The organism is Solimonas fluminis (assembly GCF_002930645.1).
In the GTDB taxonomy this organism is placed as follows: domain Bacteria; phylum Pseudomonadota; class Gammaproteobacteria; order Nevskiales; family Nevskiaceae; genus Solimonas_A; species Solimonas_A fluminis.
The window spans coordinates 110,005-165,444 of the sequence record NZ_PSNW01000005.1 but is presented as its reverse complement, the minus strand read 5'-3'; the positions used below and the strand labels follow the sequence as shown (position 1 = coordinate 165,444).

Genomic DNA, 55,440 nt, shown 5'->3' with positions numbered 1-55,440 from the left:
TCCAGGCGCTGCACCACGGCCAGGCGCTCGGCCTCGGCGCGCAGGCGGCGGTCGCGGGTGGCCTTGCCGGCGTCGAGCAGCGACTGCGCGACGCGCACGTTTTCCGAGAGTGTGCGCTCGCTGGATTCCAGGATGACGATGCCGGCGCGTGCCTGCGCCAGCGTGTAGGCGGCCTGCTTGACGTCGCGCACCAGGGTGCGGGCCAGCGCCTCGCGGGCGGCGGTCTCGGACTGGTACAGCGACTGGCGCGCGTCGATGGCGTTGTCCAGGGCCGGCGCGAACAGCGGCGCGGTCAGCGACAGGCGCGTGTCCTGCTCCTTCTCGCGCAGCAGGGCGATGCTCTGGTTCTGGATCTGCGGGAAGTTCTGCGTGCCGGTGAGCTGGTTGAGCGTGGCGTAGACCGGATTGAGCAAGTCGCCCACCGGGATGTCGATGGTGCGGCCACCGTCGGCGATGCTGTAGCGTGCCTTGAAGTCGAGCTGCGGCAGGCGCTGGGCGCGGGCTTCGCGCAGGGCCTCGAAGCGCGCCGTCACCGACTGCCGCTGGGCGCCGAGCGCGGCGTTGCTGGCCAGGGCTTCGGCGATGAAGCCGACCAGCGGGTCGTCCTGCACCGCGGCGGCGGTGACCGTGGCGGTGCTGCCCAGGCTCAGCGACATCGACAGTTGCGCCGCCGTGGCGGCCTGCGCGGTGCCCAGCGTCAGCAGCGCCCCCGCGGCAGCGATGGACAGGCGTGGTTTTGCGTTACGCATGTCGGTTCCCCCTCAAAAACGTTTCCGGTTCAGGCGCGCAGCGAGCGCAGCCCGAACTCCATGCTGTAATCCAGGAACTGCTGGAGGCCGAAGCCCTCATCGGTGATCAGCGAGGCCTTGGTCTGCGCCAGCTGGATCACGCCGTGGGTCAGGCCCCAGAGCGTGATCGCGGTGAGCATCGGGTCTCCGATGTCCTTGCGGACCGAGCCGTCGGCCATGCCGGCGAGCAGCGCCTTCACCGTCACTTCGTGGACGCGGCGGCCGACGCAGAGGACGTCATGCTCGGTGGAGCCCGGGGCGGTGTCCGCCAGCGGATGCCCCTCGAAGCGCGCCAGCGCGGCGAAGCGGAACGGCGATTCCTGCGCGAAGGAGATGTAGGAGCGGCCGATGGCCATCACCTGGTCGATGCCGCGCGCTTCCGCCGCCGCCGCGGCCTCGAAGCGTTCGCGCAGCAGGCGCAGCGCGCGCTCGCAGATAGCGAGGTAGAGATCGGTCTTGTCCTTGAAGTAGGTGTAGACCAGGGCGCGGGAGACGCGCGCGTCGCGGGCGATCTCCTCCATCTTGGCGGCCTCGAAACCCTTGGCCTCAATCACCCGCTCCGCCGCATCCACGATTTCCTCGCGGCGGCGTTCCTTCTCTTCCTGTCGGCGTTGCTGGCTCAGGGTCATGGCGCGCAGCCTAACTACAAACCGTCCGGTATTCAACACGTGTCCAGTGTCTGGACTTATGTAGTAAATCCAACCCAGTTCGTCCGCAACTACCTCTCAAGTAATTGAGGGGGAAAGGTTTGTGGGCCGGGTTGCACCCTCGCCGGGGCGGGATGCTTCCGCCCGGCGGAGTCAGGCGGAGGGAGGCAGGTTATGGGTCCAGGCGTATTCCTGGGTCCGCTGGCGGATGCGCCAGCCCCCGGGCGAGCGGACCAGGTGGTCGCGGTACCAGAGGCCGGCGAACAGCACGTGGTCCTGGCCCTGTGGGCCGGCGCTGACCATCATCACCTGCGCGGCGGTGCGCACGCGGGCCTCGTCGCCATCCAGATCCACCCGGGAGGTGGAGATGGTGTGCTGGCAGCCGCGCATGGAGGCGAGCACGCCGGCGAGGTAGTCCGCGAGTTCGGCCGCGCTGCCGGCGGGGCCGCCGAAGGCGCGGAAATCGAGCCTGGCGTCGGCCGTGAACAGCGCGTGGAAGCCGGGCCAGTCGCGCTCGTCCAGCGCATGACAGTAGCGCACCAGCAGGTCCTGGATGTGCTGGCGGTCGGCGAGGGCTTGCGGCGTCATGGCGGGCTCCGGCTTGGAAATTTTGCCGAGCGTGACGGGACTTTCTATGGGTGACCTCACCTGAGTGCGGGAGGAACGGGCGGGTCCTGAACGGCCTTTCGTGGCTCGTGCAAGGGAGAAGATCGAGATTCAAATCGTGCTACCTGATTCAACCGTCAGGTTTCGCGTTCTCTGCGGCATCGAGGCTTCGCCTTGTGTGGCCGGATCGGGAGCCGGCATAGTGGAAACATGCGATCCGTTGGGACGGGCAGGTTTGCCATGCACCGTCGTTTGTAGTGGTTATGGCTTGTGTTGTAGAGCTACCGTGCCTTCCGCCATGCCGTCCCGCATAGAATTTCCGGATTCAAATGAATCAATATATTGCCATCGGCAGTGCCGAGTTACGCGGACGTTGCTGCAGATTGTATGGACGGATTCGTTTAGCTAATTGGCGTTAGGCAGTATGAAGATTTCGACCGAAATTCCGAGTGCGCTTGATATCTCTTCGGCAGAGAAGAGGCTTTCGTTTTCTTTCCCGGAAGGGTATGTATCTTTTCTCCGTTCCGGTGGCCTGGGTGAGTTGCGCATAAAACATCGAGTGTTGTCACCATCAGAGGCGATTAAGTCTCAGCGCCTTATTTCTCATCGTGGCCTAGTGCCATTCGCAGACAACGGCTGCGGAGATTTCTATTGCTGGGTCGCGGCACAAGGTTCAGCATCGGTGGTGGTTTTCGTAGACCACGAATCAGGCACTTACCATGAGATTTCGGAGTCCTTCGATGCATGGCTTCGAGAGAGTCGGTTCTAGAGAGGCCCAACCATTACTTCAAGCCGACGCGGCCGCGTCGCGCGGCTCAATCTAGACGTTAGGCCTATGAAAATCTTTGAAGCTATTCCACACACAAGCCTGGGCCCGGTTGGGATCGGGGTTGAGCGCTCTGAGGTGCATAGGGTAATGGGCGTTCCAGAAAGCTCTTTCAAGAAAGCCACCACATCGGTTCACCCTACAGACGCATGGTTCCGCGGCGCCTTTCAGGTCTTCTACACGGCTGCAGGGAAAGTAGAGTTCATTGAGGTAACAGGTGGTGCCGGTGTCGAGGTTATCTGCTTTGGCGTTCCGGTCTTTTCCACCACAGTGGGATCGCTAACTGAAAAACTAGGAAAGGAACTCGCCTTTTCAAGTGAAGATTCAGGATGTAGCTTTATCAGTCGCGGGACTGACATAGCGCTGTGGCGGCCGAACCCTGAAGCGCCAGAAGAATCCTACTTCTCCACATTCGGGTTGGGAGATGCTGGCTACTATGCATAGCACGTAGGGCGAGTCGAGACCCGACCTACACGGACTAAAGTTCATGCATAAAGGATCAACACATAGGCCCAATCAAGCACTCCAGCCATGGTCCCGCTTCTCGGGGCCGTGGCTGAGAAGAGGCATTCGGTGTCAGGGAGAGAGCACGTCGAATGGATAGCGGGGTTGCTCAGCTCGAATCAATGCTTGGCACACCATACAAGCCGGTCGAGTCCATCGCGGTCAGCTCATGTCGTTGGGTGGATTCGGAAGCCCGTCTCGGGTTGGAGTTTCCGTCCGACTACAAAGCACTCATCGAGACATTCGGATCTCATGCCTGGGGCGGGTTCATAAACACACTGACTCCTGCTCACGCCAATCGGCATCTGGAGCTTGAGGCTCGGGGTCTACGCATCCTCGGCAGTATTCACGAGGTACGGCACGAGTGCCCGGGAATCATTCCATATCCTGTATATCCTGAGTCCTGCGGGCTTTTCCCTTGGGCGGTAACAGACAACGGCGACTATCTCTGCTGGCTAACCCTCGGCTATGCCAACTGGTGGCCTACGGTGGTTATCGAGGCGCGAGGAGGTGCGGTGGAGAAGCATGCAATGACCGCAACGGCTCTCATTGCGTCCTTCCTCGAGGGCAGCCTTAAATCGCCAGTATTGGTAGGCCCGTTCGGTGGTCGGTTGCCTCGTGAAGCTGATCCAGGCTGGGAGGATGGATGCTACTGACGCCGGACCCCATGCTCACCCACGGCTCTGCCTCCGCCCTACGGATGGGGCCTGGAGCACGGGCCGGTTACCTGCATCAGTTCACCCTTCGACAGGCTCAGGGCGAACGGCCTGGTTGCCATATCGGCCATCTGTAACCTCAGTGCATGTAGGGCGGGTCTTGACCCGCCTTCCGCGGCAGGCGGGCCGAGACCCTCCCTTTACGAGATATACAAGCTCATGAAAGCGACTACCAACTGGCTGGTATTACGCGGGCAGCATGGCTGGTCTCTTCAAGAGTGCTCTCAGAAGGCAGAAGATCTCGGGCGTCGAGAGCACGTCGTGAAGGTGCTGCTGGAAGCGTTTCGAGGCGCGACCGTCGACGGCGAGGACATCCTATGGGTGCAGCCTACCTTCGAGCTGCGCTTCAAGCCAGAAGCTTCTGCTCGGCCTCGTCAGATTGATGTGGCCGTGACATTGGATGGGATCGAACATGGCGATGTGATCTCAGCGATATCCACGAAAGCTCGTGGACAGCTGCAGGAGCGCCGATTCTGGCAGTTCTTCGATGCAGAGACGGGGCAGGCCATTCACTGGAATCGGCCTAAGCGACGGCCGCTGAGCAAGAAGGGTTTAGTCACGGTCGAGATCAGCTCCGAGACGTTTCTTAGGCGCGTGCGATCTGGACCGGGAGCCCACCTTTTACTATCCCTGAGTGCGGCGTCGGAAGTTGATGCGTTCATGCATCGGGCTCCGCTTGAGCCCAAGGATGCGGTCACTTTCGGATGGGAGAACCTCGAACTCATCACACCCCTCGGAACACGTTTGTTCGACTTCCACTTTGGTGGACAGGGCTACGAATCAGCGAAATATCGAGTGCAAGAGTTTGCTGTGGAGCTGGGTTGCTCAATCGCCACGCTCGAAAGCGACGTTATCGTAGTCTCTGGACGGGCCCCTGAAATCGTCCGGCCAACCATGTGCAAGGCACTTCTACACGACGTCCTGGAAGATTCGTTGAATAGGGGAGGCCTTCTATGGCGCCAATCCTTTGTATCGTTCAACCCGGACCGACCAGAAGCGACACGTCATGTGGCGACTGTCACGTTCCAGCAAAGCATTGAACCCGCAGGCGTCGTCTCCGGCGGACACGCGGGTTAACTGATCGCGTTCACCCTTCGATCCTTCGACAGGCTCAGGACTTCAGGGCGAACGGTTGGGCCAATAGGCCCATCGGGGATGAACCTCAGGGCCGTCGCTTCTCGCTCTTCTGGCCGGAGGACTTCCTGTTCTCTTCGGCCGCCGCCTTCTTCTGCGGCCTGGCCGCCTTGAACTGGTTGCTCACGAACCAGGGCTCGCCGTTCTTGTCGAGGTAGAGGCGCTTCATCTCCTCGACGTTGAAGGGGCGCGAGCCGATGCGGCCGAAGACGGCGATCTGGCCACCGGTCTCGTCCACGGCGCGGTCGCGTTCCAGGCCCTTGCTCAGGGCCAGCGCGGGCCGGGTGGTCTGGCGATGGGCGATCCAGACCGGCCGCGGCTCCGGCGAGAAGCCGTAGAACTTGGGCTGGGTGTCGGGCGCGGTGAGCTGGATCACGTGCAGGCCGGTCCTGGCGTCGGCGACGTAGGCGAACAGCGAGGCATTGGTGCTGCCCACGGTGACGTCGCGTGCGTCCTTGATGCGGCCGTCGGCGTCGTAGCGCTGGAACAGCACCGGGGCCTCGGGCTTCTCGATGTCGACGATGGCCAGGCCGTCCTTGCCGGCGGCGACGTAGGCGTAGGTGCGCGCCAGGTGCACGCGGCGGGCGTCGGCCAGCGGCACCAGGGCGCCTTCGATCACGCGCGGCTGCGCGGGCCTGGTGATGTCGATGGTCTGCAGGCCGGCGCCGGTGACGGCGAACAGGTAGCGGAACTGCACGGCGACGCTGCGCACGTCGCGCAGCGGGATGATGGCCTCCACCTGCGGCTTCATCGGGTCGTCGAGGTTCACCACGACGATGCCGGCGTCGGCCGAGACATAGGCGCGGTAGCCGGCCAGCACCACGTGGCGCGCGCCCTTGAGCGCGCCGCCGCCGTCCCAGGTGAGGGCGCGCTTGAGGTCGTTGTTGCGCGGCTCGCCGTCCTGCAGGGTATCGACGTTGACCAGGATCAGGCCTTCCACCGTGTCGCTGATGACGGCGTAGTGGTAGATCGGGTGGAAGGGCTGTTCCTGGTTGACGATGCGCATCAGGTCGCCCTGGTTGCGCAGCGGGTTGATCGGCTGGTTGGTGGGCAGGGCGACGCAGCTGGCGTTCTTCGAGCCGATGTGGATGTCCTGGCCCAGCAGCGAGAACGGCGCGGTGATGATGCGCTGCGAGAAGCCCTTGTTGGCGATGCTGGCGACATCGAAGGCGCGCATGCCGCCCTTGCCTTCGGCCACGTAGAGGTATTCGCCGCGCAGCTGCAGGCACTGCACCGGGCCGCGGGCGGAATGGTCGTGGGCGGTCGTCAGTTCGCGGCCGCGGCCCTCGTGGGCCTTGTACCAGTCGGGGTAGGCGTAGCGGTGCAGGTAGGACCCGATCACGGCCTGCGGCTCGTCCCACTCGGTGACCTGCACGGCCTCCACGCCGCCTTCGAGGCCCAGCCAGGCGTTGAAGCCGACGAAGCTGACGAAGTTGGTGCCCAGGCCCAGCAGCGAGGTCATCCAGGCGTTGTTGTCGCCGCTCTTCGACAGATGGCAGTCCTCGCAGGTCTTGGTCTCGGTCTTGCGCTCGGTATGCGGGTAATGCGGCGCGAAGGCCTGCGAGGAATGGCCGCTGGCGGCCACCGGCGCCTGCTGGATGTAGATGCGCTCGCGGCTGGCGTTGGTGGACGACAGCACCAGGGCCGAGGTGGAGCGGATCGGCGCGATGCGGTTGCCCTTGGCCTCGCCGTGCTTGCCGATCATGTAGAAGTCGTCGCGCACCACCTGCGGGTTGTAGGTGGCGTAGTTGCGGCTGTCGCCGCCTTCGAAGTGGTTGCGCGGGGTCTTCCAGTTGGCCTGGATCGGCAGGTGGCAGCCGAAGCAGGAGGTGGTCCAGGACGTGTGGCAGGTGATGCACATCACCTCGTCGTCCTTGTGGGCGCGGTTCTCGCGCGACACGTCCAGGCCGAAGAGCTGGTCGACCGTATCCTTGGACATCAGCTTGGCGCGCGCGGCCTTTTCGTTGTAGTGCGCGTTGCCGGGGGTCACGGAGTCCTTGACCAGCGACACCTCCCATTCCTTCTTCGGGTCCAGTGCGGAGCGCTGGAACAGCTTGTTGCCGCGCCACTCGAAGCGCTTGCGGCCGTCCTGCACGCGCAGGCGCGCCATGTCGCTGCCGCCGGGCGGGGCGGCGGGACCGGAGGTCTTCAGCGTGGGATAGCGGTCGGCGGTGCCGTGGCAGTCCTGGCAGTCGATCTCCACGGCCTGCGCCACTTCGCCGTAGATGTGGCCGTTGCCGTGGGCATCCTGGGAGAAGTGGCAGTCTACGCAGTGCATGCCGACGTCGACGTGGATCGACGACAGGTGCACGGCCTTGCTGAACTTCCTGGGGTCGTCGTCGGCGACGATGTTGCCGTCCTTGTCGAGCAGGTTGCCCTTGCGGTCGCGCTTGTGGATGGCGCGGAAGTTCCAGCCGTGGCCGTGGTAGTCGGCGAACTGGGTGTCCTTGATGTCCGGGTTCAGCTCGGAGACCTTGTCGAGGAATTCGCGCTTGCCCCAGTTGCCGCGGATCGCCGCTTCCTCGGGATTGCGCATGTTGATCTTGTGGATCTCGGCGCTGTCCGGGTACTTCTGCTTCTTGGGCCACATCTGGTCGGCCCCGGTCTCGTAGTCCCACATGGTGTAGCCGAGCATCGAGTTGAGGAAGATGTTCGGCTGGTGCATGTGGCAGATCATGCACTGGCTGGTGGGGATGGCACGGGTGAAGACGTGCTTGAGCGGGTGGCCTTCCTCGTCCCTGGGGATCGTGGGGTCGCGGGTCTGCGTCTTGCCGGTGTGGCCCGCGGCGGCGTAGCCGCCGGAATGCCGAGGGTCGCGGTCGTTGGCATAGACCACGTGGCAGCCGGAGCAGCCGGAGGACCGGTAGTCGCCCGGCTGGTCGTTGGTGCCCAGGAACCAGGAGAAGGGGTCGTTGAGGCGGGTCTTGTGGATGTTCAGCACGGGCACGGCGATGCGCAGGCCGGTGCCGGGGCCGCGGTTGGACTGCTTGAGGTCGGGGCGGCCCGGCTCCTCCAGGCGCTGGATGTTGCCGCCGGTGCCGGGATTGCCGGTTTCCGGGAACAGGCTGAAGATGTTGCGGCCGCCGCGCTCGAACACGCGGAAGATGTCGGACGGCGGCACGACCTCCCAGGCCGGCATCGGGTAGAGCGCTTCCAGCACGCCCTTCTTCTTCATGTTGTCGTCGGGCTTCACCGGGGCGTCGAGGCGCGCCTGGATGCCTTCGCGGGTGTAGGACTCGCCGGTGACGTAGCGCTTGAACGGCAGGATGCCGTTGTTGTACGCGGCGCCGCCCCAGAGCATGGCGCCGGTGGACATCAGGCTGCGCTCGGCGGCCTCGATGATCGGCAGGTGGCAGGAGCCGCAGGCCTCGCGCGTGACGCGGTAGTCGCCCGGGTTGACGAAGCGGATGAACTCCGGCGCTTCCTGGTTGAGCAGGGCGAAGCTGTGTTCCGGGTTGCGGCTGGACGGCCAGTTCCAGGCCTTGGGGTAGCGCGGCAGCACGTGGGCCTTGGCCAGCGTGTCGAGATAGGCCGGCGCCTGGCGGTCCAGACCCGGGTCCACGAAGACCCGCGCGTTGCCGCCGTGGCAGTCGGTGCAGCCCAGCACCACGGCCGGGTTGGCATGCATGGTGTGCTGGTCGCTGGCGGTATGGCAGGACTGGCAGCCGGCCGACTTGGCGTCGGCCTGGTCCTGGCGCTGGAAGCGCGGCGCGAAGTCGGCGATGACGTAGCTGCGTTCCACGGGCTTTTCGCCGCCGGAGGCGATTGCCGGTCCGGTCAGTGCGATCAGCAGCAGGGCGGCGAGCAGGCGCATGTCAGTAGGAGAAGATCAGGTTGGCGAGCACGGAGTAGCCGTCCTCGTCGGGGTAGAGCGCGCGGAAGCCTTCGCCGGGCAGCAGCACGGCCCCGGAGACGCGCACGATGATGTTCTGGGTGAAGAAGGGCCGCCAGATGGCCGCCACCGACAGGTCCCATCCGATCTCGCGGCCGATGCCGCCCTGGCTGCGCATCAGTTCGAGGATGGCGGTGTCGTCGAAGCGCAGGTAGTTGGCATTGCCGAAGATGCGCAGCTGGGGCAGCACGTCGAAGTCGGCGCCGACGCCGACCAGCACGATGCCCGGGTTCTCGAAGTTGGACTGGCCGAACTCCTTGCTCGGACGCAGGTTGGCGAGCACGCCGTTGACCTGCGACAGCGCCACGCCGCCGCCGCCGATCAGGGGCACCGGGCGGCGGATCCAGAAGCTGGTGTCGGCGCCGGCGAAGATCGGGTTCTCGAAGATGGCGTCGTAGCCGCTGGCGGTGTCGTCGTAGGGGTCGCGGTCGCCGCTGCCGTAGAGCGCACTCAGGCGGAAGCGCATCCAGTCCATGTCGTAGGAGGCTTCCGCCGCGGCGAAGAAGCCGCGGATGTCGCGCGTGTCGTCGAAGAACACGCCGCGGTCCTGGCGGCCCAGCGCGGCGTAGGCCGAGGTGGTCAGGTTGAGGCGGCCGAAGTGCCCGTCGCCGTTGTAGCCGAGGTAGACCACGTCGTACTCGCGGATGGTTTCGGTGCCGATGGCCGCGGGCCGCTGCAGGAAGCCGTTCTTGTCGTAGAAGCGGCCGCTGTCGCGGTTGCGGTTGTAGGCGACGATGCCCTGCGAGGTGAAGCCGTAGACCGGCAGGTCCTGGCGGTAGAGGCTGAACACGAAGAGGTCGTCGTCGCGCAGCGCGGCGCCGATGTCGTTGAGGCCGCTGTTGGTGTCCTTCTCCAGGCGGCGGAACCAGCCCAGGTTGTATTGGTAGCGGTTGTTGTCGCGGGTGCCGAACAGGCGCACGCCGAGCTGGCTGTCCTGGAACAGGAAGCCGCGAAAGTCGCTGGAGAAGGGCTGGATGCCGAAGCGGATGCTGTCGAAGTCGTAGCGGTCGGAGACGGCGCGCAGGTCGAAGTCGGCGAACAGTTCCTGGATGCCGACGAAGGAATCGCGGCGGTCGAGGCCCTTGGCCGGGTTGATGTTGATGGCGCCGGCTTCCTGCACCGCGGTGTAGTTGTAGTTCAGCACCGGGGTGAAGCGCAGCTCGATGTCGGGCGGCCGGTAGACCGTGTCGCCCTTGATGTAGGCCGCCGACAGGATCAGGTTGCTGGCCAGCGTGTATTGCTGCGGCCGGCCGAAGATGTTCACCAGGCCGCCTTCGCCGGTGCCGTTGCCGCCGATCGGGGTCGGCTGCTCGCGGTATTCGTAGACGCTGTCGAGCGTGGCGTTGAACGAGACGAAGTGCTCGTTCTTGTAGATCGGCTTGTCGCCCTTCCAGGTGTTCTGGTTGTACGGGTCCCACCAGCGCTGCGGCACGATGCCCAGCGAGTTGAGGATGCGCCAGCGGTCCGGCACCGGCATCTTGTCGTACTGCTTCCAGGGCTCGGGCATCGCCACCGGCGCCAGCCGGCTCAGGCGGTTGGGGTCGGGCAGCGGCTCGGTATCGGGCGGAATCTGGCGCGCATCGGCGTCGGGACGGCGGCGCTCGGGCGGCACGATCGGCGCGGGTGCCGCGGCGAGCCCCGGGGGCTGGGCGGGCACGGCCGGCGGGATCGCGGGCGGCGATACCGGCGAAGGATCGGGCGCCCAGGCCGGAACCACCTTGGCCGTGGCCGCAGCGGGCGGCTCCGCGGCGGGCGCGGCCGCAGGGACCGAGGCGGGCGCCAGCGTCAGCCCCACCGCGGCAGCGGGCGCGGCGGCAGCTTCCGCAGCCGGCGCCGGAGCAGCGGGTGCCGGCAGGGCCGCGGCACCCAGCAGGGCCTGCGCGTTCTGCGGCTCGCGCGCGAGCTGCCGCGCCAGTTCCGGATCGACGCGGCGGACGTCCTCGTCCGCGGGCACCACCAGCATCGCGCCCGGGCGCAGCCGCTCCATGTCGCCCCCGATGAAGGAGCGGGGATTGGCGCGGTACAGCGCGGCGGTCATCTGCCAGGTGCCGATGCGGGTCTTGTCCGGGCGCAGTTCCCAGGCGATGCGCGCGAGCTGCTCGCCGCTGCGGACCGGACCATAGAGATACGGCTCCGCGGCGGCCTGCACCGACAGGCTGCTGCCCAGCAGCGCGGCGACGGCCAGCTTGCGGAAGGGCGGGATTCTCATAGGCCGGCGCAGACGCTCTGCTCGTTGCTGTCGAGGAAGGGCTTGGGCGGGCAGACGAGATAGCGCAGGTTCACGTCGCCCACGCGGATCTGGTCGGCACGGACCGCCTTGGGCGCATTGCCGATGGACCCGCCGGGCAGCTTGCCGACCGCATCGCTGGCGAGGAAGGGCAGGAAGTCGTCCTGCTCCAGGCCGTCGCCGGACAGGCCGATGGCGCCCACCAGGGTGCCGCCGCGGTAGATCGGGAAGCCGCCGGCGAACAGGGTGATGCCGTTGGCGATCTTCGGGATCGGGTTCACCACCGGCTCGAAGCCCGCCGAGACACCCTGGTAGCCGGTGCAGCCGACGCCGACATCGGTGGCGGCCAGGCCGACGACGAAGGCGATGTGGCGGATCACCGCGTTGTAGACCAGGTCCAGCTCCAGGCCGGTGGAGAAGATGCTCCACTCGCCCGGCGGCTTGCTCAGCGGACCCGGCGGCTTGCCGTCGATGCCGTCGGGGAAGAAGGGGCGGGAGATGTTGCCGACCGCGCGCGTGGACCAGGCGAAGGCACCGTCGTCCAGGCCGGCGGGCTGGCCGAGGAAGCTGCGGAAGGCGGTGACGTACTGGCCGATGGATTCGGTGCGCAGGCTGGCGACGGCGGGGCCCGGCGCGAGGTACTCGGCGTCGGGCAGGGCCTGCAGCGCGGTGCCCGAGCCGGCGGCCGAGAACAGGATCGAGGTGCGCGCCTTCTGCACGGTGACGTCGGTGGCGTCGACCAGGGCATCGCGCGTGCGTGCCACGCCGATCACCGCGCCATTGGTATCGACGATCACCACGTGGATGCCGGCGCTGGCGCCCAACGGGCGGCGCACCTGGCTGCGCGTGCGGTTGGCCAGCGCGACGGAGGTGGACAGCAGGTCCTTGACCTCCTGCTGCGTCAGCAGGCCGTCGGTGCCGTTGACGGGCGGGAAGCGGCGGTTGTTGAGCTCGTCCACCAGCACGAAGCCGTCGACGGCGGCGAGCTCCGGCTCGGCGACGAGGCTGGCCGGGCGGATGCCCGAGTCCGCCTGGCCGAAGGCGGTGCCGGCGCGGATCACCGGGTCGGCGTAGCCGCGGATCGCGACCAGGCTGCCGACCGCGGGCGTCAGCGTGGCGAAGGCGGGCGCGGTGGCCGGGTCCCGCGCGAGGTCGTCGAAGTCGACGTTGGCGTAGCGCAGCGTCTTGCCGTCGAGCGTGATGACGTCGGCGCGGCGGTCACGCGGCGCGCCGAAGCCGAAGCTGGCGGCCACGGCGATCAGCTCGTCGAGGTTGCGGTCGGTGCCGAGATCGTCCTTCACCAGGCCATAGACGCCGTCGGCGATCACCGCCACCGCGCCGACCACGGTGCCTTCCTTGTACAGCGGCAGGCCGCCGGGGTCGGCGGCGAAGCCGATCGGCGAGCGGTGCGGGCCGGGGTCCACGCCCACGCCGTTGTAGCGGCGCGAGATGTCGGAGCAGGGCAGCTGGCTGATCTGCACGCCGAACAGCGGGCCGCCCGGCGTGAAGCGTTCCTCCAGGTTGAAGTGCTCCTGGATGATCTGGTTGGCGGTGCGCGTCGAGAAGGCATTGCCCTCCGACGAGAAGTAGGCGCCGGTCAGGGCCTTGGCGATGGCGCCGAGCGTGGACGGCACGATCTCCACGCCGTCGATGCCGCCGCTGGCGCCGGTGCCGGAGGTGATGCGGATGGTGGGCGGCGCCCCGGTCATCTGGTAGGCCGCCAGCACGTTGCCGACGCGGTCGATGACGACGATGGTGGCGGGAGCGCTGCGTGCCTGCGCCTCCTGCACGCCCTGGGCGATGATCTGCTGGATGTCGGCCACGGTGAGCCGCGTCGGCGTGTCCTGGCAGCGGCCGGAGCAGGGCGCCGGCCCGTTGCCGATGCCGGCCCCGCCCGGACCGGGCCCGCCGCCTCCGCCGCAGGCAGCCAGCAAGGCCAGCGCGGCGAGGCTGCCGAGCGTGCGCGAAGCCCGGCGGATCATTTCGGCGATTCCTTCGGTGCGGCCCCAGGCGCCTTGGCCGGTTTCGCGCTGCCCGCGCCATGCACGGCGTCGTCAGGCTTCGGGCCCTTGGCGGGCCCGCCGAAATGATGCGAACCGGCGATGTGGAAGGCGTGGCAGAGCGTGCAGGCAGAGGGCACCTGCCGGTCGCTGCCGGTGTCGCCATGGCAGTCGCGGCAGCTGTTGAGGTCGGGCAGCAGCACGTCGGCGCTGGTCTTGGAGCGGTCCGCGCCGTGGCAGTCGCTGCAGGGCTGCGCCTGGTGCGCGGCGTGATCGAAGCGCGAGCCGTCGAGCGCGTGCTCCTGCAGGTTCACCGGCGCGACGGTCCAGGGCTTGGACGGGTCGTCGCTGCGCTGCACCTGGTGGCAGTAGTGGCAGGTGCGGCGCTCGAACACGTCGACCATGGTCTGGCGCGCGCGGCCGTCGGCCCAGTCCAGCGCGGCGCGGGCGCCGTCGCGCGGCAGCGTCTCGCCGGGCCGGCGGCGCTCGCGCACCACGGCCGGGGCCTTGCCGTCCATGACGCCGCCCTGCAGTGCCTTGGCGTAGTAGTAGTCGCGCACCACGCCCTGGATCTGCTCGGGCCGGCCGTGCGGCAGCTCGCGGTCCGGATCGTCCGGGTCGAAGTCCAGGCGGTGGCAGCTGGAGCAGTGCTTCTCCATGTTCACCGGCTCGAAGCTGACGCCGCGAGAGTCGGGCTGGTGGCAATCGGCGCACTGCATCACCACCTTGCCCTCGGGCGAGTCGATGCCCTTGGGATTGAGGTGGACGTCATGCGGATAGATCAGGTTGGTGGCCTCGCGCAGCGTCGCCGGCGGCTGGCGCTGCTTGGCAAAGCTGAACTTGCCGGTCTTGGCGTCGAACGCGGCGATGCGCGGCGCGAACTCCGGGTGCGCCTTGCTGAAGCTGGAGGCCGGCGCCAGCCGGGCCGCGGCGAACTCCTTGTCGGGGTTGGCATGGCAGTCGGTGCATAGGGTCGGCGACTGCGCGTTCACGCCGTGCGTGCCGTTGTGCTCGCGGTGGCAGTCGGTGCACTGCTGTCCGGAGAAGGCCGGGTGGTCGAGGATCGCCGGATCGTCGCTGTGCTGCGCCATGTCCTTGTGGCAGGCCAGGCAGGCGCTGTCGCGCACCTGGCGGAAGGGCTTCTCGTGGCAGGCGGCGCAGTCCTCCACGAAGTAGCGGTGCACGCTGCTGACCGGGCCCGACAGCCAGACCGAATCGTCGAAGGGAATGCCGGACTGCGCCAGCGAGCGGTCGCGCGGCGTTTCGCCCGCCGGGCTGCTGCCGTAGCGCAGGGCCAGCGGCAGCAGCAGGCCGACGGCCAGCATCAGCAGCATCAGCCCCCAGGCCATGCCGCGCAGCGACAGGCGGGTGTGGCTCAGCCGCGTCTTCAGCGAGGCCTTGCGGGCCTGCAGGTCGGCGGCCTGGCTGAGCTTTTCCTCGTAGCCCAGCACCAGCTCGGGCACGCCGCCCACGGCCAGGACCTCGAGGCGGAAACGGCCGACCTCGATGATGTCGCCGGCCTCCAGCTTGGCGCTCTCGACAGGTGCGCCGTTGATCCAGACGCCGTTGGCGGACTTGGCGATCAGCAGCGGGCCGCGGCGGTCGTGCACGATCTCGGCATGGGCCAGCGCGGCGCGCAGGTCGGGCGTGTAGACGTCCTGGTTGGTGCCGCGGCCGATGGTCAGGCGCTCGCCGATCAGGCCGCGCTCGGTGGCGATGCGTTGATCGCCCTGCTGCTGGAAGCTGCGGATCAGGACACGCATGGGCGCGCTACCAGTAGAGGAACACGGAGATGACGTGGGCGGCCAGCGCCGCCAGCAGCGCCACGGTCAGCGGAACGTGGAAGTACAGCCAGATCTGCATCTGCGCGTGCAGCTGGATGTCGCGGTTGACGCGCACGATCAGCGCGTTGCGGCGGCCGATCAGCTCCATCAGCTGGCGCGATTTCTCGGCGATCTCGCCGCGCTTCTTGGCCTGCGCCAGTTCGCCGGCCATGAACATCACGGTGGAGCTCTGCGGATCGAAGGTCTTGGCATTGGCCGCGCGTTCCTCGTCGACGACGATCTTGCGCAGCTCGTCGATCGCGCGGCGTCCCGGCGGCAGCGGGCCGAACAGCTGCGCCCACAGCCCGCCGCCCAGGCGCATGCGCTCGGTGGAGCGGGCGATGATGCGGTGGACCTCGGGGCCGAGCGGGTCGGCCAGCTTCAGGGCCTGCTGGTTGAGGTCCAGGATCTCGTCGATCAGCGTCTCGCGGTCGGAAGCGCCCATGTTCTCGGTGATCAGCGTGGGCATGCGCACGTAGACGCCGATGCCGAAGATGCCGCTGAGGATCACCATCAGCATCAGCACGTAGGCCGCGGTATGGATGTTCCAGCCGAACTGGAATCCGGTATGCAGCGTGGCGACGGTGATCAGCGCCAGGCCCAGGTAGACGTGGGCGGAAAGCCAGCCCTTGACCGTGCCGGCAGTGGAGCTGTAGCGGCGCTTGCGCACGCCCAGCCAGGCCAGCCAGCCGATCAGGCCGGCACCGACGGTGCCCAGGGTGTAGCCCAGCCAGCTGCCGCCGTTGGGGCCGTCCTGCGGGTCGTGCCACCCGTAGATGAGGATGCAGACGATGCAGAGCAGGCTGGCCAGCTTGAGGTAGCGGTAGCCCCGGTGGCGCAGGAAGCTCCCATGAGGCGTCTGTGCCATCAGCGGCCTCCCCGGTACAGCTTCACGAACTGCTCGGGGCTGGCGCGCATGGCCGCTCCGGTGGGACAGGCGCGCACGCAGGCCGGACCGCCGTCCAGGTCCTTGCACATGTCGCACTTGGTCGCCTTCTTGGCGCTCTTGTCCTTCTTGGCCGGGTGATAGCGGCCGGGCTCCTCGCCGCCGAACAGCATCCAGCGCCACAGGCTCGGCCGGGTCTTGCTCTGGATGCCCATCTGGATCACGCCGTAGGGGCAGTTGCGCTCGCAGTTGCCGCAGCCGATGCAGGCATCGGTGATGTGGACCTCGCCGTTCGGTGCGCGCTTGATCGCGTCGGGCGGGCAGTCCTTCATGCAGTGCGGATGCTCGCAATGGCGGCAGGAGGTCGGCACGTGCAGGTGGTCGAAGGTCGGCCCGGCCTCGCGCTTGAGGCGGCTGACGTTGCCGTGGGTGTCGGAGCAGGCCTTCTCGCACTGGTCGCAGCGCACGCACAGCGACTCGTCGATCAGCAGCACGTCGGTGGCCTCGCCCAGGCCCTGCGACATCATGAATTCCAGCACGTCGCCCATCGGGCGGGCCTGGGCCACCGCGTTCTGCGCGACGCGCGAGCGGTAGACCTCCTGCACGCGGTCGCGCACCTGGGTGCGCCGCATCATCAGGTCCTTGAAGGCCACGCCGTCGAGCCGGATGGTCTCGGTGGCCACCGCGGCGCGCGCGGTGGCGGAGCGCGGCAGGTCGCTGACCAGGGCCATCTCGCCCACGTACTGGCCGGCCGGCACATAGGCCAGCACCACGTCCTTGCCGCCGATCTCGCGGGACACGGTGACCGAGCCCTTGCGGATCAGGTGCAGGGCGTCGCCGGCGTCGCCCTCGTTGAACAGGACCTCGCCGGGGCGGAACTGCCGCACCTCGGCGCTGCTCACCAGGTCGGCGATCTCCTCCGGCGGCAGCGTCGGCGCGATCTTGCCCTGGATGATGCGGCGCAGGAATACCTCGTCGATGACGCGCTTGACCGCCGCCACCGAGTTGATCAGCTTGTTCATCGAGCGGCGCGGCGTCTCGATCAGCACGCACTTCTCGCCGGCGCGCACCGTGGCCGAACGCCGGCGGCCCGAGATCAGGCTCATCTCGCCGAAGAATTCGCCCTTGCCCAGGGTGAACTTCTTGGACGGGTCGGCGGGGTCCACCTGGATCTCCACCGTGCCGGAGACGATGGAGTAGAAGGTATCGGTGTAGTCGTTGAGCTCGAAGATCGTCTCGCCGTCGGCGGGGGCGCGGATGTCGGAGTCGATCATGAACTCGCGCATCTGCAGCGGCGTCAGCGGCTTGAGGATCGGCACGCGGCGCTGCATGGTGGCCAGCGCTTCCTCGATGTCGGTGATCTCGGGCAGCACGGCGAACTTGTCGCGCAGCAGCGGCGTGTCGGCGGGCTCGACCGTGCGGCCTTCGATGAACTCGATGACCTCGTAGCCCTGGTTCATCGCCTGCTTGATCAGCGGGAAGCCCGCCAGTGCGCCGATGATGTACAGGCCCGGCACGTTGGACTCGTACTGCGCCGACACCGCCGGTACGCTGTTGGGGTCCTTGCTGGGGAACTGGATGCCGGTGCTCTCGACGAAGGCGCGCGGCGGCGTGGCGCCGAGGCGCGCGATCACGCGGTCCACCGCCAGCTCGGTCTCGCCGTCGTTGGTGGCGACGCGCAGGCGCTTGCCGGAGGGCGTGTCCTCCGCCGCCACCGGCTTGGTGTTGTACAGGCAGGTGAGCTTGCCGTCCTCGATCGCCTTGAGGATGCCGGAAAGGTTGCCGGGCTTGGCGCGGTCGAACTCGTCGCGGCGGTTGAGGATGTAGACCTTGTTGTTCTCGGCCAGGGCGATGGCGTTCTCGATCGCCGCGTCGCCGGCGCCGACCACCACGATGGTCTCGCCCTTGTACTCGTCGGGGTCGTCGAGCTGGTACTGCACCCAGTCCAGGTCCTCGCCGGGGCAGCCGAGCTTGCGCAGGTTGCCCTGCAGGCCGATGCCCAGCACCACGGCCTCCGCCTGCAGCGTGGCGCCGCCGTCCAGCGTGATGGTGAAGGCGCCCTTCTGCCCGCCGATGGCGCTGACGCGGGCACGATGCGCGACGTTGACGCCGAGCTTCGCGGTGCCGCTGTTCCAGGCCTCGAGAATGGCTTCGCGCTTGCCGGCGGTGAACGCCAGCGGCGAACGCAACGGCAGCACGTCCGGCTCGGCCATGACGTGCTTGCCCTTCTGGTACCGATAGATGGTGTTCGAAAGCCAGCTCTCGGCTTCCAGCAGCACATGCGAGAGCCCGAGCTCTGCGGCACGCGCTGCGGCGGAAAGCCCGGCAGGCCCGGACCCGACTATCGCGATCTTGACGCTCCCTGGGACCATACCTGGCTCTTTCTGGCTCGGTCGGCTGCGTAGAACCTACTTTAGGCGCAATCCGACGGATGGCGCCAGTGTTCCAGTGCGCAGTTCCGGCGATGGCGCTTGTACGAATGTGACGCTCCGCACGTCGGATTCGTCGGATTCGGAGAAACACGGGTGGCGGGGAGTAGTGAGGTGGATCGCCTGCGTTTATATTGCTCCACAGCCAGCTGCCGATCGGAGCTCGATCCATGCGACGCCAATTTCTCGCGGTCTGCCTTGCACTGCTGTGGTCGGCACTGGTGCCCGTTGCGGCTGCGCCGGCCCCGGACCGCAATCTCGGCGTCGCCGACTGTGCCGGCAGCACCTGCCACGGCTCCATCCGTCCCTTTGCCGACCGGCAGATCCGCCAGGACGAATACTTCACCTGGCAGCGCAAGGATGCCCACGGCTCCGCCTGGAAGACGCTGTTCACCGAGCGAGCGCGCCGCATCACGGGCCAGCTTGGCCTGGGCGCGCCGCACGAGGCGCAGGCCTGCCTGGTATGCCACGCGCATGCTCCGCCCGCCGAGGCGCGCGGTCCGCGCTTCCAGCTGGAGGACGGCATCGGCTGCGAAGCCTGCCACGGTCCGGCCGAGCGCTGGATCGCGGCGCACGTCAACGAGCTGAAGACCCCGGAGGAGCGCGTTGCCCACGGCATGACGGCGACCTGGGATGCCAAGGTCCGCGCCGGCATGTGCAGCGGCTGCCACCTGGGCGACGCCGCCCACCCGATGACCCACAGGATCATGGCGGCCGGCCATCCGCCGCTGCTGTTCGAACTGGACACCTTCACGGCGCTGATGCCGCCGCACTGGGACGTGGATGCCGACTATCGCCAGCGCAAGCCGGCGACCGACACCGCGACTAACTGGCTGGAAGGTCAGATAGCGGCGACCGATGCCTGGCTGGCACGGATGGAAACCGGCGCGCTGGGGCATGGCCTGTTCCCGGAGCTGGCGCTGTTCGACTGCGATGCCTGCCACCACTCGATGAACGGCAACCGCTGGCGCGCCGACCGCACGCCGGGCCTGCCGCCGGGCCAGGTGCCGCTGGCGGACCAGCCGCTGGTGCTGGTGCAGGCCTGGGCCGCCGCTGTGAACCCGGCGGTGGCCGACACGATGGCGGTGCAGCGCGAGCGCCTGTACCAGCAGTACGAGACCGATGCCTCGCGCCTGCGCGAACAGGCCGGCGAGCTGCGCGGCTGGCTGCGGCGCGAAGCCTGGGGCCGCCTGCGCCAGGGTTCCGCGGACGCGGGGCAACTGCGCCAGGTGCTCAAGCGCGTGGCGCAGAACGCGGAGAACGCGCAGGGCGGCGACTTCTACTATGCGCAGCAGACGGCGATGGCGGCGCAGGTGCTGGCGGCGGCGATCGGCGAGCGCGGCGGCAGCAACGGCGCGCTGCGCGGGCCGACGGACGCGCTCTATGAGTCGGTGAAGAACCGCGACCGCTTCCAGCCGGAGGAGTATCGCAAGGCTCTGGGGCGGTTGAGTGCGGCGCTGAGGTAGCGGGCGCACATATATATGCGCATTGCCGACTGAAGCATTCACCCTTCGACAGGCTCGGGGCGAACGGTGGGGCCTGTCGCTTCACGGCTTGCAGGAACCCTCTCCCGGCCAACTGCTCCTGCGTTGTCCTGCCTCGGGCATCCATGCCCTCGCCCGCCCTCTCCCCGCAAGCGCGGAGAGGGTGCTCTCCAACCTTTGGGTTCCATTCCGGCAGGGGGGACGTCGAGCAAGGCGGACTTCCGCGCACTCGTTGCGACGTTGGATTCCCATCGCTCTTGCGATGGGGTTCTCCACGCTGCAACGAGCTTCAGCGCGAGAAGCTCACCCCCAAACCCACCCGCGTCACCTCGCGGTTGTAGTCGATCAGGCTTTCGCCGTAGCCCTGCCAGACGTAGAAGTTCCAGAAGGCGTAGTTGGACAGCGGCGCGCTGTAGCTCAGGTTGATCGCGCCGCGGCCGGTGTCGGGGTTGAAGCGGCCGAGCATGCCGATACGGTGGCGGCGGGCGCCGAAGAGGTTGCGCTGCACCTGCAGTTCGCCGTAGCCGTAGTAGTTCTCGATGTTGGGGTTGTCGTCGCGCTTGGGATCGTCGATGGGACGGTCCTCGTCCTCGGGCAGGCGGTACCAGAGCTTGAGGTAGGCCAGCGTGTTGGGGTTTTCCCAGAAGCCCGCGGCGTAGACGCGGTTCCAGCTGCGCGAATCGGGAATCTCCTTGCCGTTGGACTCGTGCTCGGCGCCGATGTCCAGGCCCCAGGTCTTGATGCGGTTGTTCGGCTTCCAGCGGTAGAACACTTCCGGGTTGTAGTTGGTCTCGCGGAAGGGACGCGAGCGGTCGGCGTCGAAGACCTGCCAGAACGACTTCTGCGAGTAGGCGAAGTAGAAGTTGGAACTGAGGATGCGCTGCTTGAAGCTGATCTGGAAATAGGTTTCCGCTTCCTTCTCCCCGCCCGCCAGCCCGTCGACCCAGCTCACCGGCAGGATGAACATCGGCCGGTGGAAGGACAGGCCGGGCTTCTCCGCCACCAGGGAGAACACCACCGGGTCTCGCCGCAGGTTCTCGAACAGCAGGGCGTTCTCCTCCTTGGTCTCCTTGCTCGCCACGGTGATCACCGGCAGGTCCTCGCCGGTGAGGTCGGGTGCAGGCGAGTCGAGATTCGGTTCCTCCTGGGCGCCGTCGCTGGATGGCAGGCGGGTTTCCGTGGGGATCTCCATCGGCTTCTTCTCCTCGGCCGGGGCTGCGGCGGGCAGCAGCAGGGCGAGGGCGAGCAAGGCGGTGCGCATCGGTTCAGGTCTCCATCAACGAAAAAGCCCGCTTCGAGCGGGCCTGCACGGGTCGCGGCGCGTCACCGGGTCAGTGGGCCAGGGCATCCACGTAAGGCTTCATCACGCGCTCGACGCGGCACAGCTTTGCAAAATGCCAGAGCTTCTTCATGTTCAGCGTGCGCTCGTTCATCGCCGAGCGCAGGGCATCGACCGCGATATGCGGCCCGATCTTGTTGCGGAACTTGAAGAGGTCGGCGAGCGTCTTCTCCAGACTGTAGACGCGAACCTTCACGTTTTCCACCACATGCGTTTCCACGCCCTCGGTGAAGGCGGGGCCGCCGAGGCGTGCCACCTTGATCTCCGGGTAGTCCACGCGCGGCCGCGCGGCGCGGCGCTCGATGGCGACATAGACCTCGTCATGGTTCTGCTCGCCGATGCCGTGGAAGGCGAGCGCGGAGCGCAGGCAGATCACGCCGTTGGGCACTGCGCGTCCGACGATGGCGAGCGAGACGCTGGCATCGACGTTGGTGTCGGCGAGCACGTAGCTGCCGCGTCCGACCTTCTTGATCAATCCCTTGTCGCAGAGACGACGCAGGTACTCCGCCTGGATTCCATGCGGAACCAAATCCTTCGGACGCAGCACACCGAGCTTCTGTGCAAGCTGGATGATGCGTTCGGATTTGCTGTGCTCGTCCATCGATCCGGTGGAATCGTGAGTATCGGGCGGAATTTCTCAAATGTGTAAACATTTAAGAACATGTGAGAAAGGATTGCAAGCGAAAAATTGTTTACGCTGAACATCAACAACACTTGTCAAGTGCCTGCCAACAATAAAAAAATCCCACCTGGCCTCTGTGGCTAAAAAATAGCCGGCCAATAGGTTTTTCCGCGCTTTTCAAGGAGTTCCGGCCTGGCGGGTTGCCGCGGGAGGGGCGGGGCCGGGGGATTTGCACCATTTTAGGGCATTTTGCCGCCTGTTTCGGCCCCGATAGCCGGAGCCGGCCGCGTGCGTTGCGGCACGCAGGGGAAGGGCGGGCGCCCCCATAATGGCGCCCGCAGATGGACTTCACCCCCCACATCCTGGTTTCGATCGTCGCCCTCGGCATGGGCCTGGCCTTCGTCTCCGCCGACCGCCGCTCCGCCACCTCGCGCGCGCTCGGCGCCGGCCTGGGCCTGATCGGCATCAGCATCTACCTCAACGTGCGCTATATCGGCGATCCCGCCAGTGCGCCGTCCTGGTCGGGCTGGCTGGCGCTGCCGGAGTCGCTGGCGATCATGGCCATGCTGGAGTGGATCCTGCGCGTGCGCCGCACGATACCCGCCGCGCCGGAAATCAACGTGGCCTTCGGCGATCGCGTGCTGCGCCTGGGCCAGGCTGCCGCAGTGGTCTATGGCCTGCTGTCGATCTGGCTGCCGCAGGTGCGCATCAACAGCTTCCTGCGCGTCTTCAATCACCCCGAATCGCTGCTCTCGGGCGGCTTCTGGCTGTTCTTCGCGCCGGTGGCGGTTTCGGTCCTGGCCGGATTGATCGGCATCATCCTGGTGCTGAACCGCCGGCCGGACCGGGCCGAGCGCGTGCGCGTGCTGGCGCTGGCGGTGGCCGTGCCCTTCCTGCTCGCCGGCTTCCTGCTGCCGCTGCGGCAGGCGGCGATCTCCACCGTGCTGGGCGAGATCATCTTCCTGATCGGCGCGGTGCAGTACCACGTTCACCAGGGCCGCCGCGGCCAGTTCCTGTCGCGCTTCCTGTCGCCGCAGGTGGCGCAGCTGGTGGCCGAGCGCGGCCTGGACCGCGCCATGCGCGAGAGCTACATGGAGATCACGGTGGTGTGCTGCGACCTGCGCGGCTTCACCGCCTTCGCCGCCGAGCAGCCTTCGGCGCGCGTGCTGCAGGTGCTGCGCGAGTACTACGAGGCCGTGGGCAAGGCCGTGGCGGACTTCGGCGCCACGATCAAGGACTACGCCGGCGACGGCATCCTGATCCTGGTCGGCGCGCCGCTGCCGATCACGTTCCATGCCCGCTGCGGCATTGAGCTGGCGCGCCGCATCCGCAGCGTCACCGTGCCGCTGACCGCGACCTGGGGCACCGAGACGGCACCGCTGGGCATCGGCGTGAGCGTGGCCAGCGGCGTGGTCACGCTGGGCATCATCGGCACCGATTCGCGCCTGGAATACACGGCCGTGGGTTCCACCGTGAACCTGGCGGCGCGGCTCTGCGACCAGGCGCTGCACGGCGAGATCCTGGTGGCGGAGCGCACGGTGGAGCTGGCGGGCGAGGTCGGCCTGAAGGAACGCGCGCCGATGACCGTGAAGGGCTACGCCGAGCCGGTGCGCAACTACAGCCTGGCGCTGGATGCGGCGCGCAGCGCGGAGCCTCCCGCGCTGGCGCCGCCCACGGTTCCGGCCAGGGAAGACGCAGCGATCAGTACTTGATGCTGCAGCCGTAGGGCTTGGTCACGGCCTCGGTGACCGGCTTGCCCGCCATGGCCTCGGCCAGCGCCAGCTTCACGTAGGGCTTGGCCGCGGGGATGTCCTCGGCGTCGGCGCTGGCGATGCTGTCGATGCCGCCCATGTAGACCAGCGTGCCCTTGGGATCGACCACGAACAGGTGCGGCGTGGTCTTGGCGTCGTAGGCATGGCCGATCTTGCCGCTGGGGTCGAGCAGGACGGCGGTGGGCGCGGCACCGCGTTCCTTCGTCAGGCGGTTGGCCTGCGCGCCGTCGACATTGCCCTGCTTGCCGGGAGCCGAGGAGATCACCGTCAGCCAGGCCACGCCCTTGGCGGTCTCTTCCTTCTGCAGCGACTGCATGTTGCCGGAATAGTGCTTCTTCACGAACGGGCACTCGGCATTGCTCCACTCCAGCACCACGAACTTGCCGCGATAGTCGGAGAGCTGCACGGTCTTGCCGTTGCTGTCGGTGGCGGAGAAGGCCGGGGCCGGTTCGCCGACCTTGGGCACGGCCTGGGCCGCGGTGGCGCCGAGAGCGGCGGCGAGGATCAGCATCTTCATCATGCGCATCGGGGGGCTCCTGAAGCTCAGGGGGTGAGGGAATCGATCACGATCTGCGGCGTCAGCACCTGCGGCAGCAGCTTGGGTTCGCCGCCGTTGACGTAGACCAGGTACAGCGGCACGCCGGGCCGCCCGTGGCGTTCCAGCACGCGGGTGATGGCGGGATCGTTGCGGGTCCAGTCCGCCACCAGGAAGGCGACGCCGCGTTCGCGGAAGGCCTTCTGCACCGCCTCGGTCTTCAGCGCGGCGCGTTCGTTGACCTTGCAGGTCAGGCACCAGTCGGCGGTGAAGTCCACGAAGACGGTCTGGCCCTGCGCGCGCAACTCGGCCACCTTGTCCTCGGACCAGACCTCGGCGGCGGCGACGCTGGCCTGCGTGGCCGGCCCCGGCACCAGCGCCGGCTGCCACAGCAGCCAGGCGGCCAGCGCCAGGGCGCCGAGCTTGAGCGTGCCCGCGACCCAGCCGCGGCGCGACCACAGCCAGACCGCGAAGGACACCAGCACCAGGCCGAGCATCACCAGGCCCACGGCATTGGCGCCGGCCTGCCGCGCCAGCACCCACAGCAGCCAGACCACGGTCAGGTACAGCGGGAAGGCCATGGCCTGCTTGAAGGTTTCCATCCAGGCGCCGGGGCGCGGCAGCCAGGCGGCCAGCCGCGGGAAGAAGCCCAGCAGCAGGAAGGGCAGCGCCAGGCCCAGGCCCAGCGCGGCGAACACCAGCAGCGTCACGGCGCTGCCCTGGGTCATCGCGTAGCCCACGGCCGAGCCCATGAACGGCACGGTGCAGGGGCTGGCGACGACCACCGCGAGCACGCCGGTGAAGAAGGCGCCGGCGCTGCCGGATTTTTGCGTCAGGCCCTGGCCGACGCCCATCCAGCGCGTGCCGAAATGCACCGCGCCGGACAGCGACAGGCCCAGCGCCAGCAGCAGGTAGGACAGCAGGCCGATGAAGGCCGGCGACTGCAGCTGGAAGCCCCAGCCGATCGCCTTGCCGCCGGCGCGCAGCACCAGCAGCAGCGCCGCCACCAGCAGGAAGGAGACGATCACGCCGGCGGTGTAGGCCAGCGCCTGCCGGCGGGCCTCGTCCCCGCTCTGCCCTCGCGACTGCATCACCGACAGCGCCTTGAGCGACAGCACCGGGAACACGCAGGGCATCAGGTTGAGGATCAGGCCGCCGAGCAGGGCGGAAGCCAGCACCAGCAGCATCGACGGCGGCGAGGAGGCGTCCCCGGACGGCGGCGCGGCCACCGCGGCCGGGGGCTGCGCCGACTGCGGCACCGCCGCGACCGTGCCCGGCGCGGCCTGCACCTGCCAGGCGCTGGCCTTGCCGCCCTGGTGCAATACCAGCACGCCGCGCAGTTCCGCCGGAGCCTCGACGAAGTAGCTGGACAGGCCCTGGCTCAGGCGCAGGTTGCCGTTGCCGTCGGCGTCGATGCGCTGCGGCGCGGCGTGGTTCACCAGGTCGTTGGGCTCGGGGAAGAACTCGACGCGGTCGGCATGCGCCGGCATGCCGCCGATGCCCAGCGTGAAGCTGCCGTCGGCCACCGCGAAGCGTGCCTGCCAGCCAGGGGTGGGCCGAGGCAACTCGGCACGGGCCTTGGCGAAGGCCGCGGTCCAGGCCGGATCGGCCTGGGCCTGCGCGGCCACCGGCAACTCCAGGCTCAGCGCCGCCTTGCCGGGGATGCAGACGTCCTTGCAGACCAGCCATTTCGCCTCGGCCCGCAGCGTCGCCGACTGCCCGGCCTTCCAGGCCGGGCCCAGCGTGACCGGCACCAGGTGCAGGGTCTCCTCGCCGTAGCCGTAGTTGGTGAGGTCGCCCAGCGTATGGGCATGCGGATAGGGCCACTGGATGTGACCGGCCTCGATGCCCGCCGGCAGCGTCCACTGGAGGCTGGTGGGAATGCCGGAGTCGCCGGGGTTCCGCCAGTAGACGTGCCAGCCTTGCTCCGGCTGCAGGCGCAGGGCGACCCAGTTCACCGCGCCGCCCGGCAGCAGGCCGCGGTGCTCGGCGACCAGGTCGGCCTCCACATGGTCGGCCTGCACCGGCGCGGCGGATGCGGCGGCGGGGCCCAGGGCGAGCAGGCAGAGGGCAGCGAGGCGGCGGAGGTTCATGCGGGGTCCGGGAGGATGCGGTCTAATGACCATCACGGAGGAAGGAGGTTCGGGCCTGAAGTCTATAGCCTGCCTGTTGCTGGTGTCCCTGTTCGCCTGGGCCATGCCGGCCGGGGCTGCCGGCAGCCTGCGCTGCGGCTCCCGCCTGGTGTCCGAGGGCGACCGGGCCGCCGACCTGCTGGCCGCCTGCGGCGAGCCGGCGTTCCGCGATGCCTGGGGCCAGCCCCAGCCCGGCGGCAACATCCTGGCCGACACCGAGGAATGGACCTACAACTTCGGCCCGCACCAGCTGCTGCGGGTGCTGCGGCTGCGCAACGGCCGCATCGTCGAGATCGGTTCCGATGGCTACGGCTTCTACGAGTCCGGCGGCCGGCGCTGCGAGGCCGCCGGCCTGGTCGCGGGCCTGAGCAAGTTCCGCCTGCTGCAGGCCTGCGGCGAGCCGCTGACGCGCAAGAGCTTCGGCCTGCTGCGGCCGCTGGGCCCGGCCGGCCGGCTGCTGCCGCCTTCGCACCGCAACGCCTACGAGGCCGTCTACCGCGAGGAATGGGTTTACAATTTTGGCTCGCGTTACCTGATGCGGATCCTCACGATCGAGGACGGGAGAATCGTGAATGTCGAGAACGGCGGTCGCGGCTTCGATTAGCCTTTGTGTCCTGCTGTCCGCCTGCGGCATGGGCAAGCCGCAGCTGGCCAGCGCCGACGGCGAACTGGCCCCCTGCAATGCCTCGCGCTGCGTGTCCTCGCTGTCGCGCGATCCGGACTACCGGATCGAGCCGATCGCCTACGAGGGCTCGCGCGAGTCCGCGCGCCTGGCCCTGCTGCGCATCGTCACGGCCATGCCCGGGGTGAAGGTCGTGCTGCAGACCGAGGACTATATCCACGCCGAGTTCACCAGCCCGGTGATGCGCTACGTCGACGACCTGGAGCTGCAGTTCCCGCGGCGCGGCCAGATCGTCCATGTCCGCTCCTCCAGCCGCATCGGCTACTACGATTTCGACGGAAACCGCGAGCGCGTGGAGCAGATCCGCGCCGAATTCAACGCCGTGCAGCCCTGAGGCGCCGCGGCGGACGACACAGGCCAGGCCAGGATGCCGGCGGAGGAGACCATGGCGAAGAAGCGTCCTTACGACATCGTGCTGTTCGGCGCCACCGGCTTCACGGGCGGCCTCACCGCGGAGTACCTGGCGCGCCACGGCGGAGCCAGGCTGCGCTGGGCCCTGGCCGGGCGCAGTCCGCAGAAGCTGGAGGCCGTGCGGCAGCGGCTGGCGGAGATCAACCCCGGCTGCATGCAGCTGCCGCTGCTGCCGGCCGAGGTGGACGACAGCGACAGCCTGCAGCGCGTCGCCGAGTCGGCCAAGGTGGTGATCACCACGGTGGGCCCCTACATCCGCTACGGCGAGCCGCTGGTGGCGGCCTGCGCCGCCGCCGGCACCGACTACGTGGATCTCACCGGCGAGCCGGAATTCGTGGACCGCATGTGGCTGGCCTACCACGAGCAGGCCCGCAGGAGCGGCGCGCGCATCGTCAACTGCTGCGGCTTCGACAGCATCCCGCACGACCTGGGCGTGTACTACACCGTTCAGCAGCTGCCGGAGGAGTCGCCGATCCGCATCGAGGGTTTCGTGCGCGCCGGCGGGCAGTTCTCCGGCGGCACGCTGCATTCCGCCGTCACCGCGTTCTCGCGCGTGCGCCAGGCCCTGGACGCCAAGGCGCAGCGCCGCCGCCGCGAGCAGTTCCCCTACGACCGGCGCATCGGCTCGCTGCGTCCGCGCGTGCGCTTCCACGAGACGCTGGGAACCTGGGTGGTGCCGATGCCGACGATCGACCCGCAGGTGGTGCGCCGTTCCGCGGCCAGCCTGGAACGCTACGGGCCGGATTTCCGCTACGGCCATTACCTGCAGGTGCGCGAGTTCAGCGGCGTGGCCAAGCTGCTGGGCGGCGTGGCGGCGGTCGTGGCCGGCGCGCAGATTCCCTTCACGCGCCGGAAGCTGCTGGAGATGCGCCATCCGGGAGAAGGCCCCAGCGAGGAGCAGCGCGCCCGCGGCTGGTTCCGCGTGACCTTCCTCGGCCGCAGCGGCCAGCACCGCGTGCGCTGCGAGGTGACCGGCGGCGATCCGGGCTACGGCGAGACCAGCAAGATGCTGGCGGAGTCGGCGCTGTGCCTGGCCTTCGACAAGCTGCCCAAGAGCGCGGGCGTCATCACGCCCGCCGTCGCGATGGGCGATTCCCTGATCCGCCGGCTGCAGAAGGCCGGCATGCAGTTCCGCGTGGTGGAGGCCACGGAATGAGCTCGAAACTCTGGCTGGCGCTGGGCGCCGCATACGGCTTCTTCGCGGTGGCGCTGGGCGCCTTCGGCGCGCATGCCCTGAAGGAGCGGCTCACGCCGGACCTGCTGGCGGTGTGGCGCACGGCGGTGGAGTACCACTTCTACCACGCGCTGGCGCTGCTGGCGGTGGGGCTGCTGGCGCGGCAACTGCAGCCTTCGGGCGCGCTGACGGCGGCGGGCGTGTGCTTTGCGCTGGGGGTGCTGCTGTTCTCGGGCAGTCTGTATGCGCTGGCCTTGAGCGGGGTGCGGGTGCTGGGGGCGGTGACGCCGTTCGGCGGGCTGCTGTTCCTGGCGGGTTGGGCTTGCCTGGTGTGGGTGAGTTATCGCGCTTAGGCGATGACCAGATGTCATCGCCTGCGATAACGAACGGGCGGCCATGGATGGCCGCCCAGGAGCCTGTTTAGACAGCAGAAGTCTCGCCATGGATGGCCTTCCCTCTTCTCATCTGTTCCACGGATGATGGAGGCTGAAGCCTTTGGCGTCGCTGGGGACGCGTGCAGCGTTATTCCAGTCAACAGGCGAGGCCAAAAAAGCTTTGGTCTCCCCAAGAACACTCCGGCGCTATTTTCTGCCCAGCGCCTTGGCGATCGAATCCGCCAGCTGGTCCGCGATACGCGCGGCGGCGGACATCACGGTGCGTTCGCTGGCGTTGTGGGCTTCCTCGGAGGCGGCGGCGCGGGCCTGCTGCAGGACTTCGCCGATGCGGGCGGCCTGGGTCTGCTGCGAGTGGGCCAGGCCCTCGACGCGGGCCAGGAGCTGGTTCTGCTGGGCGATCTGCTGCTGCAGTTGCTCCTGCACGTGGCGCTGGTGCTGCAGCAACTGCTCCTGCATCTGGCGGTGCTGCTGCTGGAGCTGTTCCTGCAGCAGGGTCTCGACGCGGACCTGCAGTTCCTCGAAGCGCGCGTCGATGCGCGTCTCCAGCCATTCCACGCGCTGCTGCAGGTCGCGCATGCCGTCGCGGGCGGCGGTTTCCAGCAGCTGGCGGTCTTCCTCGGGGTCGCGCAGGCGCGACTCCACCACGGCCAGGTTGGCCTTGATCTCGGAGACCTGGTGGAAGATGTCCTGCGTCAGCTTCTTCAGGCGCGATTCCAGCTGCTCGCGCAGCGCGGCGGGCAGGGCCTGCGTATCGGCGACGGCGTGAGCGGCTGCGGCGAAGGACGGCGCAGGCGCGGCCGGCGGCGGAGTGCTCACGGCCGGCGGGACCGGTATGGCGGCGGCCGGCGGGACCGGGGCGGCGACGGGTGCGGCGGAAGGCGCGGCTTCCTCGCTGCGTCCCAGGGTGTTGCGCAGCGCGCTGAACACGGCCTGGCCGAGGGTGACGTCGGGTTCGCGCAGGCTGGTGACCTTGCCGGCGGCGGCGGGCGCGGCGGCGGCGGGGCGGGCGTTCTTCAGGTCGGCGGCGAACTGCTGCAGGTTTTCCAGTACGCGGGTCAGCTGCTCGGGGCTGGGCGGCTTCTGCAGCACGTCGGAGGCGCCCTTGGCGCGCGCCTCGGCGTTGAACTCGGCGCCTTCGTTGGAGGAGCAGATCACCACCGGGATGCCGACCGTGGCCGGGTCTTCCTTGATGTGCTGCAGGGCGGTGAAGCCGTCGGTGCCGGGCATGACGTGATCCAGGAAGATCACTTCCGGCTGGTGTTCCTTCAGGAAGCTGTAGGCTTCCTCCGCGCTTTCCGCGGTGTCCACCTTGTAGGCATGATGTTCGAGATGACGCCGCAGCGCGAAGCGCGCCGAGCGCGAATCATCCACGATCAATGCCGTCTTGTTCCCCATGTCCCCTCCAGAACGGTCTGCTGGAGGAATGTATCACCGGAAAAGAAAAGCGCGACAGTCCGTGAAGACTGCCGCGCAGGTATCTCAATGCAGTGGGTTTGACGCTTACTTCTTCTTAGCAGCTTTCTTCGGTGCAGCCTTCTTAGCAGCTTTCTTAGCAGCCATGACAAGCCTCCAATTGCCAGAAAAAGTGGCCAGAGACGCAGACCCTCCGTCTGCGATCCACCACCCGTATTGATAGTGTCAGCACCTTTTTACGAACACAATAGCTTGTGTCAAGGCGTGCGGAAGTATCCGACGAACGGTAGTTCGCGCGCATTTCGATATCTTGGTTCCACGGAAGACCGGCTCCCTGTGCCGGCAAGGACTTAAGCCCTGGTCATGAGCCTGCTACCGGATTCTGCCGTTACTTCGGCGCCAGGCCTGCGCCGGGCGCAATTACTGCTGGCGCGCCAGGCCCTGGAGGCGATCCTCGCGGCGCAGCGGCCGGCGGATGCGATCCTGCAGGACCTGTTCCGCGACAACCGCCAGTGCGGCTCGCGCGACCGCGCGCGCATCAGCGAGCTGGTCTACGGCGTGCTGCGCGACCTGCGCCGCCTGCAGGCGATCGCCGGGGTGCAGGCGGATGCCGGCGCGCTCTGCGCGCTGCGCCTGCTGGACCAGGGCCTGGCCGACGCGGCGACGCTGGAGGCCTGGGGCCTGACGGCGTCGACGGCGCTGGCGCGGCGCCTCGCCGGCTTCGATCCGGCGACGCTGACGCCGGCGCAGCGCGACAACCTGCCGCAGGCCTGCCATGAGCGGCTGGTCGCGCAGTACGGCGAGGACGCAACCGCGGCGCTGGCGCAGGCCTTGCGCGGCCAGGCGCAGGTGGACCTGAGGGTCAACCGGCTGAAGGCCACGCGCGAGGCGGCCCGGCAGCGGCTGGCGCAGGAGGGCGTCAAGGCGGAGCCGACGCCGCGCTCGCCGCTGGGCCTGCGCCTGTCCGCGCGCGCGCCGCTGCAGAACCTCGCCAGCTTCCGCGAGGGCTGGGTGGAGCCGCAGGACGAGGGCAGCCAGCTGATCGCCTTGCTGGTGGGCGCGCGGCCGGGCGACACGGTGGTGGACTACTGCGCCGGAGCCGGCGGCAAGACGCTGGCGCTGGCGGCGCAGATGCAGGACCGGGGCGAACTGCTGGCCTGCGACATCAGCGCGGCGCGGCTGAAGAAGCTGCGGCCGCGCCTGCAGCGTGCCGGGGTGAACAGCGTCGTCGGCCTGGCCCTGCCCGACGAGACGGCACTGGCGAAGTTCGCCGGGCGCTGCGACGCGGTGCTGGTGGACGCGCCCTGCTCGGCCACCGGCACCTGGCGGCGCAACCCGGAGCTGCGCCTGCGCGAGCCGGACTTCGCGGCGCTGCAGGCGCTGCAGCTGCGGATCCTGGGCGATGCGGCGCGGCTGCCGCGCGCCGGCGGCCGCCTGGTCTATGCCACCTGCAGCCTGATGGCGGTGGAGAACGACGAGGTGGTGCGAGCCTTCCTGGAGCAGCACCCGGAATATGTCCGCGAGGACGCCGGGGAGATCCTGCGCGCGGCGGGTGCGGACTGGCAGGAGCCGGAACTGCGCCTGCTGCCGCAGCGTCATGGGACCGATGGCTTCTATGCGGTCGCCTTCCGCAGGCAGGGGGAGTAGCGTAGGGCCATGAGCCCGTACCGCCAGCCCCGCCCTTCGCTGCGCCGCCGCGTCCGGCGGCGCTGGCCGGAGTTCGAGCAGCGCGTGCTGGAACGCTACGGCCGGGGTTCGCCGCGGCCGATCCGCTTCACCCGCTGGCTGCCGGTGATGCTGGTGCTCAGCATCAGCCTCTGGAGCCTGGCGCCGCCGGCGTTCATGCGCCAGCTGACGCCCTGGGTCGGCGCCGCGGCGCTGGCCTGCGCCGGGCTCTACCTGGGGCGCGTGGTGCTGCTGATCGGGCATTTCTCGCTGCGCCACGCCGAGCGCTTCGGGCCGGCGCTGCAGTCGCTGCGGGGGGCGCTGTACGGCATGGTCGGCGTGCTGCTGGGCACGCTGGCGGTGAGTGGCGGCTTCTTCTTCATGTCGGCGAGCGTGCTGGCCCAGGGTACCGCCGGCGGCGAGCCGGGGCTGCTCTGGGGCCTGACCGTGGGCGGGCTGGTGCTGTCGCTGTTCTTCGGCGAGCTGGTGACCCGGCTGATCGAAAGCGTGGACGAGGCATTCACGCGCGCGGCCGGCGAAGACGCCTGAGTCCGATGGCCGCGCAAGGTTTCCGGGTCGGAGATCGGGTCAGGCTGCTGGGGCTGCCGCCGTGGCTCACCCATGATCTTCCGGCCGATGAGCAGGTCGAGCTGCAGTCCTTCGTCGGCCGCTGCGCCCCGATCACGGAGATCGACGCATACGGCTACCTGTGGCTGGGTTTCGGCGCCACCACCGGACGGGGCGACGAGGCCCGCTACAGCGGGCATTGCTTCGCGGTGCCGCCGGACTTCGTGGAGCCCGCTGCGGGCTGAAGCCCTAGCCGGCGTCGGCGGCCATCCGCTCCGCGATGACCTTGAGCACCTGCGGGTTCAGCGGCAGGCCGAAGTGCGTGCCGCGCACTTCCACGTTCTCGATCTGGGCCCCTTCGGTCTCCACCGAGCATTGCCAGGAAACGATGCCGTCGCTCTTGGTGTGGATCGCGGTGCAGGGGACCGGCGGTGCGGGGATGCGGCGGCGGAATCCGTCCATGTCGGGGGCGCCGCGCATCTTCGGGTTCATCAGGGCGAACAGCTTGACCAGGTTGTTGGCGTTGGGGTGGCCGTTGAAGGGGCTGCCCAGCGTGAACACGCGGCGCACGCACTGCGGCTGGTGGCGCGCCATCTCGCGGGCGAACACGCCGCCCAGGCTCCAGCCGATCAGCGTCACCTTCTGGCCGCGTTCCTCGCAGAGCGAGCGCAGGCTCTGCGACAGGCGGTCGCGGACCTGCGGGCGCATGCCCATGTTGCGGCCGCAGCCCCAGCCGACGGCCTCGTAGCCCAGCTGGTTCAGCGCACGGCGCAGCGCGGCCGTATTGATGTCGCTGGCGCCGAAGCCGGGGATCACCATCACCGGCTCGCCCCGGCCGCGCGGCAAGCCGCGCACGCCGAGACCGCGCAGGAAGTGCTGGGCCAGCTCGGCGCCGACGCGCAGCTCCGACAGCAGCAGGAACAGGGAGGGAGAGGCGACTTCGGAGGGGTCTGGGCGGGCCATCGGCGGCAGGGGGATCAGGGTTGCGCCGATGCTACACGCTGGCGCCGCCGCGGCAACATGCCCCGGCGCCGGGAGGCTCCGGGGCCATGACGTGGAGCCGGGGCCAGCGGGTACAATGAAGGCTGTGGATAACTCGACGTTCCTGCAGATCGGCGACTACCGGATCGAGCCGCCGGTCGTGCTTGCCCCCATGGCCGGCGTCACCGACCGGCCCTTCCGCCAGCTGTGCAAGCGGCTCGGCGCGGGCCTGGCCGTGTCCGAGATGACGACCTCCGACGCCAGCCTCTGGCATACCGAGAAGTCGCGGCTGCGCCGCGACCATGCCGGCGAGCCCGGCCCCATCGCCGTCCAGATCGCCGGCTACGATCCGGAACAGATGGCCGAGGCGGCGCGCGTCAACGTGGCGCAGGGCGCGCAGATCATCGACATCAACATGGGCTGTCCGGCCAAGAAGGTCTGCAAGGTCGACTCCGGCTCGGCGCTGATGCGCGACGAGGCCCTGGTGGCGCGCATCTGCGCCGCCGTGGTGGCCGCGGTGGAGGTGCCGGTGACGCTGAAGATCCGCACCGGCTGGGCGCGCGCGCACCGCAACGGGCTGGCCATCGCCCGCATCGCCGAGGACAGCGGCATCCGCTCGCTGGTGGTCCACGGCCGCACGCGCGAGGACCAGTACGAGGGCCTGGCCGAGTACGACACCATCGCCGCGATCAAGCAGGCGCTGCGCATCCCCGTCACCGCCAACGGCGACATCGACTCGCCGGAGAAGGCGAAGCAGGTGCTCGACTACACCGGTTGCGACGCGGTGATGGTCGGCCGCGCCGCGCAGGGGCGGCCCTGGATCTTCCGCGAGATCGCCCACTACCTGGCCACCGGCGATAAGCTGCCGGCGCCGACGCGCTTCGAGCAGCGCCGCTGGCTGCTGGAACACCTCGATGCGCTCTACGCCTTCTACGGCGAGGGCCGCGGCGTGCGCGTGGCGCGCAAGCACATCCAGTGGTATTGCCAGGCCGAGCCCGGTGCGGCCGCGTTCTGGCAGGCGGTGAACCGCCTGACCGACGTCGGCGAGCAGCGGCGCTGCGTCGACGAATTCCTGAGCCAGCCGGCATTGCCCGAGGTTGCCTGATGTCCAACGACGCCCCCGCCCCCCACGGCCGCGTCATCCGCAGCGAGTTCCGTCCCCACCCGCTGCTGCGCAATCCGCACCTGCAGACGCTGAGCCCCTTCCTGCTGCGCAGCCCGCCGGCGATCCCGCTGCGGGTGGAACGCATGGAGACGCCGGACGGCGATTTCATCGACGTGGGGTGGAGCGGCGAGCAGAACGCCGGCGCGTCCATCGCCGTGCTGATCCACGGCCTCACCGGCGGCTTCCAGTCCAAATATCTTCGCGGCCTGACGCAGCGCCTGGCCGCGAAGGGCTGGCGCATCGCCATCCTGCTGCTGCGCGGGGCTGGCGAGCCCAACCGCACGCAGCGGCTCTACAACCACGGCGACACCGCCGACCTGCGCTGGCTGTGGCAGCAGCTGCATGCGCGCGAGCCCGGAGTGCGGCTGGTGTCGGTGGGCTGGTCGCTGGGCGGCAACGTGCTGCTCAAGGCGATGAGCGAGGAGGGTGAAGCGGCCCTGCCGGAGCGGGCCGTGGCGGCGAGCGTGCCGTTCCGCCTGCACGAGTGCGTCGATCGCCTGCGCCGCGGCTTCTCGCGCATCTACCAGCAGCGCATGCTGGGCGACCTCAAGAAGGCGGTACGCCTCAAGCACCAGAAGGTGCCGGTGCCGCCGGGCGTGGATCTGGAGGCGACGATGCGGGCGCGTGACTTCGGCGAGTTCGACGACGCCTACACCGCGCCGCTCAACGGCTACCGCGACGCCCAGGACTACTACCAGCGCGCCGCCTGCGGCCAGTACCTGGGCCTGATCCGCCGCCAGACGCTGGTGATCAACTCGCTGGACGATCCCTTCATGACACCGGACATCGTGCCGCGCGAGACGCAGCTGGCCCCCCAGGTGACGCTGGAGCTGGCGCATACCGGCGGCCACGTCGGTTTCGTCGCGGCCGGTGCCGGCGGGCGCATGGAGTACTGGCTGGAATCACGCATCGCGGACTGGATCGGCCCGCCCTGAGGGGAGCATCGCATGCCGCACTTCTGGTTTGTCCTGTACGTCGCCCTCAATGCCCTGGTGGTCACGCTGCTGGCGCTGAACGTCTCGCGCAACCGCATGAAGCACCGCGTCGCCAACGGCGACGGCGGCAAGACCGAGATGAAGGCGGCGATCCGCGCCCACGGCAATGCCGTGGAGCACGTCACCGTATTCGGCCTGGTGGTGCTGGCGCTGGAGTTCGCCGCGGCACCGGCCGCGCTGCTGGGTGCGCTGGTGCCGGGTTTCACCGCGGCGCGGCTGATGCACGCGGCCGGCATGCTGCGGTCGGCCTTCAACCTGCGCCGCGCGGCGGCCGGCTTGACCTACCTGGCGGAGGTGGCGGGCCTGCTGTGGCTGCTGCTGGCCTGCCTGCGCGCCTGAGCCTCAGGCCTTGCGCTGGATGAATTCCACCTTGTAGCCATCCGGGTCCTCGACGAAGGCGATCACGGTACTGCCGTGCTTCATCGGGCCGGCCTCGCGGGTGACGCGGCCGCCGCGGGCCTTGACCCGTTCGCAGGCGGCATAGGCATCGTCCACCTCCAGTGCGATGTGGCCGTAGGCCGTGCCCAACTCGTACTTCTCCACGCCCCAGTTGTGCGTCAGCTCGATCTCGGCGCCGCCGTCGGCATTGCCGCCGCCGAAGCCGAGGAAGGCCAGGGTGAACTTGCCTTCCGGGTAGTCCCTGCGGCTCAGCAGCTTCATGTCGAGCACGGCGGTGTAGAAGGCGATGGAGCGGTCGAGGTCGCCGACGCGCAGCATGGTGTGGAGGATACGCATATGTCGCATTCCATCAATGGTGGGCTGGATCGTTCGTGCTGATCCTGAGCTTGTCGAGGGATCGAGGCGTGAACGTTCAGGTCACCGGGCTTCGGGGAAGTTCGCACTTCGACAGGCTCAGTGCGAACGGAAGTTTTGTGGGGTGGACTAGGCCATCTTGGAGACGACCGACAGCGGCAGCCGCTTCATCAGGAAGCCCAGCGCTGCCCAGGGCCAGCGCGGCACCGAGGCGTCCGCCGGCTCGCGCTCGATGGCGGCCACCAGGGCGCGGCAGCCGGTCTCGGTGTCGACCATGAACGGGGTCTTCTTCACCTTCTCGTTGATCTCGGAGCGGATGTAGCCCGGGAAGATGGTGCTGACCCGGATCGGCGTGCGCAGCAGGTCGGCGCGGATGCCCTCGGCCAAGGCGGCGACGGCGGCCTTGCTGGCGGCGTAGGTGGTGAGGTTGCGCGGCATGCCGCGGACGGCACTCATCGACGAGATCATGACGAGATGGCCGGCGTTCTGCGCGCGGAAGATCTCCACCGCGGCCTCGCACTGCGCCAGCGCGGCGACGAAGTTGGTCTCCGCCGTCTTGCGGTTGGCGTGGAAGTAGCCGGTGCCGATCGGCTGGCCCTTGCCGATGCCGGCGTTGACGATCACGCGGTCCAGCCCGCCGAATTCCTCGCGGAAGGCCTCGAAGACCTCGAACACCTGTTCGTACTGGTTGACGTCGAGCGCGCGGATCGACACGCGGATGTCCGGGTGCGCGGCTTCCAGTTCGGCCTTCAGCTCGGCCAGGCGCTCGGTGCGGCGCGCGCAGAGCGCGAGGTTGCGGCCGGCCTTGGCGAACTCGCGGGCCATGCCGCGGCCCAGGCCCGAGGAGGCGCCGGTGATGAGGATGGTCTTGCGCATCGGAGTGTCCTTGTCGTGCTGCCGGCTCAGCCGGCCTTGCGCGGTGCCATCATGCGCCCGGCTTCACGGCGGACCGCCGCCGAGAAGGCGCGCCAGGGCAGCAGGCGCTTGGCCATCCAGGCGACGTAGCCGCGGCGGTGGGTGACGATGCGGAAGCGGCCCTCGGCCACGCCGGCGAACACCTGGTCGGCGATCTCCTCGGCGCTGACGCGGGCGCGCGTCACCAGCTTGCGGGTCAATGCCGCCACCTGGTCGTCGCTGGCGCGCAGCGAGTCGGCGAGGTTGGTGCGGAAGAAGTCCGGGCAGACCACCGAGACGCCGATGCGGTCGCTGGCCAGTTCCACCGCCAGCACCTCGGACAGCGCCACCACCGCCGCCTTGGTGGCGCAGTAGGCGGCCATCTTCGGCGGGTGGATCAGGCCGGCCATGGAGGCGACGTTGATGAAGTAGCCGTGGCCCTGGGCGCGGAACAGCGGCGTGAACACCTTGCAGCCGCGGGCCACGCCCAGCAGGTTGATGTCGGTGATCCACTCCCAGTCGCGCATCGGCAGCTCGCCGATGCCGCCGGCCACGGCGACGCCGGCATTGTTCACCACCACGTCGACACCGCCCCAGTGGTACTGCAGCCAGTCGGCCGCCGCCTGCAGGTCGGCCTCGCGGCGCACGTCGCAGTTCAGGTAGTGGCCGCCGCCGCCGTACTGGGCCAGCGCGGCCACGGTGGCGGCGCCCTTGGCGGGATCGATGTCGGCGACGCAGACGCGCCAGCCCTCGCGGGCATAGCGTTCCGCCAGGGCCCGGCCGAGGCCGGAGGCGCCGCCGGTGATGAAGATGCGTTGCTGCATGGGATTCTCCGGAGAGGAGGCTTGCGGATGCGCCGATGGTAGTCGGCCGCGGGGCCGCTGTGGATGGCGCCAGAGCCAGCGGACCTACCGCGCCCGCCAGCGCCGGTATTCCACCATCAGGCAGTGGTCCTGAACCACGTCGATGCCCTCGCGTGCCAGCCGCTCGGCCACGGCGTCGTGCCGGATGCCGGTCTGCAGCCAGACGGCGGCGGGGCGCTTGGCGAGGATGTCGTCGAGATGGCCGGGGATGTCGACCGGGCGGCGGAAGACGTCGACCAGGTCGATGTCGCCGGGGATGTCGGCCAGGCGGCGGTAGACCGGTTCGCCGAGGATGGTCTGCAGCGCCGGTTCGTGCAGGTCCACCGGCACGATCTTCAGGCCCATGTCCTTCAGGGCCGCCGGCACGTAGTGCGCAGGGCGGTCGGCCAGGCGCTCGCTGCGCATGCCCAGCACGGCGACGCGGCGCAGGCGCCCCAGCAGGGCCTCGATCTGGGCGGGGGTGGTGAGCAGGTGGTCTTGCCAGTTCATGCAGGGAGTTCCGTGGGGCCGGCGTCGAGCAGCAGCGAGGCCGGCGTACCGCTGTGGGGGTGGAGGGGCTCGGCGATCACGATATCGCCCCAGCCGGCTTCGCGCAGGGCGGCGAGCCAGGCGTCGCGCGAGCGGAAGTACCAGGGCATGGCCGCGGGAAAACCGCCGCCGAAGGCCTCGAAGAGTTCCTCGCGCCAGCCTTCGCCCCCGGCATCACCGGGGTGGAGGGTCTGGATCAGCAGCCGGCCGGACGCCGTGCGCAGGGCGTGCAGGCGTTGCAGCAGCGCCGGCAGGCGGTCGTCGAGCAGGGCGAAGTTGCAGACCAGCAGGTCGTGGCGGCCGAGAGTGGCCGGGTCGAGCTGCTCGTAGCCCATGACTTCGTAGCGCGCGCCGCCGGCCGCGCGCGCGGCTTCGATCAGGGGCGCCGAGGCGTCGATGCCGATGGCTTCGATGCCCTCGGCGGCCACGGCGCGGCACAGCCAGCCTTCGCCGCAGCCGAGGTCCAGCAGGCGGGCGGGGCGGTGGCGCCGGATGGCGGCGAGGATCGCGGCGTCGGTGGCCAGGCGGCGGCTTTCGATGCGGCCCTCGCGCACGGCGGCGGTCCAGCCGGCGGCGTTGTGGATCCAGCTCTGTTGCAGCCTGGTGGCCTTGTCGTCCGCCATGGGGTTCCTTGGCGCCTAAAGAAAAGGCCCGCGCATGGCGCGGGCCCGGATTCGCTCGCGGCCTGGCGTCAGGCGGCTTCCAGCTCGATCGCCTTGCGCAGCTTCTTCATCGCCGCGCTCTCGATCTGGCGCACGCGCTCGGCCGAGATGCCGTACTTGTCGGCCAGTTCCTGCAGGCCGGCCTTCTCGCCTTCGTTGAGCCAGCGGCGGTAGACGATGTCGCGGGCGCGCTCGTCGAGGCCGGTCAGGGCGCTGCGCAGGCGGTCTTCCTGCTGCTCCTGGTACTCCGCCTCTTCCATCTCGGCGAACTCGTCGCGGTGGTCGGCCAGCCAGTCCTCGGGCACGTAGCCTTCCTCGCCGTCGGCCGGGGTGATGCTGAAGGAGACGTCGGCACCGCCCAGGCGGGCCTCCATCTGCTCCACTTCCTCCGGCTTGACCTTGAGGTCGGCGGCGATGGCCTCGACTTCGCTGCGGTTCATCCAGCCCAGGCGCTGCTTGGCCGAGCGCAGGTTGAAGAACAGCTTGCGCTGCGCCTTGGTGGTGGCGATCTTCACGATGCGCCAGTTCTTCAGGATGTATTCGTGGATCTCGGCCTTGATCCAGTGCACCGCGAAGGAGATCAGGCGCACGCCGACGTCGGGGTCGAAGCGCTTGACGGCCTTCATCAGGCCGACATTGCCTTCCTGCACCAGGTCGCCCAGCGGCAGGCCGTAGCCCATGTAGCCGCGGGCGATGTGCACGACGAAGCGCAGGTTGGACAGCACCAGGGTCTTGGCGGCGTCCAGGTCCTCGTCGTCGCGCAGCTTTTCGGCCAGGCGGCGCTCATCCTCGGCGCTCAGCACCGGCAGGTGGTTGACCGAGGAAATATAGGCGTCGAGGCTGCCCGCCAGCGGCGAAAGCATCGTCGGCTGGCGGAGCGCAACGGCGTTGACGGCAGTCGTCCGGGTCATGCGTTCACTCCCTTCGTTGAGGCCATGTTAGCACTCGGCGGATTGGAGTGCTAAGCCCCCCTGGAAGTTCCGGATTTCGCCCCCAGTGGGGCTAAGTACATGATTTACAAGGCTACTGGGGTTGGATGTCGGCCAGATGCCGCCAGACGGTGATCCAGGCGCCGATCCAGCCCAGCACGATGCCGGTCAGCAGCAGCAGCAGGCTGGAGCCGAAGGACAGGCCGCTGAGGGTGAAGCTGCTGTCGTACAGCGAGGCCAGGGTCTCGCTGGGCCCGGACAGGGCCAGGGTGCCGGCCAGGACCAGGACCAGCGCGAACACGCTGCCGGCCAGTCCGTACCAGAAGCCGGTATAGAGGAAGGGCCGGCGGATGAAGCTGTCGGGAGCGCCGATCAGCTTCATCACGCTGATCTCCTCGCGCCGCGCCTCGATGTCCAGGCGGATGGTGTTGCCCACGGTCACCACCACGGCGATGCCGAGCAGCAGGCCGACGATGAACACCGCCCGGTCGATGATGCCGAGGATGGCGTAGAGCCGCTCCAGCCATTTCTGGTCGAGCTTGGCCAGGTCCACTTCCGGCAGCCGGGTCAGTTCGCCCAGCAGCACCTCCACCTGCAGCTTGTTGCGGCCGCGCTCCGGCGTCACCGCGATCACCGCCGGCAGGGGGTTGTCCTGCAGCACGTCCAGGGCATCGCCGAAGCCGGACTGGCTGCGGAACTCGGCCAGCGACTGCTCGCGCGAGATGTAGCGCGTGGCCTGCACGCCGGGACGGCCGCGGATCTCGCGGGCCAGTGCGGCCCCACGCTCGGTGCTGACCGAATCCTTCAGGAACAGCGACAGCTGCAGCGAGTCCTGCCAGCTGTAGGAGATCTTGCTGAGGTTCTGCGTCAGCACGTGCATGCCGGCCGGCAGCGCCAGGGCCACGCCGATCACCAGGGCGGTCAGCAGCGTGCCCACGGGATTGCGTCCGAGCTTGCCCAGCGAGAAGAAGAAGACGCGGGTATGTTCCTGGGTCAGCCGCTGCATCAGGGGCAGCGGCTGGACCTGGAGGCTCTCTTCAGCGGCCACGGCTGTCCTCCCCGGGGAAGGGCGGCAGGTCGCTCAGCACCGGCGTGCGCGGGCGCCGCGCGGTGATCTTGCCGCCGTCGAGGTGGATGATCCGGTGCGGCATGTGCACGATCAGGTGCAGCGCATGGGTGGCGATCAGCACGCTGACCCCCACCTGGTTGAAGCGCTCGAACAGCTTCATCACTTCCTTCGACATTTCCGGGTCGAGGTTGCCGGTCGGCTCGTCGGCCAGGATCAGGGCCGGCTTGGAGACGATGGCGCGGGCGATGCCCACGCGCTGCTGTTCGCCGCCCGACAGGGTCAGCGGCGAGGACTTCTCGCGGTTGAGCAGGCCCACCGCGTCCAGCGCGGCGCGCACGCGGCGCTGCACGTCGCTGTAGGCGAAGCCGCGGATCACCAGCGGCAGCGCCACGTTGTCGAACACCGTGCGGTCGTACAGCAGGTTGAAGTTCTGGAACACCATGCCGATGCGCTGGCGGAACGGCGCGATGTCGCCGTTCTTCAGCGAGGCGAGGTTGACGTCGTCCACCATCACCTGGCCGCGCGTGGGCTTGCACAGCAGGCCGACCAGGCGCAGCAGCGTGGTCTTGCCGGCGCCGCTGGAGCCGGTGACGAAGGCCATTTCGCCGCGGCCCAGGGAGAAGGTCACGTCGGACAGCACGTCCTTGCCGCCCGGATAGCGGTAGCCCACCTGGTTGAAATGGATGATGTCGGTCATGCCGGCATGTCGTTGTGGTGGCCGCGCCCCGCGGCCTATTCGCCGATCAGGGCCTCGGCGTAGGCCTCGGCGTCGAACGGCTCCAGGTCCTCCGCCGCCTCGCCGAGGCCGACGAAGCGGACCGGCAGGGCCATGCGCCGCGCGATCGCCAGCAGGATACCGCCCTTCGCGGTGCCGTCCAACTTGGTGATGGCCAGGCCGGTGAGGCCGATCGCCTCGTGGAACTGGATGGCCTGGGTCAGGGCGTTGCCGCCGGTGGTGGCATCCACCACCAGCAGCACCTCGTGCGGGGCGTAGGGGTCGTGCTTCTGCAGCACGCGCTTGATCTTGCGCAGTTCCTCCATCAGGTGGCTCTGCGTGTGCAGGCGCCCGGCGGTGTCGGCGATGACCACGTCCACGCCCCGGGACTTGGCCGACTGCACGGCGTCGTAGATCACGCTGGCGGAGTCGGCGCCCTCGCCCTGCGCCAGGATCGGCACGTCCACCCGCTGGGCCCAGGTCTCGAGCTGCTGCACCGCGGCGGCGCGGAAGGTGTCGCCGGCCGCCAGCATCACCGACTTGCCCTCGCGCTTGAGGCGCAGCGCCAGCTTGCCGATGGTGGTGGTCTTGCCCACGCCGTTCACGCCGGCCACGAACAGGATGTAGGGCTTGATGAAGGGTGGGATCTGCAGCGGCTTGGCGATCGGCGCCAGCAGTTCGACCAGGGCCTTCTTCAGCGAGGCGCGCAGCTGCTTCTCGTTCTTGATGCGTCCGAGGTTGATGTCGGCCTGCAGGCGCTCGACCAGCCACTGCGTGGCCTCGACGCCGGCGTCGGCCAGCAGCAGCCGCGTCTCCAGTTCCTCCAGCGCGTCGGGGCTGAGGACGTCGGCCTTGAAGAAGCTGCCGATGTCGCGCGTCAGCCAGGAGTCGCCCTTGTTGAGGCGGGCGCGGAAGCGGCCGATGGCGGAGTCGTTAGCCATGAGGGGGCTCGGTCGGTGGTTCGTCGGTTTTCAGGCGCCAGACCGCGCCGGCGCCGAGCACGCGCGTGCCCGGCAGCTGGCCGAGCAGCTGCGGCAGCGGCACGGGGTTGCGCAGGTAGACGGGATAGCGCAGCAGGCGGTAGACGCTGCGGGCCTGCTGCTCGGCGATGTAGCCGATCCAGATCGGCTCGCCGCGGCTGGTCTTGTAGCCGGTGGGCCAGAGCCGCAGCAGGTACTGGCGCGTGTCGTCGCCGGGCAGCGGGTAGCGCAGCACCAGGGCCTGGTGGCGGCCGGCGTTGACCTGCGGCAGCACCGGCAGCTGCTCCACCGGCGTGTCCGGCGCCAGCCAGCGCAGGCCGTTCTGCAGGCCCAGCGGGGCCGTTTCCTGCCAGCCCTGGGCGCGCAGCTGCGCCTCGATGCGGTCGAGGTTGCCGGCCCACTGCAGGTTGAAGGGCTGGCGCTCGCGGCCGAACAGGTTCTGGCGCTGCGAGCGCAGCTTCTGGTAGCCGGAGCGGGCCCAGTCCTCGATCTGCACGATGCTGAGCGTGCGCTGCGGCAGCGGCTCCTGCGCCAGCGCGCGGTCGTCGGACCATTGCAGGCTGGCGGCCAGCACGAAGACCGACAGCACCGGCAGCACGAAGCGGCGGCCGCTGACCTTCTCGGGCTGGTGGCGGCGGTAGCCCAGGCCCAGCAGCGCGGTCCAGATCACGCCGATGGCCAGCGAGAACACGGCGATGCTCCACCACTGCACGCCCAGGTAGAGCTGCGCCAGCAGGATCAGCAGCACCAGCGCGGCGCTGACGCCGTAGATCATCACGCGCGTGCCGGTGCGGCGGCCGGTGGCCAGCAGCACCGGCAGGAAGGAATAGATCACGGTGGTCAGCACCAGGTCCACGGCGTGGTAGCCGGAGGGCTCGAAGCTGCCGAACTGGCGGAACGGCGGCGGGATCTTGGGCACCAGGTACAGGCCCACGGAGATCAGCGCGGCGAAACCCAGCGCGCCCAGCCAGTGCGCGGTGGCGCGGCCCTTGCGCGCGATCAGCAGCGCCAGGAACACGATCACCGCCAGCGGCAGGTATACCGGCCATTCGCCGAGCTGCAGCAGGGCCTGGGCCAGGGCGATGCCCCAGGGTGTGTGCAGTTCGCGCAGCGCCTGGAACACGGCGACGTCCATCGACTTGGGATCGGGGCTGATGCCGGGCGCCGCCCAGAAGTAGAGGAAGGCGCCACCGAGGGCGAGCAGCGCCAGTGCCATCAGCGCCAGGACCGGCGTCTCCGGCTGGTCGGGATCGGCCAGGGCGGCGCCGAAGCGGCCCAGGCGACGATGGCGGCGGCTCCAGTCGAGCAGCGCGCCGATCCAGTCCTCCGCGCGCTTCTGCAGCTGGCCGATGACCAGGCCGGTGAGGGCGATCACCAGCCAGACGAACAGGGCCATCAGCAGGATCAGCAGGGCCAGGCGGCCGGCGACTTCCGCCGCCAGGCCCAGCGAGGCGCCGAACACCACGCCCGGCAGGATGTACGCCAGGGCCCAGGCCAGCGCGGCGATGCCGTCGGTCAGCAGGAACAGCCAGGCCGGCATGCTGGCGGCGCCGGCCAGCGCCGGCGTGACCGAGCGCACCGGCCCGAGGAAGCGCGCCAGCATCACGCCCTTGCCGCCGTGGCGATCGAAGAAGCGGCGCGCATTGTTGAGCGCCTCCGGGTAGCGCTGCATCAGGCGGCCTTCGAACAGGCGGTTGCCGTAGCGGCGGCCCAGCCAGAACGACAGCGCGTCGCCGGCCAGCGCGCCGGCCGCGGCGATCAGCACCGTGGTCCACAGGTCCAGCGAGCCCAGGGCGATCAGCGCGCCCATGGCGAACAGCGCGACGCCGGCCGGCACGAAGGCGCCGAGGATGAAGATGGCGTCGGCCAGCGTCACCAGGAACAGCAGGATCTGTGCCCAGGTCGGGTGGGCGTTGATCCAGTCGTACAGCAGCTGGACGTATTCGCTCATGACCTATCGAGGCCTATCGCGCAAGCGCAAAGGCCTCGCGGGCGGCCAGCAGCGTGGCTTCGATCTCCGCCTCGCCGTGCATCGACGAGACGAAGCCGGCCTCGTAGGCCGAGGGCGCCAGGTACACGCCGCGGTCGAGCATGGCGTGGAAGAAGCGCTTGAAGCGCTCGGCATCGCTGGCCATGACGTCCTTGAAGGTGCGGATGTCCGTGGCGGCGGTGAAGTACAGGCCGAACATGCTGCCGACCTGGGTGGTGAGGAAGGGAATGCCGGCCGCGTCGGCGGCCTGCTTCAGGCCGGCCAGGAGCTTCGCGGTGGCGGCCTCCAGGCGCGCGTAGAGCGCGGCATCGTCGAGCAGGCGCAGCGTCGCCAGGCCCGCGGCCATCGCCAGCGGATTGCCGGACAGCGTGCCGGCCTGGTAGACCGGGCCGACCGGCGCCAGCTTCTGCATCACGTCGCGGCGGCCGCCGAAGGCGCCCACCGGCAGGCCGCCGCCGATGATCTTGCCCAGGGTCAGCAGGTCGGGACGCACGCCGTAGAGCCCGGCGGCGCCGGTGGGGCCGACGCGGAAGCCGGTCATCACCTCGTCGAAGATCAGCAGCGCGCCGTCGCGATCGCAGAGGTCGCGCAGGCCCTGCAGGAAGCCCGGTGCCGGCGGCACGCAGTTCATGTTGCCGGCCACCGGCTCGACGATCACGCCGGCGATCTGGCCGGCATGGGCCTGGAACAGGGCCTCCACCGAGCCGAGATCGTTGTACTGCGCGGTGAGCGTGTACTTGGCCAGGTCCGCCGGCACGCCCGGCGAGGTCGGCACGCCGAAGGTCAGCAGGCCCGAGCCGGCCTTCACCAGCAGGGCGTCGCCATGGCCGTGGTAGCAGCCCTCGAATTTCAGGATGTAGTCGCGGCCGGTGGCGCCGCGCGCCAGGCGCAGCGCCGACATGGTGGCCTCGGTGCCGCTGTTGCACATGCGCACCATCTCCAGCGACGGCAGGCGGCGGCTGAGCAGCTCCGCCATCTCGATCTCGGCCTCGGTGGGCGCGCCGTAGGAGATGCCGGTCTCGAGCTGGCGGCGAATCTCGGCCAGCACCTGCGGGTGCTGGTGGCCGAGGATCATCGGGCCCCAGGAGCCGACGTAGTCGACATAGCGCCGGCCGTCGGCGTCGGTGATCCAGGCGCCGTCGGCGGCGGCGATGAAGCGCGGCGTGCCGCCGACCGCGCGGAAGGCGCGGACCGGCGAGTTCACGCCCCCGGGAATGGTCTGCTGTGCGCGGGCGAAGAGTTCTTCTGAGCGGCTCATGGCGGCGGTCTGCAAGGCCTGCTGCAAAAAGGGTGCAGGCCCTTGGGAATGAGGGAGCGAGAGTCTAGCCGAACAGGCGTGAATACTCCCGCGCGGCGGTCTCGATGTCCGGGGCGCCGAACACGCCTTCCACGGCCGCCGCCATGTCGGCGCCGGCCTGGACCAGCGGGCCGGCATTGGACGGCAGCAGTCCGCCGATCACGCAGATCGGCAGCGGAATCTCGGCCCGCGCGCGGCGCAGCAGGGCCAGGTCGGCCTGCGGCGCGTCGGGCTTGGTGCCGGACTCGAAGAAGCGCCCGAAGGCGACGTAGCTGGCCCCGGCGGCGGCGGCGGCCCGGGCGCGCTCCAGCGAGTTGGAGCAGCTGACGCCGATGATCGCGCGCGGCCCCAGGCGCCGGCGCGCTTCGGCCAGCGGGGCGTCGGCGGCACCGACATGCACCCCGTCGGCATCCACTGCCTCCGCCAGGGCCGGGTCGTCGTTGACGATGAACAGCGCGCCGAACTCGTGGCAGAGACCGCGCAGGGCATGGGCGTTGCGCTCGCGCGTGGCGGCGTCGTGCCACTTGTCGCGGTACTGCAGCAGGCGCGCGCCGCCGGCCAGGGCTTCGGCGGCGGCGGCCACCAGCCGGTCCGGCGAGCGGCAGATCGCTTCGGAGGTGATCGCGTACAGGCCGCGCAGCGGCGCGGACAGGGGCGGCAGGTGCTTCATGCGGCACGCCGCCCGGGGATCAGGCGCCCGCCGCCGACGGGATAGGCGCGCGACAGGGCCCGATGGGTATAGGCCTGCGCCTGTTCCAGGGCCTCGGCCACCGGCTTGCCGGCGGCCAGCAGCGCGGCGATGGCGGCGGCCAGCGTGCAGCCGGCCCCGTGGAAGCGCTGCGCCAGGCGCGGCCATTCGAAGTCGCGCGGCGCCCGGCCGGCCTGGTACCAGGTGTTGACCACGTTGCCGCCGGGCTCGTCGCCGCGCGTCACCAGCAGGTGGGCCAGGCCGGTGGCCAGCAGGGCGGCGCCGTCCTCGCCGCCGCCCAGCAGGCGGGCTTCGGCGGCATTCGGGGTCAGCACCGTGACCTGCGGCAGCAGGCGTTCCTTCAGGGCCAGCAGCAGTTCGCTGCGCACCAGATGGGCGCCGCCGCCGGCCCTCAGCACCGGGTCCAGCACCACGGGAACCCGCAGCCGGCGGATGCAGTCGAGGATGGGGTCGACCTGGGCGGCATCGCCCAGCAGGCCGATCTTGATCGCGTCGATGCGGCAGTCGGCCGCCAGGGCTTCGATCTGCGCGGCGATCAGGATCGGCGGAACGGCCGCCACGCGCCGGACGTCGGAGGTGTCCTGGACGGTGTTGGCGGTAATGACGCCGAGCGCGTGGCCGCCCAGGGCGCCGATCGCCTCGGTGTCCGCGGTCAGGCCGGCACCGCCGGTGGGGTCGTGCCCGGACAGGCACAGGACGCAGGGCGTGCGGATGGGATTCATGGGGGCAGTTTAGCGGGAGCGGTGGGGCGTTTTCCGGTCAGGCCGCGTTCCCTTATGCACAGCAGCCGCGCCCCCCTGCCACGAGGCCCTTGGTGGCGACTTTTTTCTGCAAGAATGCTGCAAGAATCACGCAAGTCATTGATCGCAAAATGGGATGCGGAGTGGATACAAACTGGCCCGAGGGTAAAAATGCCAAGCACCGTGGCTACTTAGGGCAATGACGCGAATATTGCCCACACACTTATCCACAGATTTTGTGGATGTTTCGATAAATTCCTGCTTCAGCAGCAACTTGCGCTCATGAATTCAAGTAACAAGTGGTCCGGCGTATGCAAATCGTTAGATAAATTCGCACGGATCGTCCTGCTGAGCCTGCTGCTGTGCGCGGTGGGGCCTTCCGCAGGCGCCGGTGCGGCTGAACCCGCGTTCGAGCCCCTGGCCACGGTCAGCGACGTCGAGCTGCCGGAGCTTTCCGGGCTGGCCGCCTCGCGGCGCTGGCCGGGCATCTACTGGGGCCACAACGACAGCGGCGACGGGCCGCGGCTGTTCGCCTTCAATCGTCGCGGCGAGGTCATTGCCCGCGTCGAGGTCGAAGGAGCGGAGGCCATCGACTGGGAGGACATCGCGCTCTACGAGCGCGACGGCCGCAGCTGGCTGGCGATCGCCGACACCGGCGACAACTTCGGCTTTCGCGATACCGCGACGGTCTACCTGCTGCCCGAGCCGGCCCTGGATGCCAGCCGGGTGAAGCCGCTGCGGCGGCTGGACTTCCGCTATCCCGACGGCCCGCGCGACGCCGAGGGCCTGGCGGTCGATGCCGAGGGCGGGTCCATCCTGGTGGTGGAGAAGGGGGCGCCGCAGGTCGGGTTCTATCGCCTGCCGCTGGATGCCGGGCCCGGCGTGCAGACTGCCGAGCGGCTGGCGACGCTGCAGCTGCCGGTGCCGGCCAAGCAGCCGCTGGCCGCACCACTGTCGGCACCGCGAGGCCGGGTATCGGTGACCGCCATGGACCTGTCCCGCGACGGCCTGCGCCTGGCCATGATCAGCTACAGCCGCCTGTTCTGCTTCGACCGCCGGCCGGGCGAGGGCTGGGCGGAGGCCTTGGTGCGGCCGCCGCGCAGCTGGCCGCTGCCGAAGCTCGGCGGGCTGGAGGCGATGGCGATCGAGCCCGACGGCCGCAGCGTGGTGGTGGCGCCGGAGGGCGTTCCCACCCCGGTGCTGCGCGCCAGGCGTATCCTCGATCCGTGAACATCCACTGGACGCCCGACCTGTTCGTCCACATCGGCTATGCGCTGATGCTGGTGGCCCTGCTGGCGCGCGACATCCTGTGGCTGCGCGCGGTGCTGGTCTGCGCCCAGTCCAACCTGGCCCTGTATGCCTGGACCCATGGGCTGGCCGGCATGACGTTCTGGAACAGCCTGTTCGTGGTGATCAACGCGGTCTGGGTGCTGCGCATCCTGCGCGAGCGCCGTGCCGTGAAGCTGCCGGAGGCGCTGGCCGGGATCCATCGCCGCGACTTCGCGGCGATGGGGGCGCAGGAGTTCCTGCGCTTCTGGAACGAGGGCCAGGGCCGCGAGGCCGAGGGGCGCCTGATCGCCGACGGCAGCCATCCCGCCGAACTGCTCTACCTGGTGTCCGGGCAGGCGCGGGTGCGGCGGCAGGGGCGCGAGATCGCCGCCCTGCCGGCCGGCAGCTTCGCCGGCGAGATGAGCCTGCTGACCGGCGAGCCGACCAGCGCCGACGTCGATGCCCTGGGCCCGGTGCGGCTGCAGGCCTGGCCGGTGGCGCGCCTGCAGGAGATCCGCCAGCGCCAGCCGCAGCTCTGGACGCGCCTGCAGAGCGTGCTGGGGCACGACATGATCGAGAAGCTGCGGCGCGCCGCCGCTCAGGCCGGAAGCTGACGCCCCAGCCAGTGGCCGTAGGCCACCAGCAGCGGCAGCTGCAGCCAGAGCAGCAGCAGGTCGTAGGCCTCCTGGCGCCGCACCTCGTCCTGCACCGCCTGCGTCAGCAGATGGGCGCAGGCCATCGCGAAGCCGGAGAGGGCGGCCAGCATCAGCAGCGTCGGCAGGTCGGGCCAGAGGCGCGCGCCGCCGAAATCCGCCGCCGCGGCCAGCCAGGTGAAGACCAGCGCCACGCCCGCGCCCCCCTGCAGCGGAAGCACCAGGCCCGGCACGCGCCGCAGCAGCGGAACGGCCGGCAGCAGCAACCCGGTGAAGAACAGCCAGGTGATCAGCCGGTCGGTACGGCCCGGGGCCTGGGCCAGCAGCTCGGCCGGGGAGGGGATGTCGCGCAAGCCGTATAGCGACGCGCCGGCCAGCACGATGAAGGCCATCAGGCAGAACACGCGCGCCAGCGGCAGCAGGAACCATTCGCCCCACAGGCGCAGGGCCTCTTCACGGGTGTTCCGGTGCAGCGCCTGTTCCAGCCAGGCGGTGGCGACGCTCAGGCCGGCGAAGACCAGGGCGGCGAGCAGCAGCATTTCAGGGTGAGGCTACGCGCTCAGGCAATGCCTGAAGGGCATTGCCTGCGTTGCCGGACGCCGGGCCATGAGGGCCGGGCAGGGGACAAATCATGTGACAGAAGTCCCGCCATGGATGGCTCCCCAGACTTCAATTCAGGCTGCCAACGGCATCGGCAGCGCCAGGTTCTTCCACAGCCGCAGCGTCGGCTCCGACTGGTTCAGCGTGTAGAAGTGCAGGCCGGGGGCGCCGTTGTCCAGCAGCGTGCGGGCCAGCTGCGTCACCACGTCCAGGCCGAAGTCCAGCAGCGCCGGCTTGTCGTCCTGCAGCTGCTCCAGGCGCAGGCGGATCCAGCGCGGGATTTCGGCGCCGCAGGCGGCGGAGAAGCGGGCCAGCTGGGCGAAGTTGGTGATCGGCATGATGCCGGGGATCACCGGCAGCGAAAGGCCCGCCTGTTCGCAGCGGTTGACGAAGTCGAAGTAGGCGTCGGCGTTGAAGAAGTACTGCGTGATCGCCGCATGCGCGCCGGCCTCCGCCTTGCGGCGGAAGTGTTCGAAGTCCTGCGCCGGCGTGATGCCCTGGGGATGCATCTCGGGGTAGGCGGCGACCTCCAGGCGGAAATGATCGCCGTGGCGCTCGCGGATGAAGCCCACCAGTTCGCTGGCGTAGCGGAACTCGCCCGGCGCCTCGCCGGGCTGGAGGTCCGGCGGCAGGTCGCCGCGCAGCGCGACGATGCGCCTGACGCCCGCCTCGCGATAGCGCTGCAGCAGGGCGGCGATGCTGTCGCGGGTGGAGCCGACGCAGGTCAGGTGCGGTGCGGCCTCGATGCCGCTGTGCTCCACCACCTGCATGATCGCCTCGTAGGTGCCGTGCTGGTCGGAACCGCCGGCGCCGTGGGTGACGGAGAAGAACGCCGGCCGTACCGACGCCAGCTTCTGCACCAGCGCCGGCAGCTTCTGCCAGCCCTCCGGCGTGCGCGGCGGGAACAGCTCGAACGAGAAGGTGATTTCCTGGCCCATAAAGACAGTGCTCAGTGCTGAGGACTAAGTGCTGAGTGGCGAGATTTCTACTTAGAACTCAGCACTCAGCACTCAGCACTTTAGTAACGGTAGTGCTCGGGCTTGTACGGGCCTTCGACGGGCACGCCGAGGTAGTCGGCCTGGGCCTGGGTCAGCGTGGTCAGCTTCACGCCGATCTGCGCCAGGTGCAGGCGCGCCACTTCCTCGTCGAGCTTCTTGGGCAGGCGGTACACCGTCTTCTGGTAGGCGTCCCTGTTCTTCCACAGGTCCATCGCCGCCAGCGTCTGGTTGGAGAAGCTGTTGGACATCACGAAGGACGGATGGCCGTGGGCGCAGCCCAGGTTGATCAGGCGGCCTTCGGCGAGCACGTAGATCGACTTGCCGCTGTCCGGGAAGGTGTAGCGGTCGGTCTGCGGCTTGATGGTGTCGCGCACGGCGCCGGAGGCGTTGAGGCGGTCCATCTGGATCTCGTTGTCGAAATGGCCGATGTTGCACACCAGGGCGTTGTTCTTCATCGCCTTCATGTGCTCGAGAGTGATGATGTCCTTGTTGCCGGTGGTGGTGACGTAGATGTCGGCGTAGGGCAGCACGTCCTCGACGGTCTTGACCTCGAAGCCCTCCATCGCGGCCTGCAGGGCGTTGATGGGGTCGATCTCGGACACGATCACGCGCGCGCCGAGGCCGCGCAGCGAATGCGCCGAGCCCTTGCCGACGTCGCCGTAGCCGGCCACGAAGGCCACCTTGCCGGCGATCATCAGGTCGGTGGCGCGCTTGATGCCGTCGGCCAGCGATTCGCGGCAGCCGTAGAGGTTGTCGAACTTGCTCTTGGTGACCGAGTCGTTGACGTTGATGGCGGGCACCAGCAGCTTGCCGGCCTCCATCATCTGGTACAGGCGGTGCACGCCCGTGGTGGTCTCCTCGGAGACGCCCTTCCAGTCCTTGACCACGCGGGTCCAGAAGCCCGGGCGCTCCCTGGCGACGCGCTTGAGCAGGTTCTTGATCACCTGCACTTCATGGTTGTCCGACGGCGTCTCGACCCACTTGTCGCCCTGCTCCAGCTCGTAGCCCTTGTGGATCAGCAGGGTCACGTCGCCGCCGTCGTCCACCACCAGCTCGGGGCCGGTCAGCGTGCCGTCGGCCAGCGTGTGGGTGACGCAGTCCAGCGTCAGGTCCCAGTACTCCTCCAGCGTCTCGCCCTTCCAGGCGAACACGGGCGTGCCGGCGGCGGCCACGGCCGCGGCGGCATCGTCCTGCGTCGAGAAGATGTTGCAGGAAGCCCAGCGCACCGAGGCGCCCAGCGCCTTGAGCGTCTCCAGCAGCACGGCCGTTTCCTTGGTCATGTGCAGGGAGCCGGTCAGGCGCACGCCCTTGAGCGGCTGCAGCGGCGCGTACTTGGCGCGGATGCTCATCAGGCCCGGCATTTCCTCCTCGGCCATGCGGATGCGCTTGCGGCCGAATTCGGCCAGGCCGATGTCGCGGATCTTGTAGTCGGGGGTAGCGGGCTTGAGCTGGGCGTTCATGGGTGACTCCGGTATCGATGAAAAAGGAGAGGCGGCGGGCGCCGCCTCTCCTCGTTGCGGCCTACTTCAGCTTCTTCGCATCGGAGGCGAGGGCTTCGGCCTTGTCCGTCTTCTCCCAGGAGAAGGCGGTGTGGCTCTTGCCGTCCGTGCCCTTGAACTCGTAGGGCTTGCGGCCGAAGTGGCCGTAGGAGGCGGTGGCCTGGTACATCGGGTGGATCAGGTCGAGCATCTTGATGATGCCGCCCGGGCGCAGGTCGAAGTGGCGGCGCACCAGCTTCTCCAGGGCCTCGTCGGAAACCTTGCCGGTGCCGAAGGTGGTGACCATGATCGAGGTCGGCTCGGCCACGCCGATGGCGTAGCTCACCTGCACCTCGCAGCGGTCGGCCAGGCCCGACGCGACGATGTTCTTGGCGACGTAGCGCGCGGCGTAGGCGGCCGAGCGGTCGACCTTGGACGGATCCTTGCCGGAGAAGGCGCCGCCGCCATGGCGGGCCCAGCCGCCGTAGGAGTCGACGATGATCTTGCGGCCGGTCAGGCCGCAGTCGCCCACCGGGCCGCCGATCACGAAGTTGCCGGTCGGGTTGATGTGGAACTTGGTGGACTTGGTCAGCCACTTCGCCGGCAGCACCGGCTTGATGATCTCCTCCAGCACGGCCTCGCGCAGGTCCTTGAGCTTGATGCTCGGATCGTGCTGGGTGGACAGCACCACGGCGTCGATGCCGACGACCTGCTCGTCGCGGTAGCGCAGCGTGATCTGGCTCTTGGCGTCCGGGCGCAGCCAGGGCAGTCCGCCCTTCTTGGCCTTGCGGATCTTGGCCTGCTGCTCGACCAGGCGGTGGGCGTAGAAGATCGGGGCCGGCATCAGCGCGCTGGTTTCGTTGCAGGCGTAGCCGAACATCAGGCCCTGGTCGCCGGCGCCGATGTCCTCGGCGGCCTTGGCCTTCTTGGCGGTGCCGTCGACGCCCATGGCGATGTCCGGGGACTGCTTGCCGATGATGTTGAGCACGCCGCAGGTGTGGCCGTCGAAGCCGACCTCGGTGTTGCTGTAGCCGATGCCGTTGACCACGCCGCGCGCGATGGCGTCGACGTCGATGTTGGCGCTGGTCGTGACTTCGCCGGCCAGCACCACCACGCCCGTCTTCACCAGGGTTTCGCAGGCGACGCGCGCCCGCGGGTCCTGCGCCAGGATCGCGTCCAGGATCGCGTCGGAGATCTGGTCCGCCATCTTGTCCGGATGGCCTTCGGAAACGGACTCGGAGGTAAACAGGTATTCGGACATCGGTGCAGCCCTCGGAATGGGGTAAACGGGAGTCTCAATCCGTTTATGCGGATGAGCGGATATTGTAAAGCCTGCGGGGCAAGCCCGCCATAGGGATGAATTCGGGGCCCGGGCGCGGCTAATCTTGCACAAAAGCCTCACCCGAATCGCCCGGATCCGAAGACCCAAGAGCCGAAAATGGCCCCGACTCCCTCCAGCATGCTCGCCCTGGGCACCCCCGCGCCGGACTTCAGCCTGCCCGACACCCTCGGCGGCCAGTCCCTGGGCCTGTCCGACGTCCGGGCGGAGTACGCCACGCTGGTGATGTTCATCTGCAATCATTGCCCTTACGTGAAGCACGTCAACGCCGAGCTGCTGCGGCTGGCGCGCGACTACCAGGGGCGCGGCGTGGGCTTCGTCGCGATCTCCTCCAACGACGCCCTGGCCTACCCGGAGGACGCGCCGGACCGGATGGCCGAGGCCGGGCGGGCGCTGGGCTATCCCTTTCCCTACCTCTACGACCAGAGCCAGGACGTGGCCCGCGCCTACGAGGCGGCCTGCACCCCGGACTTCTTCCTGTTCGACGCCGGCCTGAGGCTGGCCTACCGCGGGCGGCTCGACGACTCCACGCCGGGCAACGGCCGGCCGGTGACGGGGGCCGAGTTGCGCGCCGCGCTGGAGGCGTTGCTGGCCGGCCGCCCGGTGCCGGGCGGGCAGCAGCCCAGCCTCGGCTGCAGCATCAAGTTCCGGAAGGGCTCCTGATGGAGCTGCTGTCGCAGCTGTTCCCGCTGGCGCCGCGCGGGCTGCTCAATGCGCTGCTGCTGTTCCTGCCGCCGCTGCTGATCCTGTTCCACCCGAGCGCGCGCTGGTGGTCGCGGCTGCTGTGGCTGGCCGCCACGCAGCTGTGCTGGCTGTTCGTCGGGCTCTATGCCTGGGTGCGACTGCAGCGCTACCTGGGCGATCCGCAGATGGCGGAATTTCCGCTGGCCGATGCGATCGGCTGGTGGAGCTTCGTGTTCCCCTGGATGGTGTACCTGGTGTTCCGCGCCACGCACCCGCCGCGGGGCAGAGGGGACGCCGCGCCCCGCAGTTAGTAATTTCCGCTCATTTCCGAACCCGGGCTCAGGCGCTATGTTGGTGCCATAACGAAAGCTTCACATTTCAATAGAGCGGGAGGAGAGAGCAATGAAGGCCCTGACGAGGCGCACGGCACTGTGCGCGGCGCTGCTGTGGGCGTTGGCCGGCTGTACCGGCCGTTCCGGA

Annotated in this window: 53 protein-coding genes (2 of these 53 cut by a window edge); 21 read left to right on the top strand and 32 right to left on the bottom strand. The window is 68.9% G+C overall.

The window, feature by feature from the left end; all coding sequences use genetic code 11:
- From C3942_RS10875 to C3942_RS10865, 3 genes are all read right to left on the bottom strand, one after another.
- On the bottom strand, positions 1-749 hold the 5' portion of the coding sequence (locus C3942_RS10875) for a TolC family protein (RefSeq protein ID WP_104230410.1). 688 nt of this gene lie to the left of the window's left edge; 749 of the gene's 1,437 nt are visible here — the first part of the coding sequence; its start codon is at positions 747-749; its stop codon lies beyond the left edge, outside the window.
- 29 nt (positions 750-778) lie between these two features.
- Positions 779-1,417: a TetR/AcrR family transcriptional regulator gene (locus tag C3942_RS10870; RefSeq protein ID WP_104230409.1), complete on the bottom strand. Its 639-nt coding sequence runs from the start codon at positions 1,415-1,417 to the stop codon at positions 779-781.
- Positions 1,418-1,588: 171 nt separating this feature from the next.
- Positions 1,589-2,023: a nuclear transport factor 2 family protein gene (locus C3942_RS10865; protein ID WP_104230408.1), complete on the bottom strand. Its 435-nt coding sequence runs from the start codon at positions 2,021-2,023 to the stop codon at positions 1,589-1,591.
- A gap of 442 nt (positions 2,024-2,465) precedes the next feature.
- Between C3942_RS10865 and C3942_RS22955 the strand changes: the two genes are divergently transcribed.
- The 4 genes from C3942_RS22955 (at position 2,466) to C3942_RS22055 (ending at position 5,164) form a co-directional block, all read left to right on the top strand.
- Entirely contained in the window at positions 2,466-2,810 is a 345-nt protein-coding gene (locus C3942_RS22955) for an SMI1/KNR4 family protein (RefSeq protein ID WP_104230407.1), read from the top strand.
- 66 nt (positions 2,811-2,876) lie between these two features.
- Positions 2,877-3,311, top strand: a complete 435-nt coding sequence (locus tag C3942_RS22060; RefSeq protein ID WP_133164289.1) for a hypothetical protein — start codon at positions 2,877-2,879, stop codon at positions 3,309-3,311.
- 152 nt (positions 3,312-3,463) lie between these two features.
- Complete coding sequence (locus tag C3942_RS22950) at positions 3,464-4,027, top strand: SMI1/KNR4 family protein (RefSeq protein WP_366516604.1); 564 nt, start codon at positions 3,464-3,466, stop codon at positions 4,025-4,027.
- A 219-nt stretch (positions 4,028-4,246) separates the two neighbouring features.
- Positions 4,247-5,164 carry a hypothetical protein gene (locus tag C3942_RS22055; protein ID WP_133164288.1) on the top strand — a complete coding sequence of 306 codons (918 nt, stop codon included), beginning with the start codon at positions 4,247-4,249 and terminating at the stop codon, positions 5,162-5,164.
- Between the two features lie 85 nt (positions 5,165-5,249).
- Here C3942_RS22055 and C3942_RS10855 read toward each other — a convergent pair whose 3' ends face one another.
- From C3942_RS10855 to C3942_RS10830, 6 genes are read right to left on the bottom strand one after another with little or no spacing between them, the layout of a single operon-like run.
- A complete protein-coding gene (locus C3942_RS10855) occupies positions 5,250-9,035 on the bottom strand; it encodes an LVIVD repeat-containing protein (RefSeq protein WP_104230406.1) in 3,786 nt (1,261 codons plus the stop codon).
- A 1-nt stretch (position 9,036) separates the two neighbouring features.
- Positions 9,037-11,322 (bottom strand): type IV pilus assembly protein FimV, encoded by a 2,286-nt coding sequence (locus C3942_RS10850; protein WP_104230405.1) that lies wholly within the window; start codon positions 11,320-11,322, stop codon positions 9,037-9,039.
- Entirely contained in the window at positions 11,319-13,322 is a 2,004-nt protein-coding gene (locus C3942_RS10845) for a GlcG/HbpS family heme-binding protein (protein WP_104230404.1), read from the bottom strand. The genes C3942_RS10850 and C3942_RS10845 overlap by 4 nt, the downstream gene beginning before the upstream one ends.
- Complete coding sequence (locus C3942_RS10840; RefSeq protein ID WP_104230403.1) at positions 13,319-15,103, bottom strand: cytochrome c3 family protein; 1,785 nt, start codon at positions 15,101-15,103, stop codon at positions 13,319-13,321. The genes C3942_RS10845 and C3942_RS10840 overlap by 4 nt, the downstream gene beginning before the upstream one ends.
- Before the next feature lie 7 nt (positions 15,104-15,110).
- Positions 15,111-16,031, bottom strand: coding sequence for a hypothetical protein (locus tag C3942_RS10835; protein WP_104230402.1), 921 nt, complete (start codon positions 16,029-16,031; stop codon positions 15,111-15,113).
- Positions 16,031-18,421 carry a cyclic nucleotide-binding domain-containing protein gene (locus tag C3942_RS10830; protein ID WP_104230401.1) on the bottom strand — a complete coding sequence of 797 codons (2,391 nt, stop codon included), beginning with the start codon at positions 18,419-18,421 and terminating at the stop codon, positions 16,031-16,033. The genes C3942_RS10835 and C3942_RS10830 overlap by 1 nt, the downstream gene beginning before the upstream one ends.
- 227 nt (positions 18,422-18,648) lie before the next feature.
- Between C3942_RS10830 and C3942_RS10825 the strand changes: the two genes are divergently transcribed.
- A complete protein-coding gene (locus C3942_RS10825) occupies positions 18,649-19,944 on the top strand; it encodes a multiheme c-type cytochrome (RefSeq protein ID WP_104230400.1) in 1,296 nt (431 codons plus the stop codon).
- 307 nt (positions 19,945-20,251) lie between these two features.
- Here the strand turns inward: C3942_RS10825 and C3942_RS10820 are convergent, their stop codons facing one another.
- Together C3942_RS10820 and C3942_RS10815 are read right to left on the bottom strand one after the other, a co-directional pair.
- Positions 20,252-21,223 (bottom strand): phospholipase A, encoded by a 972-nt coding sequence (locus tag C3942_RS10820; RefSeq protein ID WP_104230399.1) that lies wholly within the window; start codon positions 21,221-21,223, stop codon positions 20,252-20,254.
- 70 nt (positions 21,224-21,293) lie between these two features.
- Complete coding sequence (locus C3942_RS10815) at positions 21,294-21,902, bottom strand: type IV toxin-antitoxin system AbiEi family antitoxin domain-containing protein (RefSeq protein WP_104230398.1); 609 nt, start codon at positions 21,900-21,902, stop codon at positions 21,294-21,296.
- Between the two features lie 362 nt (positions 21,903-22,264).
- Here C3942_RS10815 and C3942_RS10810 point away from each other — a divergent pair, with 362 nt between their 5' ends.
- On the top strand, positions 22,265-23,635 hold the full coding sequence (locus tag C3942_RS10810) for an adenylate/guanylate cyclase domain-containing protein (protein ID WP_104230397.1): 1,371 nt from the start codon (positions 22,265-22,267) through the stop codon (positions 23,633-23,635).
- Here the strand turns inward: C3942_RS10810 and C3942_RS10805 are convergent.
- Positions 23,625-24,221, bottom strand: coding sequence for a thioredoxin family protein (locus tag C3942_RS10805; RefSeq protein ID WP_104230396.1), 597 nt, complete (start codon positions 24,219-24,221; stop codon positions 23,625-23,627). The two genes, C3942_RS10810 and C3942_RS10805, sit on opposite strands and share 11 nt — an antisense overlap.
- Positions 24,222-24,238: 17 nt before the next feature.
- On the bottom strand, positions 24,239-26,323 hold the full coding sequence (locus C3942_RS10800) for a protein-disulfide reductase DsbD family protein (RefSeq protein WP_104230395.1): 2,085 nt from the start codon (positions 26,321-26,323) through the stop codon (positions 24,239-24,241).
- A 25-nt stretch (positions 26,324-26,348) separates the two neighbouring features.
- Here C3942_RS10800 and C3942_RS10795 point away from each other — a divergent pair, with 25 nt between their 5' ends.
- The 4 genes from C3942_RS10795 to C3942_RS10780 are packed head-to-tail and all read left to right on the top strand — an operon-like array spanning position 26,349 to position 28,982.
- The gene (locus C3942_RS10795) at positions 26,349-26,966 is read left to right on the top strand and encodes a DUF2845 domain-containing protein (RefSeq protein WP_165797417.1); all 618 of its coding nucleotides are present in this window, start codon (positions 26,349-26,351) and stop codon (positions 26,964-26,966) included.
- The gene (locus tag C3942_RS10790; RefSeq protein WP_104230393.1) at positions 26,935-27,378 is read left to right on the top strand and encodes a DUF1499 domain-containing protein; all 444 of its coding nucleotides are present in this window, start codon (positions 26,935-26,937) and stop codon (positions 27,376-27,378) included. The genes C3942_RS10795 and C3942_RS10790 overlap by 32 nt, the downstream gene beginning before the upstream one ends.
- Positions 27,379-27,429: 51 nt before the next feature.
- Entirely contained in the window at positions 27,430-28,611 is a 1,182-nt protein-coding gene (locus C3942_RS10785; RefSeq protein ID WP_104230519.1) for a saccharopine dehydrogenase family protein, read from the top strand.
- Positions 28,608-28,982: a DUF423 domain-containing protein gene (locus C3942_RS10780; protein ID WP_104230392.1), complete on the top strand. Its 375-nt coding sequence runs from the start codon at positions 28,608-28,610 to the stop codon at positions 28,980-28,982. Before C3942_RS10785 ends, C3942_RS10780 begins: the two co-directional genes overlap by 4 nt.
- Before the next feature lie 228 nt (positions 28,983-29,210).
- Here the strand turns inward: C3942_RS10780 and C3942_RS10775 are convergent, their stop codons facing one another.
- Positions 29,211-30,419 (bottom strand): response regulator, encoded by a 1,209-nt coding sequence (locus C3942_RS10775; protein WP_104230391.1) that lies wholly within the window; start codon positions 30,417-30,419, stop codon positions 29,211-29,213.
- Between the two features lie 381 nt (positions 30,420-30,800).
- Between C3942_RS10775 and C3942_RS10770 the strand changes: the two genes are divergently transcribed.
- From C3942_RS10770 to C3942_RS10760, 3 genes are read left to right on the top strand one after another with little or no spacing between them, the layout of a single operon-like run.
- Positions 30,801-32,084: an RsmB/NOP family class I SAM-dependent RNA methyltransferase gene (locus C3942_RS10770; protein WP_104230390.1), complete on the top strand. Its 1,284-nt coding sequence runs from the start codon at positions 30,801-30,803 to the stop codon at positions 32,082-32,084.
- A gap of 9 nt (positions 32,085-32,093) precedes the next feature.
- Entirely contained in the window at positions 32,094-32,651 is a 558-nt protein-coding gene (locus tag C3942_RS10765) for a hypothetical protein (RefSeq protein WP_104230389.1), read from the top strand.
- A 5-nt stretch (positions 32,652-32,656) separates the two neighbouring features.
- Positions 32,657-32,914, top strand: a complete 258-nt coding sequence (locus C3942_RS10760) for a hypothetical protein (RefSeq protein ID WP_104230388.1) — start codon at positions 32,657-32,659, stop codon at positions 32,912-32,914.
- A gap of 4 nt (positions 32,915-32,918) precedes the next feature.
- On the opposite strand, the gene C3942_RS10755 is transcribed toward C3942_RS10760, so the two are convergent.
- Positions 32,919-33,632, bottom strand: a complete 714-nt coding sequence (locus C3942_RS10755) for a PGAP1-like alpha/beta domain-containing protein (protein ID WP_104230387.1) — start codon at positions 33,630-33,632, stop codon at positions 32,919-32,921.
- Positions 33,633-33,774: 142 nt separating this feature from the next.
- Between C3942_RS10755 and dusB the strand changes: the two genes are divergently transcribed.
- The 3 genes from dusB to C3942_RS10740 are packed head-to-tail and all read left to right on the top strand — an operon-like array spanning position 33,775 to position 36,149.
- Positions 33,775-34,755, top strand: coding sequence for a tRNA dihydrouridine synthase DusB (gene dusB / locus C3942_RS10750; RefSeq protein WP_104230518.1), 981 nt, complete (start codon positions 33,775-33,777; stop codon positions 34,753-34,755).
- The gene (locus tag C3942_RS10745) at positions 34,755-35,750 is read left to right on the top strand and encodes a hydrolase (protein WP_104230386.1); all 996 of its coding nucleotides are present in this window, start codon (positions 34,755-34,757) and stop codon (positions 35,748-35,750) included. Before dusB ends, C3942_RS10745 begins: the two co-directional genes overlap by 1 nt.
- A 12-nt stretch (positions 35,751-35,762) precedes the next feature.
- Positions 35,763-36,149: an MAPEG family protein gene (locus C3942_RS10740; protein WP_104230385.1), complete on the top strand. Its 387-nt coding sequence runs from the start codon at positions 35,763-35,765 to the stop codon at positions 36,147-36,149.
- 3 nt (positions 36,150-36,152) lie between these two features.
- On the opposite strand, the gene gloA is transcribed toward C3942_RS10740, so the two are convergent.
- The 13 genes from gloA to thiD all read right to left on the bottom strand — a co-directional run bounded on the left by gloA (position 36,153) and on the right by thiD (position 47,921).
- Positions 36,153-36,545 carry a lactoylglutathione lyase gene (gloA, locus tag C3942_RS10735; protein WP_104230384.1) on the bottom strand — a complete coding sequence of 131 codons (393 nt, stop codon included), beginning with the start codon at positions 36,543-36,545 and terminating at the stop codon, positions 36,153-36,155.
- A gap of 147 nt (positions 36,546-36,692) precedes the next feature.
- Positions 36,693-37,439 (bottom strand): SDR family oxidoreductase, encoded by a 747-nt coding sequence (locus C3942_RS10730; RefSeq protein WP_104230383.1) that lies wholly within the window; start codon positions 37,437-37,439, stop codon positions 36,693-36,695.
- 26 nt (positions 37,440-37,465) lie between these two features.
- Positions 37,466-38,281 (bottom strand): SDR family oxidoreductase, encoded by an 816-nt coding sequence (locus C3942_RS10725; protein ID WP_104230382.1) that lies wholly within the window; start codon positions 38,279-38,281, stop codon positions 37,466-37,468.
- 84 nt (positions 38,282-38,365) lie between these two features.
- Positions 38,366-38,809 carry a CoA-binding protein gene (locus C3942_RS10720; RefSeq protein ID WP_104230381.1) on the bottom strand — a complete coding sequence of 148 codons (444 nt, stop codon included), beginning with the start codon at positions 38,807-38,809 and terminating at the stop codon, positions 38,366-38,368.
- Positions 38,806-39,471, bottom strand: a complete 666-nt coding sequence (locus tag C3942_RS10715; RefSeq protein WP_104230380.1) for a class I SAM-dependent methyltransferase — start codon at positions 39,469-39,471, stop codon at positions 38,806-38,808. The genes C3942_RS10720 and C3942_RS10715 overlap by 4 nt, the downstream gene beginning before the upstream one ends.
- A gap of 68 nt (positions 39,472-39,539) precedes the next feature.
- A complete protein-coding gene (rpoH, locus tag C3942_RS10710) occupies positions 39,540-40,421 on the bottom strand; it encodes an RNA polymerase sigma factor RpoH (protein WP_104230379.1) in 882 nt (293 codons plus the stop codon).
- Between the two features lie 112 nt (positions 40,422-40,533).
- Positions 40,534-41,487 carry a permease-like cell division protein FtsX gene (gene ftsX, locus C3942_RS10705; RefSeq protein ID WP_243393574.1) on the bottom strand — a complete coding sequence of 318 codons (954 nt, stop codon included), beginning with the start codon at positions 41,485-41,487 and terminating at the stop codon, positions 40,534-40,536.
- Complete coding sequence (gene ftsE, locus C3942_RS10700; protein WP_104230378.1) at positions 41,477-42,205, bottom strand: cell division ATP-binding protein FtsE; 729 nt, start codon at positions 42,203-42,205, stop codon at positions 41,477-41,479. The genes ftsX and ftsE overlap by 11 nt, the downstream gene beginning before the upstream one ends.
- Before the next feature lie 35 nt (positions 42,206-42,240).
- Positions 42,241-43,164, bottom strand: a complete 924-nt coding sequence (ftsY, locus tag C3942_RS10695; protein WP_104230377.1) for a signal recognition particle-docking protein FtsY — start codon at positions 43,162-43,164, stop codon at positions 42,241-42,243.
- Positions 43,157-45,154, bottom strand: a complete 1,998-nt coding sequence (locus C3942_RS10690; protein WP_104230376.1) for a VTT domain-containing protein — start codon at positions 45,152-45,154, stop codon at positions 43,157-43,159. The genes ftsY and C3942_RS10690 overlap by 8 nt, the downstream gene beginning before the upstream one ends.
- Positions 45,155-45,167: 13 nt before the next feature.
- Positions 45,168-46,451, bottom strand: a complete 1,284-nt coding sequence (hemL, locus tag C3942_RS10685; protein WP_104230516.1) for a glutamate-1-semialdehyde 2,1-aminomutase — start codon at positions 46,449-46,451, stop codon at positions 45,168-45,170.
- Between the two features lie 64 nt (positions 46,452-46,515).
- The gene (thiE, locus tag C3942_RS10680) at positions 46,516-47,160 is read right to left on the bottom strand and encodes a thiamine phosphate synthase (protein ID WP_104230375.1); all 645 of its coding nucleotides are present in this window, start codon (positions 47,158-47,160) and stop codon (positions 46,516-46,518) included.
- On the bottom strand, positions 47,157-47,921 hold the full coding sequence (gene thiD, locus C3942_RS10675; RefSeq protein WP_104230374.1) for a bifunctional hydroxymethylpyrimidine kinase/phosphomethylpyrimidine kinase: 765 nt from the start codon (positions 47,919-47,921) through the stop codon (positions 47,157-47,159). Before thiD ends, thiE begins: the two co-directional genes overlap by 4 nt.
- A 300-nt stretch (positions 47,922-48,221) precedes the next feature.
- Between thiD and C3942_RS10670 the strand changes: the two genes are divergently transcribed.
- Positions 48,222-49,169: an esterase-like activity of phytase family protein gene (locus C3942_RS10670; RefSeq protein WP_114409737.1), complete on the top strand. Its 948-nt coding sequence runs from the start codon at positions 48,222-48,224 to the stop codon at positions 49,167-49,169.
- Complete coding sequence (locus C3942_RS10665; RefSeq protein ID WP_104230372.1) at positions 49,166-49,822, top strand: Crp/Fnr family transcriptional regulator; 657 nt, start codon at positions 49,166-49,168, stop codon at positions 49,820-49,822. The genes C3942_RS10670 and C3942_RS10665 overlap by 4 nt, the downstream gene beginning before the upstream one ends.
- On the opposite strand, the gene C3942_RS10660 is transcribed toward C3942_RS10665, so the two are convergent.
- From C3942_RS10660 to metK, 4 genes are all read right to left on the bottom strand, one after another.
- Entirely contained in the window at positions 49,807-50,400 is a 594-nt protein-coding gene (locus C3942_RS10660) for a hypothetical protein (protein WP_104230371.1), read from the bottom strand. The genes C3942_RS10665 and C3942_RS10660 overlap by 16 nt on opposite strands.
- Positions 50,401-50,535: 135 nt before the next feature.
- Positions 50,536-51,399 carry a methylenetetrahydrofolate reductase [NAD(P)H] gene (gene metF, locus C3942_RS10655; protein ID WP_104230370.1) on the bottom strand — a complete coding sequence of 288 codons (864 nt, stop codon included), beginning with the start codon at positions 51,397-51,399 and terminating at the stop codon, positions 50,536-50,538.
- An 80-nt stretch (positions 51,400-51,479) separates the two neighbouring features.
- Positions 51,480-52,919, bottom strand: a complete 1,440-nt coding sequence (gene ahcY, locus C3942_RS10650) for an adenosylhomocysteinase (RefSeq protein WP_104230369.1) — start codon at positions 52,917-52,919, stop codon at positions 51,480-51,482.
- Positions 52,920-52,980: 61 nt separating this feature from the next.
- A complete protein-coding gene (gene metK, locus C3942_RS10645; protein ID WP_104230368.1) occupies positions 52,981-54,198 on the bottom strand; it encodes a methionine adenosyltransferase in 1,218 nt (405 codons plus the stop codon).
- A gap of 177 nt (positions 54,199-54,375) precedes the next feature.
- On the opposite strand from metK, the gene C3942_RS10640 reads away from it, so the two are divergent.
- The 3 genes from C3942_RS10640 to C3942_RS10630 all read left to right on the top strand — a co-directional run.
- A complete protein-coding gene (locus tag C3942_RS10640) occupies positions 54,376-54,939 on the top strand; it encodes a thioredoxin family protein (protein ID WP_104230367.1) in 564 nt (187 codons plus the stop codon).
- Positions 54,939-55,271, top strand: coding sequence for a hypothetical protein (locus tag C3942_RS10635; RefSeq protein ID WP_104230366.1), 333 nt, complete (start codon positions 54,939-54,941; stop codon positions 55,269-55,271). Before C3942_RS10640 ends, C3942_RS10635 begins: the two co-directional genes overlap by 1 nt.
- A 91-nt stretch (positions 55,272-55,362) precedes the next feature.
- Positions 55,363-55,440: the 5' end (the start) of a DUF6351 family protein gene (locus tag C3942_RS10630; RefSeq protein WP_104230365.1), read on the top strand. 2,370 nt of this gene lie beyond the right edge of the window; the window shows 78 of its 2,448 coding nt (coding positions 1-78); its start codon is at positions 55,363-55,365; its stop codon lies off the right edge, out of view.

Coding starts and splice junctions, on each gene's coding strand:
- C3942_RS10870 (WP_104230409.1), bottom strand. CDS start 1,417: ATGACCCTGAGCCAGCAACGCCGACAGGAAGAGAAGGAACGCCGCCGC.
- C3942_RS10865 (WP_104230408.1), bottom strand. CDS start 2,023: ATGACGCCGCAAGCCCTCGCCGACCGCCAGCACATCCAGGACCTGCTG.
- C3942_RS22955 (WP_104230407.1), top strand. CDS start 2,466: ATGAAGATTTCGACCGAAATTCCGAGTGCGCTTGATATCTCTTCGGCA.
- C3942_RS22060 (WP_133164289.1), top strand. CDS start 2,877: ATGAAAATCTTTGAAGCTATTCCACACACAAGCCTGGGCCCGGTTGGG.
- C3942_RS22950 (WP_366516604.1), top strand. CDS start 3,464: ATGGATAGCGGGGTTGCTCAGCTCGAATCAATGCTTGGCACACCATAC.
- C3942_RS22055 (WP_133164288.1), top strand. CDS start 4,247: ATGAAAGCGACTACCAACTGGCTGGTATTACGCGGGCAGCATGGCTGG.
- C3942_RS10855 (WP_104230406.1), bottom strand. CDS start 9,035: ATGCGCCTGCTCGCCGCCCTGCTGCTGATCGCACTGACCGGACCGGCA.
- C3942_RS10850 (WP_104230405.1), bottom strand. CDS start 11,322: ATGAGAATCCCGCCCTTCCGCAAGCTGGCCGTCGCCGCGCTGCTGGGC.
- C3942_RS10845 (WP_104230404.1), bottom strand. CDS start 13,322: ATGATCCGCCGGGCTTCGCGCACGCTCGGCAGCCTCGCCGCGCTGGCC.
- C3942_RS10840 (WP_104230403.1), bottom strand. CDS start 15,103: ATGCGTGTCCTGATCCGCAGCTTCCAGCAGCAGGGCGATCAACGCATC.
- C3942_RS10835 (WP_104230402.1), bottom strand. CDS start 16,031: ATGGCACAGACGCCTCATGGGAGCTTCCTGCGCCACCGGGGCTACCGC.
- C3942_RS10830 (WP_104230401.1), bottom strand. CDS start 18,421: ATGGTCCCAGGGAGCGTCAAGATCGCGATAGTCGGGTCCGGGCCTGCC.
- C3942_RS10825 (WP_104230400.1), top strand. CDS start 18,649: ATGCGACGCCAATTTCTCGCGGTCTGCCTTGCACTGCTGTGGTCGGCA.
- C3942_RS10820 (WP_104230399.1), bottom strand. CDS start 21,223: ATGCGCACCGCCTTGCTCGCCCTCGCCCTGCTGCTGCCCGCCGCAGCC.
- C3942_RS10815 (WP_104230398.1), bottom strand. CDS start 21,902: ATGGACGAGCACAGCAAATCCGAACGCATCATCCAGCTTGCACAGAAG.
- C3942_RS10810 (WP_104230397.1), top strand. CDS start 22,265: ATGGACTTCACCCCCCACATCCTGGTTTCGATCGTCGCCCTCGGCATG.
- C3942_RS10805 (WP_104230396.1), bottom strand. CDS start 24,221: ATGCGCATGATGAAGATGCTGATCCTCGCCGCCGCTCTCGGCGCCACC.
- C3942_RS10800 (WP_104230395.1), bottom strand. CDS start 26,323: ATGAACCTCCGCCGCCTCGCTGCCCTCTGCCTGCTCGCCCTGGGCCCC.
- C3942_RS10795 (WP_165797417.1), top strand. CDS start 26,349: ATGACCATCACGGAGGAAGGAGGTTCGGGCCTGAAGTCTATAGCCTGC.
- C3942_RS10790 (WP_104230393.1), top strand. CDS start 26,935: ATGTCGAGAACGGCGGTCGCGGCTTCGATTAGCCTTTGTGTCCTGCTG.
- C3942_RS10785 (WP_104230519.1), top strand. CDS start 27,430: ATGGCGAAGAAGCGTCCTTACGACATCGTGCTGTTCGGCGCCACCGGC.
- C3942_RS10780 (WP_104230392.1), top strand. CDS start 28,608: ATGAGCTCGAAACTCTGGCTGGCGCTGGGCGCCGCATACGGCTTCTTC.
- C3942_RS10775 (WP_104230391.1), bottom strand. CDS start 30,419: ATGGGGAACAAGACGGCATTGATCGTGGATGATTCGCGCTCGGCGCGC.
- C3942_RS10770 (WP_104230390.1), top strand. CDS start 30,801: ATGAGCCTGCTACCGGATTCTGCCGTTACTTCGGCGCCAGGCCTGCGC.
- C3942_RS10765 (WP_104230389.1), top strand. CDS start 32,094: ATGAGCCCGTACCGCCAGCCCCGCCCTTCGCTGCGCCGCCGCGTCCGG.
- C3942_RS10760 (WP_104230388.1), top strand. CDS start 32,657: ATGGCCGCGCAAGGTTTCCGGGTCGGAGATCGGGTCAGGCTGCTGGGG.
- C3942_RS10755 (WP_104230387.1), bottom strand. CDS start 33,632: ATGGCCCGCCCAGACCCCTCCGAAGTCGCCTCTCCCTCCCTGTTCCTG.
- C3942_RS10745 (WP_104230386.1), top strand. CDS start 34,755: ATGTCCAACGACGCCCCCGCCCCCCACGGCCGCGTCATCCGCAGCGAG.
- C3942_RS10740 (WP_104230385.1), top strand. CDS start 35,763: ATGCCGCACTTCTGGTTTGTCCTGTACGTCGCCCTCAATGCCCTGGTG.
- gloA (WP_104230384.1), bottom strand. CDS start 36,545: ATGCGTATCCTCCACACCATGCTGCGCGTCGGCGACCTCGACCGCTCC.
- C3942_RS10730 (WP_104230383.1), bottom strand. CDS start 37,439: ATGCGCAAGACCATCCTCATCACCGGCGCCTCCTCGGGCCTGGGCCGC.
- C3942_RS10725 (WP_104230382.1), bottom strand. CDS start 38,281: ATGCAGCAACGCATCTTCATCACCGGCGGCGCCTCCGGCCTCGGCCGG.
- C3942_RS10720 (WP_104230381.1), bottom strand. CDS start 38,809: ATGAACTGGCAAGACCACCTGCTCACCACCCCCGCCCAGATCGAGGCC.
- C3942_RS10715 (WP_104230380.1), bottom strand. CDS start 39,471: ATGGCGGACGACAAGGCCACCAGGCTGCAACAGAGCTGGATCCACAAC.
- rpoH (WP_104230379.1), bottom strand. CDS start 40,421: ATGACCCGGACGACTGCCGTCAACGCCGTTGCGCTCCGCCAGCCGACG.
- ftsE (WP_104230378.1), bottom strand. CDS start 42,205: ATGACCGACATCATCCATTTCAACCAGGTGGGCTACCGCTATCCGGGC.
- ftsY (WP_104230377.1), bottom strand. CDS start 43,164: ATGGCTAACGACTCCGCCATCGGCCGCTTCCGCGCCCGCCTCAACAAG.
- C3942_RS10690 (WP_104230376.1), bottom strand. CDS start 45,154: ATGAGCGAATACGTCCAGCTGCTGTACGACTGGATCAACGCCCACCCG.
- hemL (WP_104230516.1), bottom strand. CDS start 46,451: ATGAGCCGCTCAGAAGAACTCTTCGCCCGCGCACAGCAGACCATTCCC.
- thiE (WP_104230375.1), bottom strand. CDS start 47,160: ATGAAGCACCTGCCGCCCCTGTCCGCGCCGCTGCGCGGCCTGTACGCG.
- thiD (WP_104230374.1), bottom strand. CDS start 47,921: ATGAATCCCATCCGCACGCCCTGCGTCCTGTGCCTGTCCGGGCACGAC.
- C3942_RS10670 (WP_114409737.1), top strand. CDS start 48,222: ATGAATTCAAGTAACAAGTGGTCCGGCGTATGCAAATCGTTAGATAAA.
- C3942_RS10660 (WP_104230371.1), bottom strand. CDS start 50,400: ATGCTGCTGCTCGCCGCCCTGGTCTTCGCCGGCCTGAGCGTCGCCACC.
- metF (WP_104230370.1), bottom strand. CDS start 51,399: ATGGGCCAGGAAATCACCTTCTCGTTCGAGCTGTTCCCGCCGCGCACG.
- ahcY (WP_104230369.1), bottom strand. CDS start 52,919: ATGAACGCCCAGCTCAAGCCCGCTACCCCCGACTACAAGATCCGCGAC.
- metK (WP_104230368.1), bottom strand. CDS start 54,198: ATGTCCGAATACCTGTTTACCTCCGAGTCCGTTTCCGAAGGCCATCCG.
- C3942_RS10640 (WP_104230367.1), top strand. CDS start 54,376: ATGGCCCCGACTCCCTCCAGCATGCTCGCCCTGGGCACCCCCGCGCCG.
- C3942_RS10635 (WP_104230366.1), top strand. CDS start 54,939: ATGGAGCTGCTGTCGCAGCTGTTCCCGCTGGCGCCGCGCGGGCTGCTC.